The sequence below is a fragment of the Ensifer sp. KUDG1 genome, assembly GCF_050434285.1.
In the GTDB taxonomy this organism is placed as follows: domain Bacteria; phylum Pseudomonadota; class Alphaproteobacteria; order Rhizobiales; family Rhizobiaceae; genus Ensifer.
Window position 1 is genome coordinate 1 of sequence record NZ_JBNDIG010000012.1, and the last position, 57,671, is coordinate 57,671.

The 57,671-nt window shown below is 62.3% G+C and carries 48 protein-coding genes and 3 tRNA genes (1 of these 51 running past the window's edge); 15 read left to right on the forward strand and 36 right to left on the reverse strand.

The window, feature by feature from the left end:
* The first annotated feature begins 10 nt into the window (after window positions 1–10).
* The 3 genes from M2267_RS25335 (at window position 11) to M2267_RS25345 (ending at window position 1,355) form a co-directional block, all read left to right on the forward strand.
* Window positions 11–85: transfer RNA gene (locus M2267_RS25335), tRNA-Glu, on the forward strand.
* Window positions 86–264: 179 nt separating this feature from the next.
* Window positions 265–339: transfer RNA gene (locus M2267_RS25340), tRNA-Glu, on the forward strand.
* 236 nt (window positions 340–575) lie between these two features.
* Window positions 576–1,355 carry a hypothetical protein gene (locus tag M2267_RS25345; RefSeq protein ID WP_429118336.1) on the forward strand — a complete coding sequence of 260 codons (780 nt, stop codon included), beginning with the start codon at window positions 576–578 and terminating at the stop codon, window positions 1,353–1,355.
* 43 nt (window positions 1,356–1,398) lie between these two features.
* On the opposite strand, the gene recJ is transcribed toward M2267_RS25345, so the two are convergent.
* The 4 genes from recJ to M2267_RS25365 all read right to left on the reverse strand — a co-directional run bounded on the left by recJ (window position 1,399) and on the right by M2267_RS25365 (window position 6,559).
* On the reverse strand, window positions 1,399–3,201 hold the full coding sequence (gene recJ / locus M2267_RS25350; RefSeq protein ID WP_429118338.1) for a single-stranded-DNA-specific exonuclease RecJ: 1,803 nt from the start codon (window positions 3,199–3,201) through the stop codon (window positions 1,399–1,401).
* Window positions 3,202–3,437: 236 nt separating this feature from the next.
* Window positions 3,438–4,760 carry a homoserine dehydrogenase gene (locus M2267_RS25355; protein WP_429118340.1) on the reverse strand — a complete coding sequence of 441 codons (1,323 nt, stop codon included), beginning with the start codon at window positions 4,758–4,760 and terminating at the stop codon, window positions 3,438–3,440.
* A gap of 146 nt (window positions 4,761–4,906) precedes the next feature.
* Window positions 4,907–6,124, reverse strand: a complete 1,218-nt coding sequence (locus M2267_RS25360) for an LL-diaminopimelate aminotransferase (RefSeq protein WP_034796568.1) — start codon at window positions 6,122–6,124, stop codon at window positions 4,907–4,909.
* A 126-nt stretch (window positions 6,125–6,250) separates the two neighbouring features.
* Window positions 6,251–6,559, reverse strand: a complete 309-nt coding sequence (locus tag M2267_RS25365; protein WP_429118344.1) for an SHOCT domain-containing protein — start codon at window positions 6,557–6,559, stop codon at window positions 6,251–6,253.
* A gap of 109 nt (window positions 6,560–6,668) precedes the next feature.
* On the opposite strand from M2267_RS25365, the gene phaC reads away from it, so the two are divergent.
* Genes phaC through radC form a run of 4 tightly spaced genes read left to right on the forward strand, consistent with a single transcriptional unit; the run spans window position 6,669 to window position 10,902 of the window.
* Complete coding sequence (gene phaC, locus M2267_RS25370) at window positions 6,669–8,507, forward strand: poly(3-hydroxyalkanoate) polymerase subunit PhaC (RefSeq protein ID WP_043611642.1); 1,839 nt, start codon at window positions 6,669–6,671, stop codon at window positions 8,505–8,507.
* Between the two features lie 20 nt (window positions 8,508–8,527).
* Window positions 8,528–9,247 carry a DNA/RNA nuclease SfsA gene (gene sfsA, locus M2267_RS25375; RefSeq protein WP_429118347.1) on the forward strand — a complete coding sequence of 240 codons (720 nt, stop codon included), beginning with the start codon at window positions 8,528–8,530 and terminating at the stop codon, window positions 9,245–9,247.
* 30 nt (window positions 9,248–9,277) lie between these two features.
* On the forward strand, window positions 9,278–10,117 hold the full coding sequence (gene map, locus M2267_RS25380; RefSeq protein WP_192446079.1) for a type I methionyl aminopeptidase: 840 nt from the start codon (window positions 9,278–9,280) through the stop codon (window positions 10,115–10,117).
* Window positions 10,114–10,902, forward strand: a complete 789-nt coding sequence (radC, locus tag M2267_RS25385; protein WP_043611637.1) for a RadC family protein — start codon at window positions 10,114–10,116, stop codon at window positions 10,900–10,902. Before map ends, radC begins: the two co-directional genes overlap by 4 nt.
* Before the next feature lie 84 nt (window positions 10,903–10,986).
* On the opposite strand, the gene M2267_RS25390 is transcribed toward radC, so the two are convergent.
* Together M2267_RS25390 and M2267_RS25395 are read right to left on the reverse strand one after the other, a co-directional pair.
* Window positions 10,987–12,165 (reverse strand): zinc-binding metallopeptidase family protein, encoded by a 1,179-nt coding sequence (locus M2267_RS25390; protein ID WP_429118349.1) that lies wholly within the window; start codon window positions 12,163–12,165, stop codon window positions 10,987–10,989.
* A gap of 51 nt (window positions 12,166–12,216) precedes the next feature.
* Window positions 12,217–13,206 (reverse strand): magnesium and cobalt transport protein CorA, encoded by a 990-nt coding sequence (locus M2267_RS25395; RefSeq protein WP_052201550.1) that lies wholly within the window; start codon window positions 13,204–13,206, stop codon window positions 12,217–12,219.
* A 257-nt stretch (window positions 13,207–13,463) separates the two neighbouring features.
* On the opposite strand from M2267_RS25395, the gene sthA reads away from it, so the two are divergent.
* Together sthA and M2267_RS25405 are read left to right on the forward strand one after the other, a co-directional pair.
* Entirely contained in the window at window positions 13,464–14,879 is a 1,416-nt protein-coding gene (gene sthA, locus M2267_RS25400) for a Si-specific NAD(P)(+) transhydrogenase (protein WP_043611633.1), read from the forward strand.
* 185 nt (window positions 14,880–15,064) lie between these two features.
* Window positions 15,065–15,868 carry an endonuclease/exonuclease/phosphatase family protein gene (locus tag M2267_RS25405; protein WP_429118353.1) on the forward strand — a complete coding sequence of 268 codons (804 nt, stop codon included), beginning with the start codon at window positions 15,065–15,067 and terminating at the stop codon, window positions 15,866–15,868.
* A 135-nt stretch (window positions 15,869–16,003) separates the two neighbouring features.
* Here the strand turns inward: M2267_RS25405 and tig are convergent, their stop codons facing one another.
* The 4 genes from tig to M2267_RS25425 all read right to left on the reverse strand — a co-directional run bounded on the left by tig (window position 16,004) and on the right by M2267_RS25425 (window position 19,616).
* Window positions 16,004–17,482 (reverse strand): trigger factor, encoded by a 1,479-nt coding sequence (gene tig / locus M2267_RS25410; RefSeq protein WP_429118356.1) that lies wholly within the window; start codon window positions 17,480–17,482, stop codon window positions 16,004–16,006.
* Window positions 17,483–17,660: 178 nt separating this feature from the next.
* Window positions 17,661–17,745 (reverse strand) — tRNA-Leu (locus M2267_RS25415).
* Window positions 17,746–17,928: 183 nt separating this feature from the next.
* Complete coding sequence (locus tag M2267_RS25420; RefSeq protein WP_429118358.1) at window positions 17,929–18,510, reverse strand: GDYXXLXY domain-containing protein; 582 nt, start codon at window positions 18,508–18,510, stop codon at window positions 17,929–17,931.
* Entirely contained in the window at window positions 18,507–19,616 is a 1,110-nt protein-coding gene (locus M2267_RS25425) for a DUF2157 domain-containing protein (protein ID WP_429118361.1), read from the reverse strand. The genes M2267_RS25420 and M2267_RS25425 overlap by 4 nt, the downstream gene beginning before the upstream one ends.
* A 934-nt stretch (window positions 19,617–20,550) precedes the next feature.
* Between M2267_RS25425 and M2267_RS25430 the strand changes: the two genes are divergently transcribed.
* From M2267_RS25430 to trmFO, 3 genes are all read left to right on the forward strand, one after another.
* A complete protein-coding gene (locus M2267_RS25430) occupies window positions 20,551–20,694 on the forward strand; it encodes a DUF1127 domain-containing protein (protein ID WP_064816990.1) in 144 nt (47 codons plus the stop codon).
* A 431-nt stretch (window positions 20,695–21,125) separates the two neighbouring features.
* Entirely contained in the window at window positions 21,126–21,269 is a 144-nt protein-coding gene (locus tag M2267_RS25435; RefSeq protein ID WP_064816989.1) for a DUF1127 domain-containing protein, read from the forward strand.
* 100 nt (window positions 21,270–21,369) lie between these two features.
* On the forward strand, window positions 21,370–22,788 hold the full coding sequence (trmFO, locus tag M2267_RS25440; RefSeq protein WP_043611619.1) for a methylenetetrahydrofolate--tRNA-(uracil(54)-C(5))-methyltransferase (FADH(2)-oxidizing) TrmFO: 1,419 nt from the start codon (window positions 21,370–21,372) through the stop codon (window positions 22,786–22,788).
* An 88-nt stretch (window positions 22,789–22,876) separates the two neighbouring features.
* Here trmFO and M2267_RS25445 read toward each other — a convergent pair whose 3' ends face one another.
* The 5 genes from M2267_RS25445 to yajC all read right to left on the reverse strand — a co-directional run bounded on the left by M2267_RS25445 (window position 22,877) and on the right by yajC (window position 27,687).
* Complete coding sequence (locus M2267_RS25445) at window positions 22,877–23,344, reverse strand: hypothetical protein (protein WP_034796603.1); 468 nt, start codon at window positions 23,342–23,344, stop codon at window positions 22,877–22,879.
* Window positions 23,345–23,484: 140 nt separating this feature from the next.
* Window positions 23,485–24,327: a phytoene/squalene synthase family protein gene (locus tag M2267_RS25450; protein WP_429118365.1), complete on the reverse strand. Its 843-nt coding sequence runs from the start codon at window positions 24,325–24,327 to the stop codon at window positions 23,485–23,487.
* A gap of 20 nt (window positions 24,328–24,347) precedes the next feature.
* Window positions 24,348–24,734, reverse strand: coding sequence for an Mth938-like domain-containing protein (locus M2267_RS25455; protein ID WP_429118367.1), 387 nt, complete (start codon window positions 24,732–24,734; stop codon window positions 24,348–24,350).
* A gap of 1 nt (window position 24,735) precedes the next feature.
* Window positions 24,736–27,306, reverse strand: coding sequence for a protein translocase subunit SecDF (secDF, locus tag M2267_RS25460; RefSeq protein WP_429118369.1), 2,571 nt, complete (start codon window positions 27,304–27,306; stop codon window positions 24,736–24,738).
* Between the two features lie 45 nt (window positions 27,307–27,351).
* Window positions 27,352–27,687 carry a preprotein translocase subunit YajC gene (yajC, locus tag M2267_RS25465; protein ID WP_034796611.1) on the reverse strand — a complete coding sequence of 112 codons (336 nt, stop codon included), beginning with the start codon at window positions 27,685–27,687 and terminating at the stop codon, window positions 27,352–27,354.
* A 302-nt stretch (window positions 27,688–27,989) separates the two neighbouring features.
* Here yajC and M2267_RS25470 point away from each other — a divergent pair, with 302 nt between their 5' ends.
* Window positions 27,990–28,859, forward strand: coding sequence for an ATP-binding protein (locus M2267_RS25470; protein ID WP_192446066.1), 870 nt, complete (start codon window positions 27,990–27,992; stop codon window positions 28,857–28,859).
* Between the two features lie 118 nt (window positions 28,860–28,977).
* On the opposite strand, the gene M2267_RS25475 is transcribed toward M2267_RS25470, so the two are convergent.
* The 15 genes from M2267_RS25475 to M2267_RS25545 form a co-directional block, all read right to left on the reverse strand.
* Complete coding sequence (locus M2267_RS25475) at window positions 28,978–30,531, reverse strand: peptidoglycan DD-metalloendopeptidase family protein (protein ID WP_429118373.1); 1,554 nt, start codon at window positions 30,529–30,531, stop codon at window positions 28,978–28,980.
* 187 nt (window positions 30,532–30,718) lie between these two features.
* On the reverse strand, window positions 30,719–31,363 hold the full coding sequence (locus M2267_RS25480; protein WP_043611601.1) for a hypothetical protein: 645 nt from the start codon (window positions 31,361–31,363) through the stop codon (window positions 30,719–30,721).
* A gap of 196 nt (window positions 31,364–31,559) precedes the next feature.
* Entirely contained in the window at window positions 31,560–32,213 is a 654-nt protein-coding gene (locus M2267_RS25485) for a protein-L-isoaspartate(D-aspartate) O-methyltransferase (protein ID WP_429118376.1), read from the reverse strand.
* Window positions 32,210–32,980 carry a 5'/3'-nucleotidase SurE gene (gene surE / locus M2267_RS25490; RefSeq protein ID WP_192446062.1) on the reverse strand — a complete coding sequence of 257 codons (771 nt, stop codon included), beginning with the start codon at window positions 32,978–32,980 and terminating at the stop codon, window positions 32,210–32,212. Before surE ends, M2267_RS25485 begins: the two co-directional genes overlap by 4 nt.
* Window positions 32,981–33,006: 26 nt before the next feature.
* A complete protein-coding gene (serS, locus tag M2267_RS25495) occupies window positions 33,007–34,290 on the reverse strand; it encodes a serine--tRNA ligase (protein ID WP_429118379.1) in 1,284 nt (427 codons plus the stop codon).
* A 46-nt stretch (window positions 34,291–34,336) separates the two neighbouring features.
* Window positions 34,337–35,179, reverse strand: coding sequence for a twin-arginine translocase subunit TatC (tatC, locus tag M2267_RS25500; protein ID WP_429118382.1), 843 nt, complete (start codon window positions 35,177–35,179; stop codon window positions 34,337–34,339).
* On the reverse strand, window positions 35,176–35,871 hold the full coding sequence (gene tatB / locus M2267_RS25505) for a Sec-independent protein translocase protein TatB (protein WP_429118384.1): 696 nt from the start codon (window positions 35,869–35,871) through the stop codon (window positions 35,176–35,178). Before tatB ends, tatC begins: the two co-directional genes overlap by 4 nt.
* 74 nt (window positions 35,872–35,945) lie before the next feature.
* Entirely contained in the window at window positions 35,946–36,152 is a 207-nt protein-coding gene (locus M2267_RS25510) for a twin-arginine translocase TatA/TatE family subunit (protein ID WP_043611585.1), read from the reverse strand.
* 91 nt (window positions 36,153–36,243) lie between these two features.
* Entirely contained in the window at window positions 36,244–37,356 is a 1,113-nt protein-coding gene (locus tag M2267_RS25515) for an ABC transporter ATP-binding protein (RefSeq protein ID WP_043611584.1), read from the reverse strand.
* 82 nt (window positions 37,357–37,438) lie between these two features.
* A complete protein-coding gene (scpB, locus tag M2267_RS25520) occupies window positions 37,439–38,167 on the reverse strand; it encodes an SMC-Scp complex subunit ScpB (RefSeq protein WP_043611581.1) in 729 nt (242 codons plus the stop codon).
* On the reverse strand, window positions 38,160–38,978 hold the full coding sequence (locus M2267_RS25525) for a segregation and condensation protein A (RefSeq protein WP_429118387.1): 819 nt from the start codon (window positions 38,976–38,978) through the stop codon (window positions 38,160–38,162). The genes scpB and M2267_RS25525 overlap by 8 nt, the downstream gene beginning before the upstream one ends.
* Before the next feature lie 99 nt (window positions 38,979–39,077).
* Complete coding sequence (nagZ, locus tag M2267_RS25530) at window positions 39,078–40,094, reverse strand: beta-N-acetylhexosaminidase (RefSeq protein WP_043611577.1); 1,017 nt, start codon at window positions 40,092–40,094, stop codon at window positions 39,078–39,080.
* Between the two features lie 154 nt (window positions 40,095–40,248).
* Window positions 40,249–43,191, reverse strand: coding sequence for an SPOR domain-containing protein (locus tag M2267_RS25535; RefSeq protein WP_429118389.1), 2,943 nt, complete (start codon window positions 43,189–43,191; stop codon window positions 40,249–40,251).
* A gap of 63 nt (window positions 43,192–43,254) precedes the next feature.
* Window positions 43,255–45,015: an arginine--tRNA ligase gene (gene argS, locus M2267_RS25540; RefSeq protein ID WP_429118391.1), complete on the reverse strand. Its 1,761-nt coding sequence runs from the start codon at window positions 45,013–45,015 to the stop codon at window positions 43,255–43,257.
* 96 nt (window positions 45,016–45,111) lie between these two features.
* Window positions 45,112–46,329, reverse strand: a complete 1,218-nt coding sequence (locus tag M2267_RS25545; RefSeq protein WP_429118393.1) for a deoxyguanosinetriphosphate triphosphohydrolase — start codon at window positions 46,327–46,329, stop codon at window positions 45,112–45,114.
* Between the two features lie 212 nt (window positions 46,330–46,541).
* Here M2267_RS25545 and erpA point away from each other — a divergent pair, with 212 nt between their 5' ends.
* Complete coding sequence (gene erpA / locus M2267_RS25550) at window positions 46,542–46,874, forward strand: iron-sulfur cluster insertion protein ErpA (RefSeq protein WP_043611569.1); 333 nt, start codon at window positions 46,542–46,544, stop codon at window positions 46,872–46,874.
* Window positions 46,875–46,934: 60 nt separating this feature from the next.
* Here the strand turns inward: erpA and M2267_RS25555 are convergent, their stop codons facing one another.
* Window positions 46,935–48,398: a phospholipase D-like domain-containing protein gene (locus M2267_RS25555; RefSeq protein ID WP_429118396.1), complete on the reverse strand. Its 1,464-nt coding sequence runs from the start codon at window positions 48,396–48,398 to the stop codon at window positions 46,935–46,937.
* 207 nt (window positions 48,399–48,605) lie between these two features.
* Between M2267_RS25555 and xth the strand changes: the two genes are divergently transcribed.
* The gene (xth, locus tag M2267_RS25560) at window positions 48,606–49,403 is read left to right on the forward strand and encodes an exodeoxyribonuclease III (protein WP_043611564.1); all 798 of its coding nucleotides are present in this window, start codon (window positions 48,606–48,608) and stop codon (window positions 49,401–49,403) included.
* Between the two features lie 77 nt (window positions 49,404–49,480).
* Here the strand turns inward: xth and exoR are convergent, their stop codons facing one another.
* The 5 genes from exoR to M2267_RS25585 all read right to left on the reverse strand — a co-directional run.
* On the reverse strand, window positions 49,481–50,287 hold the full coding sequence (gene exoR / locus M2267_RS25565) for an exopolysaccharide production regulator ExoR (RefSeq protein ID WP_043611562.1): 807 nt from the start codon (window positions 50,285–50,287) through the stop codon (window positions 49,481–49,483).
* 468 nt (window positions 50,288–50,755) lie between these two features.
* The gene (locus tag M2267_RS25570) at window positions 50,756–52,003 is read right to left on the reverse strand and encodes an OmpP1/FadL family transporter (RefSeq protein WP_429118400.1); all 1,248 of its coding nucleotides are present in this window, start codon (window positions 52,001–52,003) and stop codon (window positions 50,756–50,758) included.
* Window positions 52,004–52,499: 496 nt separating this feature from the next.
* Entirely contained in the window at window positions 52,500–55,340 is a 2,841-nt protein-coding gene (locus tag M2267_RS25575; RefSeq protein WP_429118402.1) for a valine--tRNA ligase, read from the reverse strand.
* Window positions 55,341–55,461: 121 nt separating this feature from the next.
* Window positions 55,462–56,271, reverse strand: coding sequence for a DUF2497 domain-containing protein (locus M2267_RS25580; protein WP_429118404.1), 810 nt, complete (start codon window positions 56,269–56,271; stop codon window positions 55,462–55,464).
* A 207-nt stretch (window positions 56,272–56,478) separates the two neighbouring features.
* Window positions 56,479–57,671: the 3' portion of a TolC family outer membrane protein gene (locus M2267_RS25585; RefSeq protein WP_043611553.1), read on the reverse strand. 181 nt of this gene lie beyond the right edge of the window; the window shows 1,193 of its 1,374 coding nt (coding positions 182–1,374); the start codon falls outside the window, past its right edge; the stop codon is at window positions 56,479–56,481.

Below are 57,671 nucleotides of genomic sequence, written 5' to 3' on the forward strand. Positions count from 1 at the left end.
CACAGCGAGTGCGCCCTTCGTCTATCGGTTAGGACACCAGATTTTCATTCTGGGAAGAGGGGTTCGACTCCCCTAGGGCGTGCCACTGTGTTGAATTTCTCCCCGACATTACAAGCATTATCAACGCCGCCAGCTTGGGCGCGCGACCGAACGATCCCGTTTCAAGCGCCCTGCCCGGTGTCGGAGAAAGCCTATCGTCGATTTCGCGGAAAAGGCTTAGTATGCAGCGTGCGCAGCAATTCTCAGCGCAAAACGAGCTTAATGGCGCCCATCGTCTAGCGGTCAGGACGCCGCCCTCTCACGGCGGCAACACGGGTTCGATTCCCGTTGGGCGTACCAGGCTTCGGGCGTACCTCGGCAAATTTCGCCGCATGGCGGCGAACGCGTGGACGGCTACGCTTGCGCCTCCAAACACTTCACTCCCCGACAGCGATGCTGGTGTGCCGCCGGGCGGCCCCCTCGTATCATTTGACCGGAAGCAACGGATTTGTAAGGTCCTGCAGCGTCCTGACCACCCCGAATCCGTCACAATTCGGCGACCCGCACCAACAAACGTTCGAAACAGGGGATCTATTTTGTTACGCGTCATTGCTGCGGGGCTCGCCGCAATCACTATTTCGTCCTATCCCAGATCGCCTGCGGCCGCTCCTTTCAACGCCGCTTCTGTCGAGCGACCGCTGATGCCTGCAGACCTGGTACCGAGTTCGGTATTCAAGCTGGGGATGTCAATCGACGAGCTGGAAGCTTTGCTTGCGCGGGATTTCAAAGGCTGGGAACGTTCCGATACGACGCGAAGCCTGAACAATCGCAAAGATCCGAAGCTCCCCGCTTATGCCAAAGCCCCCTATCTGCAGCGAATACACATTACCCAATTCGACCAGCAACAAGGTCTTCGTCGAACCTACTCGCTCACACTGAATTCGCCACTCAGCGGCAGCCATCTCTACTCCGTGGTTTACAATGTCGAAGCCTTGCAGCCGTTCGATGATCTCGGATCTTTGAGCGCTGTGGCTCAATATCTGAGCGTCACTTGGGGCAGCGCTCATCGTGAATCACACAAGGGAGAGTTCGCACTCCTCAGCTATCTCTTCGATCGACAAGGGGAACTTGTTCGTGATGGCGGTGCAAGTTGCGTTCCCTTGTATCCGGCTCTTGTCAGGCTGGACGAAAAGACGCCCGACGAGGTCGAAAAAGTTATCGCAATGATCGACGCAACGAACTGTGGCGGCAACAAGAGCGTACATTTTCGCCTGCAAGCCGATGGCGACACGATCGTCGAAACGACGTTCTTCAACACCATCCTCTCTGTGAATCCTCGAGATGTTTTGAAGCGGGTGCGATACGGTCAGCCGTAAGACGGCCCAGAGAAATATCTGTCAGCACTCTTCGCGACAGGTGCTACAGCGCCTTCGCCGCGTCCGTGACGCGCAGCTGTACCCGTCGCTGGCCCTGCCACAGATCGGCTGACACCGATCCCGCGACGTGAATAGACGTCCCACGGCTCGACAGCAGGAAGTCGCCGAGCGGCGTTTCGGTCGCCCGGAACGCAATCCCATCGAGGCGGCTGCCGTCCTGGCCTTCGAGCGTCACCTTGACGTGGTTGGCGCCCACCTGCCGACTGTCGCGCAGGCGATGCTGCGGAAAGGCGAAGACGGGTTGCGGGTGGGCTGAGCCATAGGGGCCTGCCTGCTCCAGGAGGTCGATCAGTTCCAGCGTGGCACCGGATGCTGCAAGCGCGCCGTCGACCTTCAGCGTCTGGATGGCGACAAGCTCACGCACGGCGGCTTCCGCGCGTTCCTCGAAGAACTGCCGGAGCTTTCCGAGTTTCGCGCGCTCGACGGTGAGGCCGGCCGCCATGGCATGGCCACCGCCTTTGACCAGCAGGCCGCCGTCGACGGCAGCGCGGACCATCTTGCCCATGTCGAAGCCGTTGATCGAGCGACCCGAGCCGGTTCCTCTGCCATTGGGATCGAAGGCGATGGCAAAGGTCGGCCGGCGGAATTTTTCCTTGATGCGGGCTGCGAGCAGCCCGACGATGCCCGGGTGCCAGTTTTCGCGCGCGGTGACGATCACCGAAGCGCCCTCGCCCGTGCCGTATTCGGCCAGAACCTCAGCCTCCGCCTCGGCCAGCATGACGGCTTCCATCGCCTGCCGCTCGCGGTTGAGTTCATCGAGCTGGGCTGCGATCTTCTCCGCCTCGGCAGCGTCTTCCATCGCCAGCAGCCGGCTGCCGAGTGCCGCATCGCCAATGCGTCCGCCGGCATTGATTCTCGGGCCGACGAGAAAGCCCAGATGATAAGGCGTGACCGGACCACCGATCGCCGCTTTCCGCAGCAGCGCCGAAAGCCCGACGTTGCCCATATGGCGCGCTGCGATCAGTCCCTTGACCACATAGGCGCGGTTCAGCCCCTTGAGTGGCACGACGTCACAGACGGTCGCCAGTGCCACCAGATCGAGCTGGGCCAGCAGATCGAAAGAAGCGACGCGGCTGTCGCCGGCGTTGCGCAAGACACGCAAGGTATTGACGAGAACCAGATAGACGACGCCGGCGGCACAAAGGTGCCCCTGCCCCGAGAGATCGTCCTCACGGTTGGGATTGACCAGCGCATGGCAGGGCGGCAGCGACGCGCCGACCTGATGATGGTCGATGACCACGACATGGACGCCGCGTTTCTCGGCAACGGCAAGCGACTCATGGCTGGTCGAGCCGCAGTCGACGGTGACGATGAGATCGGCGCCGTTGTCGATCAATTGCTCGATCGCCGTCGGGTTCGGGCCATAGCCCTCGAAAATCCGGTCCGGAATGTAGATTTCCGCATCGATGCCGAAATGGCGCAGGAAACGCGCCATCAACGCCGAAGACGCGGCACCGTCGACATCATAATCACCGAAGACCACCGTCTTTTCGCGGCGCCTGATGGCCGCTGCCAGACGCTCTGCAGCCTTGCGGCAATCGGTCAGTTTGTCGGGGTCCGGCATCAGCGAGCGAAGCGTCGGATCAAGAAAACTAGCGGCATCGTCGAGCACGACGCCACGGCCGGCAAGGACGCGACCGAGCAGGTCGGAGTAGCCGTGGACCTGGCTGATGGCGAGCGCCCGGTTCTGACCCGCCTGGTCGAGGCGCGACACCCATCGCTGGCCGCTCACAGACCGCTCGACGTTCAGAAAGGCCCGCTGTACCGGATCCACCAATTCTTCCATGCTCGTCCACCCGCTTGGCGCTTCGTTCCTCTTAGCGCATAACCCTGGAAATCGTGACCGTTTTCAGAACGGCATACACAAAGATCCACGTTTCGCGGGGATCTGCGTTGCTATCGGCGCCCAAGGCATAAAGAAAGAAGCCTCGCCGGCTTGCTTGCGCGGCGAGGCTTCCAATCTATCGGTGGCAAACGGCACTAGGCGCCGCCGTGCCAAACGACCTAGCGCGCTTGTCGCCCTCAGTTTGCCTTCGGGCGTTCGATGCGGATGACCTGCGGTTCGCCGACGAGGTAGCCCTCGCCCTTGATCGCCTTGATCGCATCGCGAACGGAGTGCTCCGAGGTGGCATGCGTCACCAGGATGATCGTCTGCGGCTCGCCCGTGTCCATCAGCTGCTTGGAATGCTGCATGATCGATTCCAGCGAGATGCCGTTGTCGGCCATGCGGGTCGCGATGCTGGCGAAGACGCCGGTGCGGTCGACCACCTTCAGGCGGATGAAATAGCCGCCCTCGTGGCTCTGGATCTGCGCACGCTTGTAGGGAAGCAGCGCATTGGTCGGACGGCCGAAGGCCGGAACATGCTGGGCGCCCGGGCGGCTCTTGGCGATGTCGGCGATATCGCCGAGCACGGCCGAAGCCGTCGCGTTGCCGCCGGCACCGGGGCCGACCATCAGGAGTTCGCCGAGAATATCGGATTCGATCGCAACCGCATTGGTCACGCCATCGACCTGAGCGATGACGGAATCATAAGGCACCATCGTCGGATGGACGCGCTGCTCGATGCCGCTTTCGGTGCGCTGGGCGACGCCGAGAAGCTTGATGCGGTAGCCGAGATCGGCGGCCGCATGGATATCGTCGATCGAGATGTTGGTGATGCCTTCGAGGTAGATGTCGTCGGCCGCGATCGCCGTTCCGAAGGCAAGGCTCGTCAGGATCGAAAGCTTGTGGGCCGTGTCGTTGCCCTCGATGTCGAAGGCCGAGTCGGCTTCGGCGTAACCGAGGCGCTGGGCTTCCTTGAGGCAGGCTTCGAAGGACAGCTGTTCCTTCTCCATCTTCGTCAGGATGTAATTGCAGGTGCCGTTCATGATCCCGTACACGCGCGAGATCGTGTTGCCGGTCATGGATTCGCGCAGCGCCTTGATGACGGGGATGCCGCCGGCCACAGCCGCTTCGTAGTTGAGCAGCGCGCCCTTCTCCTCGGCGATCTTGGCAAGTTCGATGCCATGGGCAGCCAGCAGCGCCTTGTTGGCGGTCACCACATGAATGCCGCGCTCAAGCGCTGCCTTGACGGCTGAATAGGCCGGATCGCCCGAGCCGCCCATCAGTTCGACGAAGACGTCGATATCCGCGTCGCGCGCAAGCGAAACGGCATCCTCGAACCAGGCGGTCTTCGAAAGATCGACGCCGCGATCCCTGTTGCGGTCGCGCGCGGTTACGGCCGTGGTCTCGATTGCCCGTCCGCACGTTGTCGCGAGCATCTCGTGACGATCCTGGAGGATTCGCACGAGCGAGGCACCGACGGTACCCAAGCCCGCAATGCCGATTTTGAGGGCATCTGCCATAGCCATTTCCTAACATGTAGAGGGCGCACCGCGAGAACAGCGGGGCCAGTGTGGAAGGAGGCGCGCGTCAAACACGCCTCCCGACTTATTTAGTTACGCGGGATGCGGGCGGAAAACCGACTACACTTTTCCTCATCCCGCTCCAATTACCTGTGCGCGTTGAGCGAGATGACGTTGTGCATCGTCTCGTCGGCGGTCGACAGGAACTTCTTGATGTTGCGCGCCGCTTGACGGATGCGGTGCTCGTTCTCGACGAGAGCGAGACGAACGTAGTCGTCGCCCTGCTCGCCGAAGCCGATACCGGGAGCGACCGCGACATCAGCCTTCTCGACGAGGAGTTTTGAGAATTCGAGCGAACCGAGATGACGGAACTTCTCCGGGATCTTCGCCCAGGCAAACATCGTCGCTGCCGGCGGCGGCACTTCGAAGCCGGCCTTGCCGAAGCTGTCGACCATCACGTCGCGGCGGCGCTTGTAGATGTTGCGCACTTCAGCGATGTCGCTGCCGTCGCCGTTCAGCGCCTGGGTGGCGGCCACCTGGATCGGTGTGAAGGCGCCGTAGTCGAGGTAGGACTTCACGCGCGTCAGTGCCGCGATCAGACGCTCGTTGCCGACGGCAAAGCCCATGCGCCAGCCCGGCATCGAGAATGTCTTCGACATCGAGGTGAACTCGACCGTGCAGTCGATCGCGCCCGGAACTTCCAGCACCGACGGCGGCGGCGCGTCGTTGAAATAGATTTCCGAGTAGGCGAGATCGGACAGCACGATGATGTCGTGCTTCTTCGCAAACGCGATCACGTCCTTGTAGAAATCAAGCGTCGCGACCTGCGCCGTCGGGTTCGACGGATAGTTGAGGATCAGCGCCAAGGGCTTGGGGATCGAATGGCGAACGGCGCGTTCCAGCGGCCCGAAGAAGGTTTCGTCCGGCTCGACCGAGATCGAGCGGATGACACCGCCTGCCATCAGGAAGCCGAAGGCGTGGATCGGATAGGTGGGATTCGGGCACAGGATGACGTCGCCAGGTGCGGTGATCGCCTGCGCCATGTTGGCGAAGCCTTCCTTCGAGCCAAGGGTGGCGACGACCTGGGTATCCGGGTTGAGCTTGACGCCGAAGCGGCGGGCGTAATAGGCGGCCTGGGCACGACGCAGCCCGGGAATGCCCTTCGACGACGAATAACGATGCGTGCGCGGGTCCTGAACGGCCTCGCAGAGCTTGTCGACAATCGACTGTGGTGTGGGTAGATCCGGATTGCCCATGCCGAGGTCGATGATGTCAGCACCGGCCGCTCGCGCGCTTGCTTTCAAACGGTTGACCTGTTCGAAAACATAGGGCGGCAAACGCCGGACTTTGTGAAACTCTTCCATCTCCAAACCTCGTTTGGCGCACGCTCCCGCCAGCGGCTCAAGCCTTTGCGAAACCGTGCGCTGTGGTGAACGGCCGTCCATGCGGCCATTGAACGCTTTGCGTCCAAATCACCGGAAAGGCAAGCGCTAATTCTGGATCTCTTTCAGCGTGTCCGTGCCGTGCTGTTCGGCGAGCGCGCGCATCTCCTTCAGGCGCCGCTGATATTCGGCTTCGGAGATCGCACCGGACTTGCGTGCAGCGCCGAGCGAGCTCAGGCGCGCCTGCATGTCGGTCGCTTCTTCGTTGGTCATCTGCGTCGTCGCGGCCGGCTTCTGGCCGTAGACCGAAGGATAATTCTCGAAGTTGGTCCCCTGGCTGTTGCAGCCTGCAAGCGTGCCTAGCAGAACGATCCCGGCAACCCAGGTGATGGAACGCTGTTTTCCGACGGCAAGCATACTGGAGACGACCTCTATTTTGATGGCGCGACGATGCGCTAGCCCTTGTAATCATTTTCGGGCAGAATGTAAAAATACAAAACAAACAAGATGCTGTGGAGGACGCCGGGTGACAGCAGAGAGGAATGCGGAAGGCAAGGACGGCTACGCAGGCTTCGATCCCAAATCCGTCGAACCCTACATCGTCAAGGATCCGGAAAGCCTCGCCGTCAACCTCGCCCGCGCCATGGAACAGCTTGGCAAGGCGGCCTCCGCCTGGCTGGCGCCGCGGGAATCGGGCCAGAAGTCCGATACCTTCGCCGAGCCCGTCACCGACATGGTCAAGACGCTGTCCAAGGTCTCGGAGTACTGGCTTTCCGACCCTCGCCGCACGCTCGAAGCGCAGACTCACCTGATGGGCAGCTTCTTCGAGATCTGGTCTCGCACGCTGCACCGCATGTCCGGCGAAGAGACGGCCGCGCCTGCCGCCCTCCAGCGCAACGACAAGAGATTTGCCGACGAGGACTGGGTGAAGAACCCGTTCTTCGACTTCATTCGCCAGGCCTATTTCGTAACGTCGGACTGGGCCGAACGCATGGTCGAGGACGCCGAGGGGCTCGACGACCACACGAAACACAAGGCTGCCTTCTACGTCCGTCAGGTTTCGAGCGCGCTGTCTCCGACGAATTTCGTCACCACCAACCCGCAACTCTACCGCGAGACCGTTGCCTCAAGCGGCGCCAACCTGGTCAAGGGCATGCAGATGTTTGCCGAGGACATCGCCGCCGGTCGTGGCGACCTCAAGCTTCGGCAGACGGACACCAGCAAGTTTGCGATCGGCGAGAATATCGCGATGACACCGGGCAAAGTCATTGCCCAAAGCGACGTTTGCCAGGTGCTGCAATACGAGGCGACGACGGAGACCGTGCTGAAGCGGCCGTTGCTGATCTGCCCGCCCTGGATCAACAAGTTCTACGTGCTCGATCTCAACCCGCAGAAATCCTTCATCAAATGGGCGGTCGACCAGGGGCACACGGTCTTCGTCATCTCCTGGGTGAACCCGGACGAGCGGCACGCGACCAAGGACTGGGAAGCTTATGCCCGCGAAGGCATCGGCTTTGCGCTCGATATCGTCGAGCAGGCGACCGGTGAACGCGAAGTCAACGCCATCGGCTATTGCGTCGGCGGCACCCTGCTTGCCGCAACGCTGGCATTGCACGCTGCCGAGGGCGACGACCGCATCCGCTCGGCGACACTGTTCACGACGCAGGTCGATTTCACCCATGCGGGCGATCTCAAGGTGTTCGTCGACGAGGACCAGATCAGTCAGATCGAACAGAACATGAGCGTGACCGGCTATCTCGACGGCTCGAAGATGGCGACCGCCTTCAACATGCTGCGCGCTTCGGAGCTGATCTGGCCATACTTCGTCAACAACTACCTCAAGGGCCAGGAGCCTCTGCCCTTCGACCTGCTTTACTGGAACTCCGATTCGACGCGGATGCCGGCCGCCAACCATTCCTTCTACTTGCGCAACTGCTACCTCGATAACAAGCTTTCGAAGGGCGAGATGGTGCTTGCCGGAAAGCAGGTGTCGCTCGGCGACGTGAAGATCCCGATCTACAATCTTGCGACCAAGGAAGACCACATAGCGCCGCCACGCTCTGTGTTTCTCGGCAGCGCTTCATTTGGCGGCAAGGTCACCTATGTTCTCTCGGGCTCGGGCCACATAGCCGGCGTCGTCAACCCGCCGGACAAGGGCAAGTATCAGTTCTGGACCGGCGGCGCGCCCAAGGGCGACTTCGACGATTGGTTCAAGGCGGCCAAGGAAACACCGGGATCCTGGTGGCCGCACTGGCACCAATGGATCGAGAAACTCGACAAGCGACGCGTTGCGCCCCGCAAGCCGGGCGGGCCGCTGAACTCGCTCGAGGAAGCGCCAGGCTCCTACGTGCGCGCCCGCGCCTGAACCATTTTGCAGGACACGCCTTGATCTTCGATCCTCCGCTGACGACCGCGACCCTCGTGCAGCGCTACAAGCGCTTTCTCTTCGACGCCCTACTGCCCGATGGCACAGCCATGACCGGATCCTGCCCCAATACCGGTTCGATGCGCGGGCTGACGACACCCGGTTCACGCATCTGGATGTCGGAACACGACAGCCCGACGCGGAAATACCGCCATATGCTGGAAATCGTTGAAGCCGACGGGACGATGGTCGGCATCAACACCGGCCTGCCCAACCGGCTTGCGGAAGAAGCCATCGGATTGGGGCTCGTTTCCGACCTGCATACCTATGAGCACAGCGCGCGCGAGCAGAAATACGGGCGCAACTCGCGCATCGACATTCTCCTCAGCGATCCCGAGCGCGGCCGTGCCTATGTCGAAGTCAAGAATGTGCATTTCAGCCGCACGCCCGGTCTTTCCGAATTTCCTGACAGTCCGACGACGCGCGGTGCGAAACATCTCGACGAACTCGGTGATATGGTCGAGGCGGGTCACCGTGCGGTGATGATCTATCTCGTGCAGCGTGATGACTGTGACCGGTTGAGGATCTGCCGCGAGTTCGATCCCGCCTATGCACGGGCCTTCGACCGCGCGATGTCACGTGGTGTCGAGGCCTACGCGGTCAAATGTCAGGTTTCGCCAACGCAAATCCGCCCGACCGGATTGATGGCAGTGGACGAAGCGGCCCTCGCTGCTCTATGAAATCCGACTGGAACAACTGAAAGCTTTGGAATGGTGACTTACATCGAGGCAGGGTCTGCGCCCTACAAGAACACCGGCGTAATCCGGCTCTACGGACCGGAAGGTTTCGAGGGCATGCGAAAAGCCTGCCAGGTGACTGCGCGTTGTCTGGACGAGCTCGTCTCGCGGGTGCAGCCGGGCGTCACCACCGACGAGATCGACCGGTTCGTCTTCGAGTTCGGCATGGACAATGGCGCGCTACCGGCGACGCTCAACTATCGCGGCTACACGAAATCGTCGTGCACGTCGATCAACCACGTCGTCTGCCATGGCATCCCGAACGACAAGCCGCTGCGCGAAGGCGATATCGTCAACATCGACGTCACCTATGTCGTCGATGGCTGGCACGGCGATTCGAGCCGGATGTATCCGGTCGGCGAGATCAAGCGTGCCGCCGAGCGACTGCTCGACGTCACCCATGAAAGCCTGATGCGCGGCATCGCCGCCGTGCGCCCCGGCGCCCGTACCGGCGCCATCGGCGAAGCGATCCAGGTCTATGCCGAAGCGGAGCGCTGCTCGGTCGTGCGCGATTTCTGCGGCCACGGCGTCGGCAAGCTCTTCCATGACGCGCCGAACATCCTGCACTACGGCCGCGCCAATGAAGGCCCGGAACTGCGTGAAGGCATGATCTTCACCATCGAGCCGATGATCAATCTCGGCCGCCCGCATGTGAAGGTGCTCTCGGACGGCTGGACCGCCGTCACCCGTGACCGGTCGCTGTCGGCGCAATACGAGCACACGGTCGGCGTCACCGCCGATGGCTGCGAGATCTTCACGCTTTCGCCGGCGGGCCTGTTCAAGCCCGGCGTCAGTACGATCGGCGCCGCATGACGAAACGTCCGATCTCCCCTGGCGGCGATTTGGCGCCATCGGCGGACGAGAGGACGTTTTTTCCGCAGTTGCAGCTGGACGGGAAACCGGCGACGAAGAAGGCGCCGGAACCCGAGGCCCATTACCACGGTCATCGCGACCGGCTGCGGACGCGCTACCGGGAACAGGGCGACTCGGCGCTTGCCGATTACGAAATTCTGGAAATGCTGCTCTTTCGGCTGATCCCGCGCAAGGATACCAAGCCGATCGCCAAGGCCCTGCTCGCCCGCTTCGGCACGCTCGCCGGTGTCTTCGGCGCCCCGATCGCGCTGTTGCAGGAAGTGAGCGGTATCGGCGAAGCAGTTGCCCTCGACCTCAAGCTGATCTCCACGATCGGTCACCGCACACTCAAGAGCGAACTTCGCCAGAAGCAGCTTCTCTCGTCCTGGAGCGCCGTCATCGACTATTGCCACGCGGCGATGGCCTACGAGACGAAAGAACAGTTCCGCATCCTGTTCCTCGACAAACGCAACACGTTGATTGCCGACGAGGTGCAGCAGCAGGGCACCATCGATCACACGCCGGTCTATCCGCGCGAGGTGGTCAAACGGGCGCTGGAACTCTCAGCGACGGCGCTCATTCTTGTGCACAACCACCCATCAGGCGATCCGACCCCGTCGCGCGCGGATATCGACATGACCAAGCTGATCGTCGAAACGGCAAAACCGCTCGGGATCGCCGTGCACGATCACATCATCATTGGCAAGGACGGCCATGTCAGCCTGAAGGGCTTGCGCCTGTTCTGATCACGCCGGCACCCAGCCGTTTCGCACGGCGGAGGCACCGGCCCGGTAGTGGCGCCCCTCTGCCGCAAACGGTGGCGAAAGCGGTCACCCCGAAAGGCCGGATTCGACAGATTCCGTCCCCGCCGAGCGAGAAGCCTCGACGACCATGTGCACGAACTGCAGTTTCGCCACTGACGGTTTCGACATCACGAAGGGGTAGAAGTCCGGCTGGCCCATGCTGCGCGCCAGTTCGTTAAGCACCATCGTCATTTCGATCCAGGAGTTCAACAGCGACAGAAACCCGTCGGCGCCGGTGTCTTCGGGCGCATACAAGGCGTCGCGCTCAAACGGCTCGACAATCGCTTCAAGATCCTCCGCATCGAGCCCAAACCCGAGCGCTGTGCCAAGGCTATCGATCATATGCAGATAGTGTGCCCAGGTTTCCGCCCAGTCTTCCCAAGGATGTGTGGAAGCATAGGCGCTGATGTATCGGTCGGCCCAGTCTACCGGAGGGCCATTCTCATAGTTCGCCTTCAATGCCGCCGCATAGTCGGCGCGCTCATCTCCGAAAAGCGAACGAAAGGGCTCCAGCCAAGGGCCGTTGAGAATAAGCCTGTCCCAATAGTAGTGACCGACCTCGTGTCGCAAGTGACCGAGCAGCGTGCGATAGGGTTCATGCAGTTCGAGCCGCATCTTCTCCCGCTGAACAGAATCCGCTTCCTCGATGTTGACCGTAATCAAACCGTCGGCGTGCCCGGTCAGAACGCGCGGCCCGTTCTCCGGCGAACGCAGGAAATCGAACATCAGACCGTGCTTCTCATCCTCGTCGACCTTTGACTTCACCGGCAAGCCGAGCGACAGCAGCTGCGAAACGAGTCGTCGCTTCGCCGCCTCGATCAGCCCCCAGTGACGGGCATTGTCCTCACAATCGAGATTCGGAATGGTCCTGTTCAGCCGGCAGGCGGTGCAAAGGCACCTCGGCTCGCTCGCCGACAGCATCCAGTTGCACAACGCGGCAGTGTCACGATTGCTGCAATACTTCAGCAACGGCCGCCCGCCACCCGCGTCCCAAGTGCCCGGCTGCGGGCCCGGTTCAAGCGGTATCAGGACGTCTTCACCCGGCAGATATCCGAGCGGCGCCTGGCAGCTGTTGCAAAGGGTGTTGCCGAAGAAGATGTGACTGCCACAGCGGCAGACATAGGTGCGCGAGTACCGCTTGGCCACGTCGCGGCGCTTCCAGTTCGTACCGATCAGGTCCCCAAGCGTTTCCAGAAGGCTTGCCACGACGTCCTCCAAGTTCGGAACTGGCAAAGTCGGCCTGATTGGCGCACGGGCCTAAAGCCATTTCGCGCGGCGGAAGAAGCGGTAGAGCGTGCCGCACAGTCCGATGATGACAGCCAGCACGACGAAGTAGCCATAGCGGAACTTGAGCTCCGGCATGTCGTCGAAGTTCATGCCGTAAATGCCGGCAATCGCCGTCGGCACCGCGAGGATCGCGGCCCAGGACGCGAGCTTGCGCGAAATCTCCGTCTGCTCGGATTGCCCGACCATCAGGCTCGCCTCGAAGGTGAAGGCGAGCACTTCACGCAAAGCATCGATATCCTCCTGAACGCGCCGCACGTGGTCGGTGACGTCACGGAAGAGCGGCTGCAGTGCTGCATCCATGCCCGGCAGATCGATGTGCTCATGCCGCCGGCAGACGTCGACCAGCGGTACGACCGCGTTTCGCAGGCGCAAGAGATTGCGCCGCAGCAGATACAGGCGTTCGATGTCGCCCTTGACCAACCGCTCGCGCAGCAGCCGGTCCTCCAGTTCCTCGACTTCCTCGTGGATCGCCTCGATCACCGGCATGTAGTTGTCGACGATGAAATCGAGGATCGAATAGAGGATGTAGTTCTCGCCATGGGCAAGGGCTGCCGGCGACGATTCGCAGCGCTGGCGCACGGCCATGTAAGAGGTCGACGCGCCATGCCGGACCGAGATAACGTAACCGCGCCCGACGAACAGATGCGTCTCGCCGAAGGCGATTTCGTCGCCGACCATGTGCGCGGTGCGGGCGACGACGAAGATCGAATCGCCATAGATCTCCAGTTTCGGCCGCTGATGCGCCTTGCAGGCGTCCTCGATCGCAAGGTCATGCAGATCGAATTCCTGCTGGATCTGCCGCAACAGTTCGGCATCGGGCTCATGCAGGCCGATCCAGACCACCGCGCCCGGACGGTCGCGCCACTTGCCTGCGTCTTCGATGCGGATATCGCGGACGCGCACGCCGTTCTCATAGACCGCGGCCGCAACGACGCCGGCGCGCGGCTGCGAATTCGGCATGACAGCTTCACCGTCAGACTGTGGCAAAGCCCTGTTCGTCAGCTCCAATCCCATCGTCAGCCTCCCAGGCAAATACGACACCGACGGGCTCCGGATGTCGTAACGGAACCAAGCATACGCGCACTCCCTTATATATTCTCATCCGGCTGTTTCGGCTATGAAAACCACTTCATCAAACCGTGCCATTGACGGTATAGAGGCTTGCGAGCGAGAGTTTTCGCAACGCACAACGATTCCACCTTCTAACGGAAACGCCTATGAACCAGTTCGATCTCATCGTTGTCGGAAGCGGACCTGCCGGCCGCCGCGGCGCCATCCAGGCAGCCAAGCTCGGCAAGAAGGTCCTCGTCATCGAACAGGGAAAACGCGTTGGCGGCGTTTCGGTTCACACCGGCACGATTCCCTCCAAGACGCTGCGCGAAACGGCGCTCAATCTTTCGGGCTGGCGCGAGCGCGGTTTTTACGGACGCTCCTATCGCGTCAAGCAGGAGATCAGCGCCGACGACCTGCGGCAGCGCCTGATCATCACCCTCAATCATGAGGTCGAGGTTCTCGAACACCAGTTTGCGCGCAACCGCGTGCAGCAGATGCGCGGCAAGGCGAGCTTCGTCAATCCGACCACGCTGGAGGTCGTCAAGGACGACGGCGAGACCATGCTCGTGTCCGGCACCAGCATCATGCTTGCCGTCGGTACCAAGCCCTTCCGCCCGGATTACATGCCGTTCGACGGCAAGACCGTGCTCGACAGCGACGAACTGCTCGACATCGAGACCCTGCCCCGTTCACTGGTGGTGATCGGCGCAGGCGTCGTCGGCATCGAATACGCGACGATCTTCAGCGCGCTCGACACCCAGGTAACGGTGATCGACCCGAAGACGACGATGCTCGATTTCATCGACAAGGAAATCGTCGAAGACTTCATCTACCAGCTGCGCGACCGCAACATGAAACTGCATCTCGGGCAGAAGGCCGAAACGGTCGAAAGGCTCGAGGATGGTAAGGTGCTGCTGACGCTCGACAACGGCCGCAAGATCACGACCGACATGGTGCTCTTTGCCGCGGGCCGCATGGGCGCGACCGATACGCTGAACCTTCCGGCCGCCGGGCTTGAAGCCGACAGCCGCGGGCGCCTCAAGGTCAATCCCGAGACCTTCCAGACCTCCGTGCCCAACATCTATGCCGCCGGCGACGTCGTCGGCTTCCCGAGCCTCGCCTCGACCTCGATGGAACAAGGCCGCATCGCTGCCCGCGTCGCCATTGGCGCGATCGCGATGGAGCCGCAGAAGTACTTCCCCTACGGTATCTATGCCGTGCCTGAGATCTCCACCTGCGGCCTCTCGGAAGAAGAGGTCAAGGAACGCGGCATCCCCTACGAATGCGGCATTGCCCGCTTCCGCGAGACCTCGCGCGGCCACATCATGGGGCTCGATTCCGGCCTGTTGAAAATGATCTTCTCGCTGAAGACCCGTCGCCTGCTCGGCGTGCATATCATCGGCGAAGGCGCGACGGAGCTGGTGCATATCGGCCAGGCGGTGCTGAACCTCAAGGGCACGGTCGAGTATTTCGTCGAAAACACCTTCAACTACCCGACGCTGGCCGAAGCCTACAAGATTGCCGGCCTCGACGCCTGGAACCGCATGGGCGAGATCAAGCAGGAAGTACCAAAAGCGTAAGCTTCCAGCGACAGAGCCGACCGCCGTCAACGATGACGGTGGCGGCCAAACGCCCAAAGGGTACAGATGGTGGCTCCGCGCTACGGCCGGCTCTCCCCCCTTTCCCTCAATACCGGCATCTGAAATGCGCGGGACGCTGGCGAATCGGCTAGCTTCACCTCTCCCGATCAAGAGAGCCGAACACCATGCGCATCCTTTCGCTCAATGCCTGGGGCGGCAAGCTCCATTCGCCTTTGATGAGCTATCTCGCCGATGTCGATGCCGACGTCCTGTGCCTGCAGGAGGTCGCGCGATCACCGACGACCGAGGCCGAATGGCTGAGCTATCGCGATGCGGACGTGGAACTGCCGCAACGCGCCAACCTCTTCGACGAGATCGCCGCCGTACTTCCGGGGCATGATGGATTCTTCTGCCCGACGGCGCGAGGGACGCTCTTTGCCGGTGACGCGCCCGTGGCATCGGAATTCGGCCTGGCGACCTTCGTTCGGCGGGGCTACTCCGTCATTGGCCAGGCGCTCGGCTTCGTACATGGCGGCTTTTCGCCCGACGGCTGGGGGCCGCATCCCCGTGCGCGCAACGCCCATTGCATCCGACTGTTCGATCACGACGCCGGCACACCCATCACTATCGCGCAGATGCACGGGCTGCGGGAGGTCGGCGGCAAGAACGACAGTCCGGAACGCTGCGCGCAGGCCGACGCGCTGGTAGGTCTCATCCACCACGTCTGGCCCGGCGACGAGCGGCTTGTCGTTTGCGGTGACTTCAACGTGCTCCCGGACAGCCAAACGTTTCAGGCCCTCGGGCAGTTGGGCCTCGTCGACCTCGTCGTATCCCGCGGCCACACGGACACGCGCACCTCGCACTATCGAAAGAGCGGCCGCTTTGCCGATTACATGCTGGCGAATGGCACAGTCAGCGTCGCTCGCTTCGATGTCGTCGCAGCACCCGAAGTCTCCGACCACCGCGCCCTCCTCCTCGACATCGCTTAGTCAGTCGCGCGTTCGGCCGGGCCAAAAATCGGCGCCCAGTCAGCGCTTCGACAGGACGATGGGTTTGCCGAGCCACAACGAAAAAGGCCCTGCCGCAAGCGGCAGGGCCTTTCGATTCCTAAGGCTTTGTTCCGATTACTCGGCGCTGTCGTCAGCGGCCTTCTTCTTGGCCGGAGCCTTCTTCTTCGGAGCGGCAGCTTCTTCGCCTTCGGTGGCGTCAGCCTTGGCAGCGGCCTTCTTCTTGGCCGGAGCCTTCTTGGCAGCCTTGCCTTCGGTCTCTTCGTCGTCAGCCGTCAGTTCTTCCTTGGAAACCGTCTTGTCGATTACCGAGATTTCGCCGAGCAGGTGGTCGACAACCTTTTCTTCGAACAGCGGAGCGCGCAGCGAAGCAGCGGCGCCGGGGGTGTTCTTGAAGTAGTCGAGGATCTGCTTTTCCTGGCCCGGGAACTGGCGCAGCTGTTCGAACAGCGAACGCTGCAGTTCGTCGTCGCTGACCTGAACGCCGGCCTTTTCGCCGATTTCCGAGAGAACGAGGCCGAGGCGAACGCGACGCTCAGCGAGCTTGCGGTATTCAGCGCGGGCTTCTTCTTCGGTGGTTTCTTCGTCAGCGAAGGTCTTGCCGGCCTGCTGGAGGTCGGTGTTGATCTGGCGCCAGATGTTTTCGAATTCGGCTTCGACGAGACGCTCCGGCGTTTCGAACTGGTAGAGTTCGTCGAGCTGGTCGAGGATCTGACGCTTGACCTTCTGACGGGTCAGGTTGCCGTACTGGCTTTCGATCTGGCCGCGGACGATTTCCTTCAGCTTGTCAGCCGATTCCAGGCCGAGTTTGGTGGCCAGTTCGTCGTTGATTTCGATGTCCTGGGCGCCAGCCACGTCCTTGACGGTGATGTCGAAGGTGGCTTCCTTGCCAGCAAGGTTTGCAGCCGGGTATTCAGCCGGGAAAGTCACGGTGATGACCTTCTCGTCGCCAGCCTTGAGGCCAACGAGCTGCTCTTCGAAGCCCGGGATGAAGCGGTTGGAGCCGAGAACCAGCTCAGCGTCTTCGTCCTTGCCGCCGTCGAAGGCGACGCCGTCGACCTTGCCGAGGTAATCGATGGTGACGCGGTCGCCGTTGGCGGCCTTGCCCTTCTTCGATTCGTAGCTGCGGGCGCTTTCGGCGATCTTCAGGATCTGCTCGTTGACTTCGTCTTCAGCGATCTCGACGACTTCGCGGGTCACCTTGATGCCGCTGACGTCCTTGAGTTCGATCGCCGGGATGATTTCGTAGGCAACGGTAAACTCGAGGTCGGCCTGGGCGTTGAGGATCTTTTCGGCTTCGGCCTCGTCCTCGGTCATCGCGATTTCCGGCTGGGTTGCCGACTTTTCGCCACGGCCCGACAGGATCTCGGTCGGCTTGTCGCGAACGATCTCGTTGACGAGGTCAGCCATGATCGACTTGCCGTAGATCTTCTTCAGATGCGCGGCCGGTACCTTGCCCGGGCGGAAGCCGTTGATCTTCACACGGTCCTTCACTTCGGCCAGACGCTCGTTCATCCGAGCTTCCATGTCCTTGGCCGGGATAACGACCTTGAGTTCGCGCTTCAGCCCTTGAGCGAGCGTTTCGATAACCTGCATGTTCAAACCTTCATTTCACGTTGACTGTGCTCTTCCCCTTCGAAAGGTCTGGCGAGCACGTGAGCCGATCCATTTGCCGGGAGTGGCTTTACGCAGTTCTGCAACCGTTTTGCAAGCAAAATGGCACTCCAGCCCCCTTCATCCTCGCAGAATCCGGACTTTAGGCGCGATCGCTGTCTGGTGCGGGTAGAGAGACTTGAACTCCCACGCCTTGCGGCACCAGAACCTAAATCTGGCGTGTCTACCAATTTCACCATACCCGCGTTCAGACAATCGCACCGCCTGATCGTATTCCCGCAAGACCAACCAGCGGAATACCGCGGATACAAAGGCATGCTGAAAGTTCAGGGCTTTCCCGAGCGCGGCGTCTCTATATCACTCGTTCTCGCGGGATCAAAGGGAAAATGCGGGAATTCCACCACCGATCCGGCAGGGGACGGCGCAGCTTAATAGAGAGGCTCCTCATAGACCGGGCTGCCATTGACTGAGATCTCGCGGATCTGGGCCTTCCCCTTGGCGTCCACGCGGATATCGACGGAGAGCGCCTCGGCGTTGCGCGCCTCCTCCAGCGTCCGCCCCTCACCTTCCGGCACATAGAAGCGCTCGATCCCGTATTCGACACTGACGGACGAGACCACGGACGAGGGATAGTAGATAAAGGGCAGCGAGCGAAGGACGACGCTGTCGCCGGCGGGGCCAAGCGGCTGGAAGGACGCTTCGGTCGCCGCCCAGAAACCGTCGATCTGCTTTTCCAGCCGAACGTAGATCTGCGCCTCTTCCGACTGCTTCGGCGTATCGCCCTTGAACAATTCCGGCTGGAGCCTGGAAATGTCGTAGCTCAGGATCACGTAGTCGCCCCGCAGCAGATCACGGGGATCGACGGGCACGGTCTTCAACAGCACGTCACGGCCGCTTCTAAGGATCGATGCCCTGCTCTCGATCATATAGCCAAGGGCCGCCGTCTGCACGCCCGCAACCAGCAGGGCCGCCAGCAATGGGTTCAGCCAACGGGTCTTTGCAGCGGTCATTGTGGCGCCTCCGTCCCGCGCGCATTTGCCAAGTGCCCCTCGATGCGGATGACGAGCCAGGCGATGCCGGCAACCACCAGCCCCGAAATCAGGAAGAAGCCCGAGGTGCCGAGCATCGAGCCAAGGGTCTCGAAGGCGAGATAGAGAAGCTCGCCGGCGAAGGCGACGTAGCCGAGATAGCGCACGGCGCCGTTCTGCGCGCCGGCAAGCGCAATGCCGAGGAGCGCCGCCAGCAGCGTCCCTGCCCCGGTCGCGACCTCCGTTGTCACTCCCACGGCTTCATATTGAAGAGCGGTAAAACCGAGCAAGGCGAGCGCGAAGGAATAGAAGGCGGGTGCCGACCCGGCATCGACAGCAAGCGCGCGAAGCGGCGAGCCGGGCAGCGTCGCCGCGAGAAAGGCGACGAGGCCGAACGCGGCGAGGCCACCGGCAAAGGCGAGCGATGCATTATCGAGATAAAGCCAGGCGAGCCACGACAGGACGAGCAGATAGGCGAGATGACGAACCCTGTCGGCAGCCGTGAAGCGCACCAGCAGCACGACGATCACCGCAAGCGCCGGGACGGACCACATGCGCCAGTCCGGCGTGGCACTGAACCCGTCGTCTTTCAGCACCGTTGCGAAATAGAACCAGGCGAGCCCGCCCGTAACCGCGGCCATGGCTGCGGAGCGAAACGCCACGGCAGAGAGCACGGCGCCGGCAAACCACAGCAGCGCGGCGTCGGCCGCATCGCCGGACAAATGATACATCTGCCCGATCAGGGCGATGCCACCGCCAAAGGTAGCCGCCCCCAGAACGAGCGCGGCTGCGGCGAGCGTCGGGCGCCCGGTGCGGATCAGCCAGGCGGCGGCAAAGTGAAAGCCCCAGACCAAGGCGACGATGCCGGCCACGCGGGCAAGGCGCGGCAGCGCCTCCCAGTTGGCGGCAACGAGCAGCAGGATTGACGCGGACAACAGAAGCGCGGCGAGAATGAGCAGGACGCGCCCGGCCCGGAACGTCGACTCGCGACCGTCATATTCGGCGAGCATTGCACGCGCCACATTCTCCTGCAGCAGCCCCTTGTCGACCCAATGCTTGAAGTCTCGTTCGAGACGCGCGCGGTACATCCTGCCCCCAGCCTAGAATCCGGTGCTTGAATTGGTTCGGTTCAGTCCCCAACTAACCACGTATCGGCGCGGAAACACAATCGCCCTGCGGCAGTTGCCCACCAAACCGATAGGGACGAATGAACGGCTTGCGTAACGCGCATATCTTCCATGCGGATATTGCACTGCACAAATCGATTTAAAGACCCTATATTCAAATCATCAAAGGCGAACGAAGGCATGAAGCCAGACGGTCGCCAGCGGAAATGGCCAACCGCCTCAGTTTACTGAGAAAGGCCCGGGTAAAACCGACGGAATTCGGACGAGCGCACTCCTCCTCCCAGCGCTCTTCCGATCAGATTGGCAACACTCCTCCTCCCAGTTGCCAATCACTCCTAATGACGCTCGCTGGACCTCCTCCCCCAGCGGGCGTTATTCTTTTTCAGCTCCTCCTCCAATAGCCCTCTGCAACAGGCCTGCCTGCACATTTTTCGTGCACATTGGGCCGGCACGCGTCTCCAGCCATGCGAATTTCACATAGGTGCCATTCAGCATCGGCGCTACACGTCCACCCGCCCGCATACTATATTCAACTCATCGATCGGGGCGGCGCACTCCTCCTCCCAGCGCCCCTCGATTTGGATCGGCGACACTCCTCCTCCCGGTTGCCGATCAGAACAAAGCGACGCTCGCTGGATCTCCTCCCCCAGCGGGCGTTGTTTGTTTCTGGCCCCTCACATTTCGGGCAGCTTCCAGCCACGACAAGTCGATTGCGCCGCGCGTTTTAGACGCCAGCCGCGAACGCGCCATCGCGCAGAGGCTTGCATGGCCTGCATGGGTGCGATGCAGCATTGTCTCTGTAACTTCTGCTCAAAACGATTATATTCCAGAGCATCAGATGACGGCCAGCAAGAGAGATTAAGCGCTGGCACACGACCCTAGAAAGGATAGGATCATGAACCTCGCACGCTCTTTCAACAATTGGCGCAAGTATCGTCAGACCTGCAACGAACTCGGCCGCATGACCGATCGCGAACTGTCTGACCTCGGCATCGGCCGTGGCGACATCCCGTACGTTGCCCGCCAGGCGATCAAGTAATTCAGGCTGCGCCTTACGCGCAACCGACCTCCAGTAGACGCCCTCCGGTTCATTCCGGGGGGCGTTTTCTTTTGGCGCGGCCAGTGCGATCCAGGTGACGCCTTCGCACGTGCGAGAGACACCGGATGCTCCGCCAACTGCGACTGCCCAAGCAACGGAACCGGTTTCACAGAGAGACGCTTCGTCGCTCCGTGCCATCAGCTCTCAAATACGTTTGAAAACAGTCTCTTACCGGCGGACAATTAAGATTTTAATCAATCCTTAATCGATGCCGCCTTTTGAAGCGGTGCCCATCTATGCGGCGATGCACTGCACAAATGCATAGCAGCTGCATTTTCTTTGCACTCCACCTTCTAATTAGACAAGCGTATAAGAACCTCAACGACGCAGACAGATGGCTGTCGCGACAACCTGATTTTGAGGAAAAGACCATGAACCCGATTCGTATCGCAAAAAGCTGGATCAACTACCGCCGCACCGTCAGCGAGCTCGGCAACCTGTCGAACCACGCTCTCAATGACATCGGCATCACCCGCTACGACATCCGCAACATTGCGGCCCGTTCCTTCCGTTAATCGGAACGAACGACCAGGACTTCCAAGACGGCGCCTTCAGGGCGCCGTTTTCGTTTATAGGCGTTGGAACGGAAGGCCGAGCCGTGATAGGAAGCCGGCCATGAGCAAAGACACTTCTTCCCACTCCCCCATCCACGTCATCGGCGGCGGCCTCGCCGGATCGGAAGCCGCCTGGCAGATCGCCGAAGCCGGCGTACCGGTCGTCCTGCACGAGATGCGCGGCGTGCGCGGTACCGATGCGCACAAGACCGACGGCCTTGCCGAACTCGTCTGTTCCAATTCCTTCCGCTCGGATGACGCGACCAGCAACGCGGTCGGCGTTCTGCACGCGGAAATGCGCCTTGCCGGCTCGCTGATCATGAAATCGGCCGATGCCAACCAGGTGCCGGCCGGCGGAGCGCTCGCCGTCGATCGCGACGGCTTTTCCGACGCGGTCAGCGCGGCGATCGCCGCCCATCCGCTGATCACGGTGGTGCGCGAGGAAGTCACCGGCCTGCCGCCGAAAGATTGGGACCTCGCCGTCATCGCGACCGGCCCGCTGACCGCACCCGGCCTTGCCGAGGCGATCCGCGCAGAAACGGGCGCCGATGCGCTCGCCTTCTTCGACGCCATCGCGCCGATCGTCTATACCGAGACGATCGACATGGACGTTTGCTGGTTCCAGTCCCGCTACGACAAGGTCGGTCCCGGCGGCACGGGCAAGGACTACATCAACTGCCCGATGACCGAGGAGCAGTACAACGCCTTCGTCGATGCGCTGGTTTCCGGCGACAAGACCGGCTTCAAGGAATGGGAAGGCACGCCCTATTTCGACGGCTGCCTGCCGATCGAGGTGATGGCGGAGCGCGGCCGCGAGACGCTGCGCCACGGGCCGATGAAGCCGATGGGCCTCACCAATGCCCATAACCCCACCGTCAAGCCCTACGCCGTCGTACAGCTGCGCCAGGACAATGCGCTCGGCACGCTCTACAACATGGTCGGCTTCCAGACGAAGCTGAAATACGGCGCACAGGCCGAAGTCTTCCGCATGATCCCGGGCCTGGAGAATGCCGAATTCGCCCGTCTCGGCGGCCTGCACCGCAACACCTACATCAACTCGCCGACACTGCTCGATGGAACGCTGACGCTGAAGTCGCGGCCGGGCCTGCGCTTTGCCGGACAGATCACCGGCTGCGAAGGCTATGTCGAAAGCGCGAGCATTGGCCTGCTCGCCGGCCGCTTCGCCGCCGCCGAGCGCAAGGGCGAGACTTTGGCCCCACCGCCGGCGACCACCGCCTTCGGCGCGCTGCTCAATCACATCACCGGAGGGCATATCGTCTCCGACGATGAACCGGGCAAGCGCTCGTTCCAGCCGATGAACGTCAACTTCGGCCTGTTCCCGCCGCTCGATCCGGGCGCGATCGTCAAGCCGGAAGGCGTCAAGCGTTTCCGCGGCAAGGAGAAGGCGGTCGCCAAGAAGCAGGCGACGGCGTCGCGCGCACTCGCCGATTGCGCCGCCTGGCTCGGCAAGTCGGCCTGACGGCTCGCAGACGCATCAAGGAAACCACAAAAGGCCCGCTTGCAGCGATGCAAGCGGGCCTTTTCCTATAGCAATGCGCGGAAAGAGCTTACTCGGTCGCCTGCGCCGTGTGCGGCGGCTCGGCGGCCGGCTGTTCGAACTCCGATTTCGGGCTGAAGCTGCCGAGCAGCCAGAGCGAAACCTCGGCCGCCTCGCCGGCGCTCTGAAACTCGAAGTCGTTGTCGAGATAGGCAAAATCGGGGAAATGCACGATGAGGCCGCGGCCAGTCTCGGAGCTGTTAACCCGAACCTTCCCGGGTTGGATCACGTGGCAGACATAGTGCGTGCCGTGCGACTGAATAAAGCCCGCCTTGCCGTCATGCAGCCGCAGGAAGATCGCCGTGCGGTCCGCTGTCGAGTGCAGCGCCCGGATCGCCTCGTCCGGGAAGGCACGGCCGAATTCCACCATCGCGGAACCGGCATCGGGATTGTCCCAGTCCCGCTCGGCGCGGGCGTTCATCCACATGTAGAATGCGCCGACCAGGACGATGACGGCGATGAGCAATAACCAAAGCATCCGCGGGCGCTCCCCTTCGCTCGGCATGACGCCGATAAAGCGCTTCTATACGCTGCGAGGCTTGTGCCAATTTGTCGTCTCGGCAAACGCGCCCACGAATGCCTGAGCAAACCGAACCACTGGTCGATCGTCCGGATGGATCAGAAGCGACGGCGGCGCGCGGCACGCCACATCCACCATTGCCGCTGCCATTGGGCCGGGCGGACGGGCTTCTGCAGAAGCCCGGCACCCGCAGCCTCGGCGCGGTTGAGGATAGGCTCGACGAGCGCAAGCGGGATGAAAGCGGGGAAATTCGACGGCGCGATCGCTGCCATCTGCGCACGCGCCTTGGCGAGATGATCCCGCCCGAAGCCCGCGAAAGCCCGGATCGCCTGGCCGATCGCGGCGCTGTCTTCACCGGCGATCAGCGTTTCGCGATCGAGACCGGTGGCGCGCAGCAACTCGGCCGGCAGGTAGACCTGGCCGCGGCGCAAATGCAGCGGCAGCAGCATGAGGAGGCCTGCGACCGTCTGCGCCACACCCCCATGCCCGGCGACTTCGGCCGATTTCGCGGCATTCTCTGGATCAAGCACCAGGGACGAGAGCTGGATCAGCGCCGAGGCGGTCTCGCCGGCATAGCCCTCGAGGGCCGAGCGGTCCTCCATCGGATCGTCGTAGAGATCGAAGATCCGTGCATCGATCATGTTCTCGAACACGGAGACCGGCAGGCGGTGCTTGCGAATGCAGCCAAGGAGCGCTTCAGCGAGCGGATGCCCTTCCCCGGTCGACGCGTCGTTGCCGATGAGGTCTCGCCACCATTGCATGCGGATCTCGCCCGGGATCGGCTCGTGCACGAGATCGCGGATACGCGCAATCTCCGCGTTGAAGGCATAGAGCGCGGCAAGGGCTGGCTGCTTGTCGGCAGGGGCAAGCAGGCAGGCGAGATAGCGGTCGCGGTCCGTGTCCCTGAGGTCAGCCAGGATCTGGGCGGAGTTATCGTGCACGTCGTCTTCCCCAGGTCCGATCAGACGGCGATCAGTGCGACGGCGACGGCGCGCGATTCGGCCAGCATCACATTGTAGGTGCGGACGGCGGCCCCGGTGCTCATGGGATCCGACGATATGTTGGCGGCGCGCAAAGCTGTCTTCACATCGGCCGGCAGCGGGCGAATGTCCTTGCCGGTGCCGACCAGCAGCACCTCGATGTCCTTCGCCTCATCGATGACCTTGTAGAACTTCTCGACCGTCAGCGCATCGCCCTCGGCGACCTCCCATGCATAGACGCCCGAGGGCAGCATCAGGATCGAGCCACGATGCGACATGTCTGCGAAGCGAAAGCCACCATTGCCGTAGGCATCGATGGGCGCACGTCCCGGAAAGTGGGCTTCGCGAATTTCAATTCCCTTAGGCATTTCAAACAGCACCCTTCGCCGCGCCGGCGGCACCCGTATCCGCGCCGGAGGCGTTCTCGTCCCCCGGAATGTGGTCTGTCCGCTTCCTGAACAGGATGAGGATCGGCCCGGCGATGTAAATGGACGAGATCGTTCCGACGATAACGCCAAACAGCATTGTAACACTGAAGGCGCGGATGAGGCCGCCACCGAAGAGATAAAGCGCTGTCAGGGCCAGAACCGTCGTCAGCGCCGTCAGGATCGTGCGCGACAGCGTCTGGTTGATCGAGGTGTCGATCAGAACCGACAACGGCATGCGCTTGTAGCGTGCGAGATTTTCGCGGATACGATCGTAGATGACGACCGTGTCGTTCAACGAGTAGCCGACGATCGTCAAAACTGCGGCAATGCTGCCGAGATTGAACTCGATGCCGGTCAGCACCAGGAAACCGATCGTCAGCAGCACGTCGTGCGTCGTGGCGATGATCGCGCCGACGGCGAAGCGCCATTCGAAACGCAGCCACACATAGAGCAGGATCGCCAGGAACGAAACGGCAAGCCCGATGGTGCCGGCACGTGTCAGTTCGCCGGATACGACGGGACCGACCACCTCGACGCGGCGGAAATCATACTCGTCCGAAAGTTCCGAGCGGATGACGCCGGCAGCCGTCTGCTCGGCGTTGTCGCCCGCTTCCTGCGACGGCACCCGAACGAGAACGTCTTCGCCCGAGCCGAGCTGCTGCACCTGGACCTCGCCGAAATTCAACTCGTCGAGGCGCGCGCGAAGATCGGCGACATCGACCGGTCCGCCCTTGGAATGCAGCTCGATGATCGAGCCGCCCTTGAAATCGACACCGAGATTGAGCCCGATGCCGGCAAGGAGCAGCACGGAGGCAAGCGACAGGGCGGCCATCAGGATGAAGACCGGGTTGCGGATCCGCATGAAGCGGATGTCCAGGTCGCTGAAGCGGCCGGTGCGAATGCCCTTCGGCAGGCGCTCCGACTTCCAGTGGCGCAGCCAGCGCTTTACGATCAGACGGGTCACCGTGTAGGCAGTGAAGAGCGTCGTAACGCTACCGATTGCGAGCGTCACGGCAAAGCCGCGCACCGATCCAGAGCCGAGATAGAAGAGAATTGCGCTCGCAATCAGCATCGTCAGGTTGGCGTCGAAGATGCTGCTGAACACGCGCGAAAAAGCGTCGTTGATCGTGCGCCGCAGAGGCTCGGCGCCGCGAACCTCTTCCCGCAGGCGCTCGTAGATCAGCACGTTCGAATCGACCGCGACGCCGATCGTCAGAATGATGCCGGCAATGCCCGGAAGGGTCAGCGTCGCGCCCGAGAGGGAGAGCGCCGCGATGATCAGGACAATGTTCAGGGCAAGCGCAATGACGGCAAAGACGCCGAAGACGCCGTAGAAGAAAATCATGGAAGCGGCGACCGCGACCGCAGCAACCAGGCCGGCCTTCAGGCCATCGGCGATGGCGTCGCCACCGACGCCGGGGCCGACCGTCCGCTCTTCGACAAAGGTCAGGGGCGTGGGAAGCGGTCCCGTGCGGACGAGAGCGGCAAGGTCGGTCGCACCTTCGGTCGGCAGGTCCGCAGAGATGCGCAGGGTATCGCCGTTGACCGCCTCCGACAGCTTGAGCGTCGCGATGACCTGTCCGTCGAGAACGATCGCTGCGTCCCTTGGCGGCTGCTGCGCCGCAAGGGCGGCAACGCGTTGCTGCGACGCGGCATCGATCTTGATGGCAACCGACGCGCTTTCGCCAGAAGCATCAGGTTCCGGCTGGGCTGCAACATAATTCGCGGCGGCAAGCAGCGGCGCCTTTTCGACGAGATAGGGCACCGGCGGGTCGTCGAAGGAATAGAGGACTTCCGTTCCGGACGGCGGCTGCCCCTCGACGGCCCGTTGCACGGGCACGGAGGTATCGAGCATCCGCAGAGCCAGATTGGCCCTCTGGCTGAGCAGGTCCTTCAACCGCTGCGGATCGCCGAGGCCGGGCACCTGTACGATCAGCCGGTCGTCGCCGCGGCGCTGGATCAGCGGATCGGTGGCGCCGACTTCGGCCACGCGGCGGCGCACGACATCGATGGACTGCGCCACGGCGAGCGAGAGCCGGTAGTCGATGCCTTCGTCCGTCAGGCGCAGGCGAACCAGTTCGTCCGGTTCTGCACTGTCGAACACAACTTCGGAAATCGGCTCGGAGCCGAAGCCGCCGATCTCGACAGGCGCCGTCAGCGGCTTCAGCCGCTCGCGAGCGGCTGAAAGTTGCGACCGGTCGCGAACGCGGAAGGTGATCGACTGGCCTTCGCCGGAAAGGCCGATATAGGCGATGTCGGCATCGCGCAGGGATTTGCCGACCTCGTTGGCGATCGTCCCGAGCCGTTCGGCGACAATGTCGCTACGCGCGGCCCGCAGCATGAAATGGGAGCCGCCCTGGAGATCGAGCCCAAGCGCCACCTGGCGGTGCGGCAGCCAAGCCGGAAGCTCGGCTGCCTCTTCCCGGGTCAGTACATTCGGCAGCGCAAAAGCGATGCCGGCAAGCGCCACCAACCAGACGAGGATACGTTTCAACGGCGGTAATCTGCGCATGCCTCAAACGCTCCAATTGCTTGGCTGGTGGTGACTGTTCCTGCCTTATTCCTTGACCGGCTCGCCCTTGACGCGAACTTCCGACACGCCGCTGCGGACGACACGGATCTTCACGCCATCGGCGATTTCGACTTCGAGTTCGCTGTCGTCGACGACCTTGGTTACCTTGCCGACGATGCCGCCGCCGGTCACGACCTGGTCACCGCGGCGAATGTTCTTCAGGAGCTCCTCGCGGCGCTTCATCTGAGCGCGCTGCGGACGGATGATCAGGAAATACATAACGACGAAAATCAGCAGGAACGGCAGGATGGACATGAGAATGTCCGCGCCGCCGGCGGAAGGGGCGCCGGCAGTCTGCGCAAAAGCTTCGGTAATGAACATCGATCACTCCTTGAGTTCAAATATCGGCGGTTCCTCCGCGCCAAATCGGCCGGAATATAGGGACGCCCGGCCGCTCTGCAAAGCCGCGGGCACCCGTACCCGTTCCTGTGCCTCTGACACAATTTACACAAGAGGAGAACCCCTCGCGCGGGCCTCGGTGACCTTTTCCAGCGTAAACCTGCGTGCTACCGGGTTTCTGGTGGGACCAGGCCGCGACGCGGTTACGGTAAACACCAGGGCCACGCCGCCTCGAATCAGGACGGTACGGCCAAACACCTGATTCAGCGAGTGGAGAGAGACATATGCCGGAAGCAAAGATCGACGTACTCATCAGGGAAATGCAGAAGCTTTCCGCGGCGATCGAGCGCATGGCAGGGCCTGCCGCCGCAGCCAACGACTGGACCGCTGCCGAGTGCTTCGTCTGGGCACCGGCGACGCACCATCTGCAGCCGGTCGCCAAGCCGAACCGCATCGAACTGTCCCTGATCACCGGGGTCGACCACGTCCGCGACATCCTGCTCGACAACACGCTTCGCTTCGCCGAGGGCTTCACGGCCAACAACGTGCTCCTCTGGGGCGCGCGCGGCATGGGCAAATCCTCGCTGGTGAAATCGGTCCATGCGCAGGTTGCGCGCGACACCGGCGTTGCGGTGAAGCTCGTCGAGGTCCATCGCGAAGATATCGCCACCCTGCCGGCGCTGATGGACATTCTGAAGACCGCGCCGGTCCCGGTGATCGTCTTCTGCGACGACCTGTCCTTCGATCACGACGATACGTCCTACAAGTCGCTGAAGGCCGTGCTTGACGGCGGCGTCGAAGGGCGCCCTTCCAACGTGCTGCTCTATGCCACGTCGAACCGGCGGCACCTGCTGCCGCGGCACATGATGGAGAACGAGCAGTCGACGGCCATCAATCCGTCGGAAGCGGTCGAAGAGAAGGTATCGCTGTCCGACCGTTTCGGCCTGTGGCTCGGCTTCCACAAATGCAGCCAGGACGACTATTTGGCGATGATCGACGGCTATGCCGAGCACTATGGCTTCAAGCGCGATCGCGAAACCCTGCATGCCGAGGCGCTGGAATGGGCAACGACCCGTGGCGCGAGATCCGGCCGCGTCGCCTGGCAGTTCATCCAGGATCTCGCCGGGCGCCTGCGCCACAGGATCGACGGGTAACCGGGCGCGTCGCGAGCGACGCACTCCACCGATATCGTGAAACAGAAAGCACCGCCTGCCCAAAAGGACAGGCGGTGCCATAATATCGGATCGGGTTCTGTTCTGCGACCGACCGAGACTATTCGAGGAAGGTCGCCGGGTTTACCGCGGTGGCATTCTTGCGCACCTCGAAGTGTACCTGCGGCTGGCTTGCCCGGCCGGTCATGCCGGAGGCTGCGAGCGTCTGGCCGCGCTGAACCTTCTGACCGCGCTGAACCTTGAGTTCCGACGCATTGCCGTAGACCGTGACCGTGCCGTCGTCGTGACGGACCAGGACGGCGTTGCCGAGTTCCTTCAGGCTGCTGCCCGAATAGATAACGACACCGTTTTCAGCCGCCTTGATCGGCGTGCCCTCCGGCACCGAGATGTTGATGCCGTCGTTGCGGTTGCCGTCGACATTGGCGCCGTAGCCGGCGACGACTGCGCCGCGCACCGGCCAGCGGTACTTGCTGATGCCGGTCGACTTCGGAGAATCTTCGCCCATGTCGGTCGACTTGCTGGCGACTTCGCTGACGCTCTGCTTGGCAACCGGCGCCTGGTATTCAGCCGGCTTGTTCTTGTCGAGCGAAGCGACCTGCGGCTGCTCTGCCTTCTTCGGAACCGAGGCCGTCTTGACCTGGTCCGGAGCGGCACCATTTGCGCCCGGCAACTGCAGCGTCTGGCCGACGCGGATCGATTCGGCGGTCAGGCCGTTTGCCTGCTTGAGGGCGGCAACGGAGACGCCCGTCGTCTTGGCGATACGGTTGAGCGAGTCGCCCGGCTTGACGGTGTAGGATCCGCCGCCGGCACCCTCGCCGTTCGTTGCCGGCTTGCCTGCAACGATGTCGGACTTGCCTTCGCCCTTTTCGCGGGACTGGGCCGAACCCGGCAGGATCGCGACGTCGCGCTGGTTGACCGGCAGCGGCGACGGCTGGCGGTTGCTGCCATCGAGATCGGCGATCGAGTTGGTGGCGGCTGCCTTGGCCGCGCTGCCTGCGACGCCGAAGGTCGGGATGACGAGACGCTGGCCGGTTTCGACCTGCGCTGCGGACTGCAGGCCGTTGGCCTTCAGGATTTCCTTTTCCGGAACGCCGAAACGCTTGGAGAGAACGGCGACGTTGTCACCCGGGCGAACCATGATCGTCGGGGCGTTCTGTGTCGTCCAGCCGCTCTTGCTTGCGGTTTCCTTGACCGTCGCGGGAAGCGTCTGCTGCGTGGCGAGTGCGGCCTGCTGGCGTGCTGCCGGGAACGGCTGGGCTTCGGGACGCTGATGGGCAGCCTGGCTCGGGTCAGCCAGGGTGTTGCGCTGAACGGAGATTGGGGTCGAGGCGACGCGGGCGTTGGATACAGGCGTGGATGCGGTGTTTACCGGATCGTAGGCACCCTGCCCGGCTCCCGCCGGATAGGGCTGACCGAGAGCCGAGCCGCGGTTATCAACCGGCGCCGCAGCCATCTGACCGACGGACACATCCCCACGCGGAACCGGCGTTGCGTCTCGGGGGATGGAATTTGTGGTGATGTTGTCGGACCGCGAAAACAGGCCGTCAAACCGGCTTGCATCCGAACTGCAGCCTGTTGCGACGCCTGCCAGCAGGACCGCCACGCAAAGGCGGATCGTCGACTTTCCAACCCCGGGAGATACAAACTTACGCATGACGCTTACCCACTCCGAACGCAACTCGATGTGGATTGATTAAAGCGTATTAGAGTTACCGCGTGGTTAAGGTAGACCCCACCAAAGGACTAATTTGACCAAATGCTAACCATAGGCCGGCCGCCGCCCGTCAAGCGCCTGTTAGCAGCAGCCGCCGCAGCGGCCGCCCGGGCAGGAAAGCGTAACGCTAGATCAGTTCGGAATAGAGGCGCTCGATCTCGGACACGGACCGGCGCTCCGTCTGGTCTTCCTCGTAGCTGATGCTCGTCAGGTCCCAGGCAAAAATCTGCCGACCGGCCGGCTGCGCCAGGGTTTCGGACTGGGCCGTCTTGTCTTCCTCGAGCAGCACGCTCACCAGCGTCTGGAAGGCGGTATCTCCGTCCGCGCCGCTTGCTTCTTCATATTCGAGCGACCGCAGGCCGGCCACGGCCGCTTCGCGTGTCCCGAAATAGCGCAGACTGTTCTGGTCCTCCGGCCGAAGACCGTCGTAGTAGTCTATGAAGCTCTTGTAATAGGCTTGGTGATCGCCGGAATCGAGAAACCTGCCGAAGGCCTGGTACTCGCGCGAGGCCAGTTGCGGCGACAGGCGATTGTTCCATTCCTCGCGGGTGAGCGCCGGCTGGCCGTCGGAGGCCTTCTTGGTCTGGCCGAGATAAAGCAGGGCATCGGCCGAAAGCGAGATGCGTGGCGTCGGATCAAAGAAGGTCGCGGCGAGCGCCTGTGCCGCCTGCTCATCCTTGCCCGCGGAATTCGTCTGGCCGGCATTGCGCCCGGCAAGATTGTTCAGCCCGTCGCCCGATGCTGCCGCCGTCAACCTGTTCGCGATCTGCATGTGCCGTCTCCGTACCTCGCGACCGGTGTCCGCCGACGTCGCAAGGCAAGCGACGACTCACAGGCGGGAACCCTGTCCGTGCACGGCAGGCGTATGGCGCGAAGCTTGCGCGAGGCTGGAGGAAGTTAAGGACTCGTTAATAGTCGATATCGGCGCGAGCCGCGGCTTCTTACCCGAGCGGACGGGATTTCGACGTTCAGAGAAACGATGCCAGTTGCGGCACGATCGGAAGGTAAGGCGCGTCGAACAGATCCTCGCGATCGAAGCGGCTGCCCGTGCGGCTGACGCGCACGACCCGACAATGGGTCTCGCTCATCATGATCGGCACCAAAAGGGTGCCGCCGGAAACCAGGTGATCCGAGAACATGCGCGGCAGGCTGTTGAAGGCGGCGGTGATGAGGATCCGGTCGAAGGTGCCCTCACCCGGCACGCCGGCACTGCCATCAGCGTGCCGGACGATGACGTTGCGAATGCCCGTTTTTTCGAGGTTCTTCTGGGCGATGCCGACGAGCGTCTGATAGCGGTCGATCGTCAGCACCCGCTCGGCAACGCGTCCCATGACCGCGGCGGTGAAGCCGCTGCCGGTGCCGACTTCGAGAACACGCTGGCCGGATTTCAGATTGAGACTGTGCAGCAGACGGACCGCAAAGTCGTATCCCTCCATGAACGAACCGCAATCGAGCGGGATCGTTCGCTGCGAATGGGCTTCGGCCTGGTACTGCGGCGGCGCGAAATAGCTGCGCGGCGTCTGCTCGACGGCCTTCAGCAAGTCATGGTTGGTAATGCCTTCGGCGCGCAGCCGCAGCACCATCTTGGCAAAGCCTTCCTGTTCCGACACCCGCGCGCTCAATCAACGGCTCCCTCGTTGAGCGCCCGCGCCAGGCGGTCCTGGACACTGTAGTCGGTGAGGTCGAGCTTAAGCGGCGTGACCGAGATCATGTTTTCACGCAGGGCGTGAATGTCGGTGCCAGCGCGGAAATCGCCGAAGCGCTCGCCGAAACGCAGCCAGAAATAGGGAAAGCCGCGACCGTCGGTTCGCTCGTCGATCGACAGGCCGAAATCGAGCTTGCCTTGCGACGTCACTTCCGTGCCGGCGACGGTATCCGCCGAGCAGTTCGGGAAGTTGACGTTGAGCAGCGTGCCGTCAGGCAGGTCCACCTTCATCAGCTTGCGGATCAAGGCCGGCGCATGGGTTTCGACAACATCCCAAGGCACCGTCTTTCCGACCGTGTGATTGTAGGCCTGGCTCAACGCGATCGAGCGGATGCCCTGCAGGGTTCCCTCGATGGCGCCGGCGACGGTGCCGGAATAGGTCACGTCGTCGGCCATGTTGGCACCGATGTTGACGCCGGACAGCACGAGATCGGGCTTGCGATCGAGCACCTTGCGGACCGCCATGATGACGCAATCGGTCGGCGTGCCACGAAGTGCGAAGCGCTTTTCCGCGATCTGTCGCAGCCGCAATGGCTCCGACAGCGTCAGCGAATGGGCAAGGCCGCTCTGGTCCGCCTCCGGCGCGACGACCCAGACGTCGTCAGAAATCGTCCGGGCGACCCGTTCGAGCACCGACAGGCCCTCGGCGTGAATGCCGTCATCGTTTGTCAGCAGGATCCGCATGATGCCGTACTCCCCTCGACGTTCGCTCAGGCAACCTTTTCGATGCGCGTCTGGCCGCCCATGTAGGGAACCAGCACCTCCGGCACCGATATCGAACCATCGTCATTCAGATAGTTCTCGATGACGGCGATGAGCGCGCGGCCGACGGCAACGCCCGAGCCGTTCATCGTGTGAACGAAGCGCGTTCCCTTGTCTTCCTTGGTGCGATAGCGGGCATTCATGCGGCGTGCCTGGAAATCGCCGCAGACCGAGCACGACGAAATCTCGCGGAACGTATCCTGACCCGGCAGCCAGACCTCGAGATCGTAGGTCTTGCGGGCGCCAAAGCCCATGTCGCCGGTGCAAAGGGTCATGACGCGGTAATGCAGGCCGAGGCGCTTCAGCACCTCCTCGGCGCAGGCGGTCATGCGCTCGTGTTCGTCGATCGACGATTCCGCATCGGTGATCGACACCAGTTCGACCTTGTTGAACTGGTGCTGGCGCAGCATGCCGCGGGTGTCGCGACCGGCAGAGCCTGCTTCCGAACGGAAGGACGGCGTCAGCGCGGTGAAGCGCAGCGGCAGCTTTTCGCCTTCGAGGATCTGTTCGCGGACGATGTTGGTCAGCGGCACTTCCGCGGTCGGGATCAGCCAGCGGCCGTCGGTGGTGCGGAAAAGATCCTCGGCGAACTTCGGCAGCTGGCCGGTGCCGTACATCGCATCGTCGCGCACGAGAAGCGGCGGCTGCACTTCGGTGTAACCGTGTTCCTGGGTGTGCAGGTCGAGCATGAACTGGCCGAGCGCGCGCTCGAGCCGCGCCAATTGCCCCTTCAGGATCGTGAAACGCGAGCCGGAAATGCGGGCCGCGCCCTCGAAATCCATCAGGCCGAGTGCTTCGCCGACCTCGAAATGCTCACGCGGCTGGTGGTTCCAGCTGGGCTTCTTGCCGACGACGCTCTTGACGACGTTGCCGCTCTCGTCGGAGCCGACGGGAACATCGTCCAACGGGATATTCGGAATGCGCGACAGGGCATCGCTAAGCTCGGCCTCGATCTTGCGGCTGTCCTCTTCGAGCGCCGGCATGGCGTTCTTGAGGTCAGCCACCTCGGCCTTCAGCCTATCGGCGAGCTCGGCATTCTTCTGCGCCATGGCAGCGCCGATATCTTTCGAGGCCGCGTTGCGGCGCGACTGCATGTCCTGCAGCGCCTGAAGGTTCGTGCGGCGGCGTTCGTCGAGCGCGATCAGAGATGCCGACAAAGGCTCCGCGCCCCGCTTCGCCAGGGCGGCGTCCAGCATCTCGGCATTCTCACGGATCCATTTGATATCAAGCATTTTCGTTCCACGCGTTGGTCAGATCACGGCGCGAAATCTCGAATGCTCAGCCCTTGGCGGGGCCGACCTCTCCGGAAGATCCTTCCTGCGACTCAGCAGCCTCGCTCTTGAGCGCGTCCGCTGCCCGCTGCCTTTCGACGAGTCGCGCCGTATAGATCGAAATTTCGTAGAGAAGGATGGCTGGCAGCGCAAGGCCGATCTGGGAAATCGGATCGGGCGGCGTGAGCACGGCCGCGACAACGAAGGCGATCACGATCGCGTATTTGCGCTTCTCGGCAAGGCCCTGAGACGTCACGAAACCGACACGGGCAAGAAGCGTGGTGATGACTGGCAGCTGGAAGACGAGCCCGAAAGCGAAGACCAGCGACATGATCAGGCTCAGATATTCCGAGACCTTCGGCAGAAGCTGAATGGCCACCTGCCCTTCGCCACCACCCTGCTCCATGGCCAGGAAGAACCACATGACCATCGGCGTGAAGAAGAAATAGACCAGTGCGCCGCCGAGCAGAAACAGGAGTGGTGACGCAATCAGGAACGGCAGGAACGCTGCGCGCTCGTTCTTATAGAGCCCAGGCGCCACAAACTTGTAGATCTGTGCCGCAATTACGGGAAAGGCAATGACCAGCGCACCGAACATCGCGACCTTGATCTGGGTGAAGAAGAACTCCTGCGGCGCCGTGTAGATGAGCTCGACGTTGCGATGGTTGAGGCCCGCCCAGCTCACGGCCCATTTGAACGGCAGCACCAGCAGGTTGAACAGGCCCTTGGCGAAGTAGAAGCAGACGAGGAACGCAATGAAGAACGCGCCGATGGCCCACATCAGGCGCCTGCGCAATTCGATCAGATGCTCGATCAGCGGCTGCGGCCGGTCCTCGATTTCGCCGCTCATGCTTCACCTTTCTTGCGCGCGCTGGTGCGCGGCTTTGACGTCTTGGCAGCAGGCTCAGCCCCTGTCGGCGTCACTTTTTTCTTTTCAGCGGCCGGATTCGCGGGCGCCTTGGCAGCAGACTTTGCCGTGGCCGCCTTGGGCGCTGCCGTTGCCGGCTTGGGCGCAGCCTTCTTTACCACCGGCGCCGCGTCGGTCTGCGCCTTGACCGCGCGCTTCGGCTTTTCTGCCGGTACGGATGCGACCTCGGCGCGCTCGATCTGGCGATTGGCCGAACCGATTGCCGCGGCGGCAACCGCATCTGCAGGCTTGGTTTCGACCGCCGCCGGCGCGACAGCCGGCTCCACGGCGGTCACCGGATCAACGCTGCTCGGTGTCGCGGGCTGGTCGGGCGTTGCCGCCTTCTGCAGGTCCGCCTTGATATCGTTGCCCATCTGGCGAAGCGGATTGATCGCATCGCGCAACGCATTGGCCGGATTGAGGCTTTGCGCGTCGCTGATGGTCTTTCGAACCTCGTCGAGGTCCGCTTCGCGCAGCGCTTCATCGAACTGCTGACGGAAATCCGATGCCATGCCGCGCATCTTCGCAGTCATGCGGCCGAAAGCCCGCAACATTGGCGGAAGGTCTTTCGGCCCGACAACCACGATCAGAACGATTGCGATGACGACGAGCTCGGTCCAGCCGATATCAAGCATGCGATATGTCCTGCAAACCCTTGATGCCGCCGGCCCGGTACGGACACCGGACAGGCTTCACCGACACCAGACTGTTAGCGAACTTCGTCAGACTTGTGGTCAACGGTCTTGCCGTCGAGCGTCTTGTCGGTAGCAGCCGCATCGTCGTCGGACATGCCCTTCTTGAAGCTCTTGATGCCCTTGGCAACGTCACCCATCAGTTCGGGGATCTTGCCACGACCGAACAAGAGCAGCACCACGACCAGAACGATCAGCCAGTGCCAAATGCTTAACGAACCCATGCTCTTACTCCTCTGAGCCTTCCCCGATTTAGGCTCTATCACATGTCAATTTTCAGGCGTGCCCCAAGCACGCGTCTCGTTGTGACAGACCCTAAGATGCCGAACTGCTTTTTTCAAACAGTAATATATCCCGCTCGTTAACTGAAAGCATTACATCACGCAATCCATGCGGCAATCGGTCCGCCCTGATGCGCGCCCGGACCACCTCCTCACAACGAGGCACGGCAAGCTCCAGAAGCTCGACCACTCCGATGAAGCGACGGGAGAGAATGCGGGCAGGAATGTCGCCACCTTCTTCGCCGACGCGTACCCCAGACAGCCTGACGGCCACCGAGAGGCGCTTGCCTTCCGGGTGGGGGCCGGCTGCAACGCTTCCGACCGGCGTCTCGACGCGGCCGCCACGAACCTGGGCATCGAAGACGTTGATTTCCGAGAAGAAACCGGCGGCAAAAAGATCCCGCGGCTCGCGGTAGAGTTCATCGGCCGTTCCCACCTGAACGAGGCGCCCGTCCTTCAGGAGCGCGATGCGATCCGCCATGCGCATCGCCTCTTCAGCGTCATGCGTGACGACGATCGCAGTTGCCCGCGTTTCCCTGAGGATCGCGAGGGTGTCGGCACGGATGGAATCCTTGAGGCGCGAGTCGAGGCCGGAAAAGGGTTCGTCCATCAACAGCACCGCCGGACGCGGCGCGAGCGCGCGGGCAAGCGCCACGCGCTGCTGCTCGCCGCCCGACAGCACATGCGGATACTGATCGGCATAGTGCGACAGGCCAACACGCTCGAGTGCCGCATCCGCCTGGATCAGGCCTTCCTTCTTGGGGATCGCCGTCAGACCGAAGCGGACGTTGTCACGGATCGTCATGTGCGGGAAAAGCGCGAAGTCCTGGAACATCAGCCCGACGCCACGCTTTTCCGGGGGCAGGAAAACAGAGGGACCGGAGATTTCCTGGCCGTTGAGCATCAGACGCCCGGCGCTCTGCCGCTCGATGCCCGCGGCGATGCGCAGCAGGGTCGTCTTGCCGGATCCCGAAGGCCCGAGCAGGCACAGGACCTCGCCGGCCTTAGCCGCCAGGCTGACGCCCTTGATCGTTTCCTTGGCGTGATAGCTGTGATGGATATCTTCGAAGGTCAGGCTCGCCGCGAAAGAGACGCCCGCTGTCCGTCGCGTGGTCATGACGGGAGCGTCCTGCGGATCTGAAACCATGCTCTTGCATTCCTTGACACCAGTGGCGCAGGGCCAGCAGGGCCCGACGCCATGGAAAGCCGATATCTATAATCAGGTTTTTCTAATCGGCTTCTTCGCCCTTCGGTGTCAAGAGCCCCAGTTCCTCCAGATCGAGCTGGGTGATCGGATCCTCGTTCTCGGCGAGTTCGTCGTCGCCGGTCGGAACAGGGATGTTGAGGTTCGAAGGCACGCGGCCGGAAAGCAGCCCGGCGCCCTTCAATTCCTCGATGCCCGGCAGGTCGCGCAGTTCCTCAAGGCCGAAGTGATCGAGGAAGTCGCGCGTCGTGCCGAAGGTCACCGGGCGTCCCGGTGTGCGCCGGCGCCCGCGAAAGCGGACCCAGCCCGCCTCCATCAACACGTCGAGCGTGCCCTTCGAGGTCTGCACGCCGCGGATATCCTCGATCTCGGCGCGCGTGACCGGCTGATGGTAGGCAATGATCGACAGAACCTCGAGGGCGGCTCGTGAAAGCTTGCGGACCTCCTGTTCGTCGGTCTGAACGACGAAGGAGAGGTCGGCGGCCGTGCGGAAGGCCCAATGGTCTGCCACCTGGACAAGGTTGACGCCGCGCGTCGCATAAAGGGCCTTCAGCCGGAGCATGATCGCGCGCACATCGGCACCCAGCGGAAGCCGGCTCTCGATGTAAGCCTCGGACACCGGCTGCGCCGAAGCGAACACCAGGGCTTCGGCGATACGCTCGGCTTCCTGCTCAAGCCGTGGATCGAAAGATGCCGCTTCGATCTCGTCCTCCTCGTCGGGAACGCCAGGCAGGTACTTCTGGGCTTCAGCCACGGGCTGCCTCCATCTCGGCAAGGGTCTCCGCATCGATCGGATTTGGTCCGCGTCGAAGATAGATCGGCGCGAAGGCTTCTTCCTGGCGAATTTCGAGGCGGCCCTCGCGAACCATTTCGAGCGACGCGGCAAAGGAGCTGGCGATTGCCGTTGCCCTCTCCTTCGGCGTCGTCATGTAGCGAACGAGAAAGTGATCGAGCGCCGTCCAGTCGTCGAGGCCGCCGATCATACGGGCCAGGATCAGCCGCGCATCGGACAGCGACCAGACGTGGCGCTTCTCGATCGTCACCTGGGTGATCGCCTGTCGCTGGCGCAGGCTCGCATAGGCGCTCAGCAGATCGTAGAGCGAAGCGTCGAAACCGGATTTCCTCTCGGTGACGATATGCTCCGGTGCACCGCGGACGAACACGTCCCGGCCAAGCCGGTTTCGGTTGATGAGCCGCGTCGCCGCCTCGCGTATCGCTTCCAGCCGCTTCAGCCGGAAGGCGAGCGCCGAGGCCATCTCTTCGCCAGAAGGACCGTCATCCTTCGCCTGCTGCGGAATCAGCAGCCGCGACTTCAGATAAGCGAGCCACGCCGCCATGACGAGGTAATCGGCCGCAAGCTCGATGCGGATGCTGCGCGCCCGCTCGATAAAGGCGATGTATTGCTCGGCGAGCGCCAGGACGGAAATGCGCGAAAGATCGACGCGTTGGCTTCGGGCGAGATGCAGCAGCAGGTCGAGCGGGCCTTCGAAGCCGGCGATATCGACCACCAGCGCTTCCTCATGCAGTCCGCGCTCGGCAGTCTCGTCCTGCCACAGCGGGTCCATCGGCGCCTTCGACGCAGGCTTGCCTTGTCTTTCGCCCGCATTGCTCACTGGCAGCCCGACCCTTTCTTTCAGTCTCTGTTGCCTTCAGTCTTCGTTGCCTCAGACCGTTGCAAACAGGGCGTTGAACTCCGCCCGCAAATCGACTTCGCTCGCATCGTCGGGCGCACGGAACGCGGCTTCTGCGGCCCTCGCCCGGCGCAAGCTCTCACCTGCCAGAACCGGCACGACATCCGCGACGGCCTTCATTTCCTCCATTATGCCATGACAATGCAAGACGAGATCAAGTCCCGCGGCAATGATGTTGCGCGCGCGGGTGGTCATGTCGCCGGCAAGCGCGTTCATCGACACGTCATCCGACATCAGCAGGCCGTCGAAGCCGATATGGCCACGAATGATCTCGCGCACGACCTTCGCAGAGGTGGTGGCCGGATTGTCCGGATCGATCGTTGTGAACACCATGTGCGCCGACATCGCCATTACCTCGTCCTTCATCGCAACGAAGGGCAGGAAGTCGCTCGCGGCAAGCTCGTCGAAGGTGGCGCTGACGACGGGCAGATTGTGGTGCGAATCGACGAAGGTGCGGCCGTGGCCCGGCATGTGCTTCATCACCGGCAGCATGCCGCCGGCCTTCAGCCCCTCGCCCATCGCACGGCCGATGGCCGTGACGGTTTCCGGATCGTGGCCGTAGGCGCGGTTGCCGATGACGTCGTGGCTGCCGGGCACCGGCACGTCGAGCACCGGCAGGCAATCGACGGTGATGCCGAAGCGCATCAGGTCAAAGGCATGCAAGCGCCCCATCAGCCAGGCGGCGCGCAGACCGAGCTCCCCGTCGCGGCGGTAGATCTCGCCGATCGCCGCGCCATTCGGATACTGCTGAACGAGCGGCGGGCGGATGCGTTGAACGCGTCCGCCTTCCTGGTCGATGAGCACGGGCGCATTCGGATTGCCGATGCTGTCGCGAAGGGCTGCCACCAGATCCGAGATCTGCTGCGCCTCGCCAATGTTGCGCCCGAACAGGATGAAACCCCACGGGCGTTCTGCCGCGAAGAAATCGCGCTCGTCGCTCGTGAGGGAAAGGCCCTTGCAGCCGGAGATAAATGCTTTTGATTCGCTCATCCCAAAAGCATAGAGCGCGGGCTGCCCGGCGCGAAGTCACAAAGACAGGGCCCCCCACTCATTTCACAAGGTCATGGGGCAATTGGAAGCCCGAAAACGCGAAAGGCGCGGCCTCCTCGGCCGCGCCTTTCGTCAACTCGATCACTATGCCCGTTTACTTGGTAACCAGGCAGCTTCCGCCGGCGCCCTTGTACTTGGAGCAAAGGGCATTGGCCTCGTCCTTCGAACCGGCCGGGATACGGACGCGGTAGTAGGTGCCCTTGCCGGCGATTTCCGCCTTGCGGATGTCGACACCGCGGCCGCCAATGACGCTTCCGAACTTGTTCGACAGGCTGTTGTAGGACTTCTGCGCCTCGGCTTCGGACGGCAGAGAGGCGACCTGGATGAAGTAGCCACCGGCCGGAACCGATGCGGTGGCAACCTGCTGTGCCGGCTGCGTCTCAGCCGGGAGAGCGGCCTGCTCTTGCGCCGGGCGGGCGTTTTCCACCGGCTGTGCGGCCGGGCGGGTCTGCGGCGTCGGAGCCTTTTCGCCACCGGCGGAAGCCGTCGTCGTAACGCTGCGCACCGGAACCTGCTCGATGTTGGCGTTGCCCGTTGCTGCGAGCGCGACCTGGTCGGTGCTGGCGGAAGCCTGACCTGCAGCCGCGACGTCGTTCGAAGGCGTTGCGGGCAGCGGCTGGGTCGTGCCGGCGACATCGGTCGCCGGTGCTGCAACCGGCTCTTCGCGAGCGACCAGCGTTCCATCCGGCTTGACGATCATCGTGCGCACCTTCCTCGGTGCGACGGCCGGCGTCTTGTCTTCTTCTTGGGCCGCGGTCTCGCTATTGCCGCCATCCGGCAGCAGGCGATCGCCGTCCTCTTCGTTCGGCAGAGCCGTCTGCAGGGTTTCGGCCTCGTTGCTGCCTTCGAGCGGCAGGGTTTCCGGCGTCAGCGTCCTCTGGACGACATCCATCGGCTCCTCGGTCGAAGAGACCAAAGCTTCCTGCTGCGGCGCGCCAGCCTGAGCACCGGCAACGCGATCATAAACCGCCTTGTCCTGGTTCGGCACGGTCTTGCCGCCCTTCTCCTCGGGCACGACCTTGACCGGGGCCTTGTCCGCCAGAATGATCTTCGGGCCTTCGGCCGAGTTGACCGCGCCGCTACCGCCCATCCAGGCGTAGACGGCAGCGCCACCAAGGATGATGACGCCGGCAACGCTTGCCGCCAGCAACATCGTGCGCTGCGAGCGACGGCCGGTGCCATATTCGCGGTATTCGCCGGCATCCTGCTGGCCCTGCGCCGCGGAAAGCCGTTCGGCATCGCGGGCGACGGCCGGGCGTTCGACGATCGAGCGGCGGAAGTCTTCTTCCATCGCCTTCTCAAATTCGTCGAAATCGTCAAGCGAGCCCTGACCCAAGGCCGGAGCAGCGGCAACAGCCGGCGCCGGACGGGCCGGTTCTACCTTTTCGACGGCAGCCGGACGGGTTTCCTTCACCGGAGCCGGCGTTCCGAAGAGCTGGGCCATTTCCGCATCGATATCGAGATCGTAGTCGGCCGGATAGGCGACCGGCTTCTCCGTCTCGATGACCGGCAGCTGCGGCACGTCCATGTCCGCGATCGGCGCCACGCCGTTCTCGGCTTCGGAAATCATCGAAGGATCGAAGGGCAGCGTGCTCTCGGGTTGTGCTTCCTGGCGCTCGACCGGCGCGGGGGCGACGTAAGGTTCGACGAACCGCTCCGGCTCGCGCTGCGGAATGGCGGCCTGCACGGCCGGCTTCACCGGTGTTTGCGGTACGACGGCGGCAACGACCGGCTCATCGAAAACAACGTCAGCAAAGTCGAGCTTCAGCGCCTCGTCGGAGAGCTCCATTTCGAAGTTCTCGATGTCGAAGCTCGGCTCGTGCTCCGGCTGCGCAACTGGCTTGGCCGCCTCGGCCACGGGTTCCGCGACCTGGACTGGGGCAGCAGCGACGGCAGTAACCGGCGCAGCAACAGCTGCAACGGGCGTTGCGACCGACGATACCAGCGGGCCGGCAAAGGCACGCTGCTGGCTGGCACCCGAGGCGGATGCGACCGGCGTCGCCCGGCTGAAGGTGGGCGTAAAGGGATAAGGGCTCTTCTTTATCGGAGCGGCAGTGGCAGCCGCTGGCGCGACCACCGGTGCCACGACAGGCTGCGTTTCCGAATGAAGAGCGGGATGCGATTGGACCGCGGCGGCAACCATCGCGGCAACCGGCGGAACCGGGAACCGTTCGATGTCGGCCAAGAGATCGTCGCGAGCGACATCCTGCTCGACGACTGGCTGAGCTGCGATCAGGTCTTCCTGATAGGAAGGCTCAATCTGATAGGAACGCTCAACTTCGCGCTCTTCGGCCACCACATCGAAGCGCGGCTGTTCAAAAGCTGAAAACGCATCTGCAACCGGAGCCGGCTCGACCCAGGCCGAAGCGGCCTCGACGGCCGGCGGCTGCCACGTATCGACGATCTGGTCACGTGGATCGCTTTCCTGCGGCTCGACGTGAGGAGCAACCTCGGCAACATCGTCCGACAGCAGATCGGCTTCGCCAAGCGACAATTCGAGTTCGCGTTCAAGGTCGAACGACGGCTCATCGACGTAGGCCTCAGTGTTGCCGGCTTCGGCAACCTGCGGCGCGACGGAGAAGGCATGAACCTCGGCATAGTCCTCGTCAGCGACGGGGGCTGGCGCCGCCTCGACGCGTTCGGGCTGGAGGAACACCGGCTCTTCAAGCTCGGCAACGGGCTCCGCCACCGGCTCTTCGTGCACGACGACGTGTTCTGCTACCGGCTCGAACCGAGGCTCATCTTGTTCGGCTACAGCCTCGAACCGCGGTTCTTCGATCGGAGCCGGCTGGACTGCAGCCGGCTGCGGCACGGACCGCGGCGCGTCGTAGCTGTCGAACGCGCGAAGCAGTTCGTCTTCGAGATCGAAGGCGGGGTCTTGGCGCACCGCCTCCTGGTGTCGCTGCAGTTCCTGCAACTGTTGGACGGCCGGCCGGGCATCGTAACCGACGATCCGGGCGAGTTCGGCCAACGGATCATCGTCTGCCAATACATCGAATTCAGCCGGCCCGCTTCGTGCGAATTGTTTGTCTGCCATGCTCTCCACTCACAATTGCCTGTATCGCTGTGCCAGTGCATTGTGGGAAAATGGTGACAATACTTATCGCATTTCCTCCGGTGCGGAGGTGCCTGTAATAGACAGGCCGGATTTCAATACCGAAGCGACAGCATGCACCAGCCCGAGTCTGGCAGTACTTAATTCTCTATTTTTATCGTTAACAAAACGTAATTCTGGATTCTCTTTACCTTTGTTCCAATGACCGTGGAAGGCGGCGGCAAGATCATACAGGTAAAACGCGATGCGATGCGGCTCCTGAGCCTGCGCCGCAGCCTCGATGACTCGCGGATATTCTGCGAGCTTCGCGACAAGCTGCAGCTCCGCCGGATCCGAGATCTGGCCCAGAACGGCACTGGCGAGATCGACCGATTCGAGGTTCAGGTCCGGGAATGCTTCCGCAGCCTGGCGGAAGACCGAGCGGCAGCGCGCATGCGCATACTGCACGTAGAAGACCGGGTTATCCTTCGACTGTTCTGTTACTTTAGCAAAGTCGAAGTCGAGCGGTTCCGAGTTCTTCCGGTAGATCATCATGAAACGAACCGGATCGCGGCCGACTTCATCGACGACGTCGCGCAGCGTGACGAAGTCGCCGGAGCGCTTCGACATCTTCACCGGCTCGCCGTCGCGGAAGAGCTTGACCAGTTGGCACAACAGAACCGTGAGCTTCGACGAACCGCCGGAAACAGCCCGCGCCAGCGCTTCCAGGCGCTTGACGTAGCCGCCATGGTCGGCGCCGAGCACATAGATCATCTCGTCGAAGCCGCGGTCGAACTTGTCCTTGAAATAGGCAACGTCGGCGGCGAAGTAAGTATAGCTGCCGTCCGACTTGATCAGCGGCCGGTCGATATCGTCACCAACCTCGGTCGAGCGGAACAGCGTCTGCTCGCGATCTTCCCAGTCTTCCGGCAACTGCCCCTTCGGCGGCGGCAGCGTGCCCTTGTAGACGTGACCCTTGAAGGTCAGGTCGTTGATCGCGGTGCGGATGGCGGCAGCACCGTTCGCGTGCAGCGTGCGCTCGGAGAAGAAGACGTCGTGATTGACGTTCAGCGCCGCGAGATCCTCGCGGATCATCGCCATCATCGCGTCGATCGTCCGGTCCTTGACGAGCGGCATCCACTTGTCTTCGGGCATCAGTCGAAGGCTGGTGCCGTATTCGTCGGCGAGCGCCTCGCCGACCGGCACGAGATAATCGCCCGGATAAAGGCCGGGCGGGATCTCGCCGATCTCTTCACCAAGAGCCTGGCGATAACGCAGGAATGCCGACCGCGCGAGAACGTCGATCTGCGACCCCGCATCGTTGATGTAGTATTCCTTGGTGACCTCATAGCCGGAGAAGGCCAGAAGGTTGGCCAGCGCGTCGCCGACAACGGCGCCACGGCAATGGCCGACATGCATCGGGCCGGTCGGGTTGGCCGATACGTATTCGACGTTGACCTTGCGGCCACCACCGAGTGCGCTGCGGCCGTAGTCGACGCCCGCACGCGCCATGTCCGACAGCAGCTTCTGCCAGTAGGAAACCGAAAGGCGGACGTTGATGAAGCCCGGACCGGCAACGGAAACGTCGGTGACTTCCGGGTCCTGCTTGAGCTTCTCGACGATGAGTTCGGCAAGCGCGCGCGGGTTCATGCCGAGCGGCTTTGCCAGCACCATCGCAGCATTGGTCGCAACATCACCATGGCTCGGATCGCGCGGCGGCTCGACGTTGACACGGCCGAAGTCAAGCTCGGATCGCTTTTCTCGAACGCTTTCAAGCGTTTCGAGAATGTCCTTAATTCTTGATTCGAAGTCCGTGAAGAGATTCATCTGATCCGTCCGCTTTTCCCGGCCACGAGTGACCGGCGCAAAACTCAAAAAGGAGGCTCGGTTCGGCCGAACCGTAAGCCTCCGGGCGGGGCGTCCCTAGCGCAAATCGGGCGTATGGTCAAACAAGCGCTTGTGCACGCTGATCGCAAAAGTGTCAGTCATGCCGGCGAGGTAGTCGCCGACGTGCCGCGCCCGCGCCGGCTCCGCCATGCCGGCAATCTGGTCGATCCAATAGTGCTCCCGCATCAGCTGCGGGTCGTCCATGAAGGCATGGTAGAGATCGCAGACGATCGAGGCGGCATTTTCGCGCACGCGCATGACTTCCGGGTGCCGGTAGATCCGGGTCATCAGCAGGCGCTTGATCTGCTTGTCCGTCTCGCCCATCTCCTCGGAGAAGGTCGCCATCACGGTGCCGGCCTGGCGCACATCAGCAGCGCTCTGCGGGCGTATCTCGCCGATGCGCTGTTGCGCGACGCCGATCACGTCCTCGACCATCGCCGTGATCTGCCGGCGCATGATCTCATGCGTGAAGCGGCTGCTTTCAAGACCGGGATAACGGTCGTGAACCTCGCGCATCAGGCGCGCGAGAAACGGCACGTCCTCGAGCATTTCAAAGGTGAGATAGCCGGCCCGCAAGCCGTCGTCGATGTCATGGGTGTTGTAGGCGATATCGTCGGCGATGGCCGCGACCTGCGCCTCGAGGCTCGCAAAGCTCGCCAGTTCCAGATCATGCAGCGCGCAATAATCAAGGATCGGCTGCGGTACCGGCCCACGGGTGCCCTCACCGTCTGCAGTCAGCAACGGCCCATTGTGCTTGACGAGGCCTTCCAGGCTTTCCCAGGTCAGGTTCAGCCCATCGAACTCGGCGTAGCGCCGCTCGAGCTTGGTGACGATGCGCAGCGACTGGGCATTGTGATCGAAGCCGCCATAGGGCTTCAGCATGTCGTGAAGGGCATCCTCGCCCGTATGGCCAAAGGGCGTGTGGCCGAAATCGTGCACGAGAGCGACGCCCTCGGCCAGATCTTCGTCGAGCTTGAGCGCGCGCGCCAGAGCCCGGGCGATCTGCGCCACCTCGATCGTGTGCGTCAGGCGGGTGCGGTAGTGATCGCCGTCGGCGGCAATGAAGACCTGCGTCTTGTGCTTCAGGCGGCGAAACGCCGTGGTGTGCACGATGCGGTCGCGGTCGCGCTGAAAATCGGAGCGCGTCGCGCTCGTCGCTTCGGGAAAGAGCCGGCCGCGTGTCATCCAGGGATTCGACGCGAACGGCGCATGTTCACCATAACCGAAGCCGAGCGCATTTTTGTCGAATGTCATCTTCCACCTAATTCGTCGTCCCATTGACGGGGCATTCAAGCCTTCATACCTATAGTGAAAGCTACGGAAACGCGTGATGCAAGATCGACCGATTCCGCAAGCGGAAGCAACGGCTTGGCCGCCGGTCTTGAATAAAGCCCCGAAACCGGCCAGATCGCGTGCTTGAATATAGGGCAATTCTCTCCGGTTCTTGACCCCGGCAGGAGGCAGATATGACGCATGAAACCGTGACCCTCTCGGATGCTGCAGCGAAGCGGATCGCCACGATCCTGCGTTCCGACAGCCACAACAACGCCATGAGGGTGTCCGTCGAGGGCGGCGGCTGCTCGGGCTTTTCCTACAAGTTCGACCTGGTCGACAGCAGCAATGATGACGACCTGGTCCTGGAAAAGCACGAGGCCAAGGTGCTGATCGACAGCCTGTCGCTTGTCTATATGGGCGGCTCGGAAATCGACTTCGTCGACAACCTGCTCGGCCAGTCGTTTCAGATCAAGAATCCGAATGCGGTTGCAAGCTGCGGATGCGGAACGAGTTTCTCCATCTGACGCCAGCGCCTCACGCCTTCTTAGCCGGCTCCGTTTCAACCACGAACGGAGCCGTTTGCGTCAGAGATAGGGCGATCCCAGCCAGAGAATGCGGTTCGCCAATCGATCGGCGAAGGACTTCTTGCGCAGCCTTTCGAGCGTGACCGGCTCCGCTGAGGCGAGAATGTCGGAGATCGTGCGATTGATCGCCTCGGCGAACCCTTGGTCGAGAACCTCAAGGTCGAACTCGAAATTAAGCCGCAAGGAGCGTGGGTCGAGATTGGTGGACCCGACGTAGGCCCAGCGGTCGTCCACGGTCAAAAGCTTGGAGTGGTTGAAAGCCCCCTTCGCCCGCCACACGCGACAATGGCCCTTCAGCACCTGATCGAACTGCGCAGTCATCGCCCTGTCGACCAGTAGCAGATTGTTGACCGCGGGAACGATGACATCCACCTCGACGCCGCGGCGCGCGGCCGTGACGAGCGCGCTGATGAGCTCGCGGTCCGGCAGGAAATAGGGCGACATCACCCGGATGTTCTTCTGCGCGACCGAAAACGCCCCCATGAGCATCTTGTGATTGGTCTCGTTGGTGGCGTCCGGCCCGGATGGCACGGCTCGCATCAACACCGACGGCGCCTCGGCCGGCAGCGGCGCCTCTTCGATCGCCCAGGCGGGACCCGCCAAAACCTCGCCGCTTGAGAATTGCCAATCTTCGGCCGAGACCTGGAAGATATCGGCGACCACCGGCCCGAGCATGCGGAAATGCGTGTCCTGCGCCGGTGACTGACCGGCGATATCACTGGTGAAGCCCACCCGGATGTTCATGCCGCCGGCAAAGGCAACCTGACCGTCGACCACGAGGATCTTGCGGTGCGTGCGCAGGTTGGCATAGGGCAGCCGTAGCCCCATGATAATGTTGCCGTTGAACACCGCCGTCGGAACGCCTGCCGCCTCCAGGTACCCGACAATGCTCGGCACCGAGTAACGCGCGCCAACGGCGTCGATCAGCACCCGCACCTCGACGCCGCGCGCCACGGCCGCGATCAGAGCGTCGGCAAAGCGCAGGCCGATGACGTCGCGATCGAAGATATAGCTTTCGAGCAGGATCGAGCGCCGCGCGCCAGCGATCGCTTCCAACATCGCGGCATAGGCGGCATCGCCGCCGGCGAGCACCGATATGCGATTGCCCGTGCACATGCGATGGCGCGAAACGCGGTCGCCGAGGATCTTCATCGCCGCAAACCGGTCGCCGAACCGCACCGCTATGTCAGCGTCCGACACGTCGAAGTGGCCGAACTGATCCGGCCCCTGCCCGCGCAACAGCGCGCGCTGCGAGCCGATCGAGGAGCGCCTGATGCGGTTGATGCCGCCAACGGCGTAGATCAGTGCGCCGACGATCGGCGAAAGCAAGACGACACCGACCCAGCCGGCCGCGGCGCGCACGTCGTCCTTCGTCATCGCGGCATGAATGGCCGCGGGGATGCCAAGCGCGAAGGACAGGAGCGCCAGGATATGCGGCCAATAATTCTGCACGAGATCGATCATGGGCGGGACTATAGCCGGCCATCGGGCGGAATCAATTCGGCGCCTGAAGCGTATACCGTATCGACCGCCGCTGCCCCGATAAGAAGCGCCGGCGCGCTTCGCGCGCGCTGTTGAAAACCCGCAGGTAGCGGATTTGTCAAAAGAATCCGGAGCGGCTAGAAATGAGCCCGCCAAGGACTTAACCGACATGGAAGGGCGTTTCGAGCCATGAAGATTGCCACCTGGAACATCAATGGCGTCAAGGCGCGAATCGACAGCCTGTTGGCCTGGCTGAAGGAAAGCGGGCCGGATATCGTCTGCCTGCAGGAAATCAAGTCGGTGGACGACGGCTTTCCGCGCCTCGAGATCGAGGCGCTCGGCTATCATGTCGAAACACACGGCCAGAAGGGCTTCAATGGCGTCGCGCTGCTTTCCAAGCTGCGGCCGGACGAGGTCAACCGGGGCCTGCCTGGGGACGATACGGACGAACAGTCACGGTTCATCGAAGGTGTCTTCTCGGTCGAAGGCGGCGTGATTCGCGTCTGCTCGCTCTACCTTCCGAACGGAAATCCCGTCGACAGCGAGAAGTACCCCTACAAGCTCGCCTGGATGCGCCGGCTTGAGGCCTATGCGAAGCAGCGCCTGTTGCTCGAAGAACCCTTCATCCTTGCCGGCGACTACAACGTCATCCCTGAAGAACACGACTGCTGGGACATCCGGGTCTGGCAGAACGACGCCCTCTTCCTGCCGGAAACGCGCGCGGCATTTCGCCGGCTGCGCAATCTCGGCTTCACCGACGCGGTGCGCGCGACGTCGGACGCTGTGCCGCTCTATACGTTCTGGGATTATCAGGCCGGCTGCTGGCCGAAGAATTTCGGCATACGCATCGACCATCTGATGCTGTCGCCGGAGGCAACCGACCGCCTGGTCTCGACATCCATCGACAAACATGTCCGCGCCTGGGAGAAGCCCTCGGACCACGTGCCCGTCATCGGGACGTTTTCGTTCGCGTCCGCTTCGGCCTAAGGCGCGTTGTTCCAGATCTTACTATGCGGAGAATGATCCCTGGGCCGGGCCGGTTTGGGGATCGTCCGACGAAACAATCAGTCGTCGTCGCCCTGCATATGCAGGTTCTGCGACAGTGCGATGGCCGTGCGCCGATCGTCCTCGCTGGCAAGCGAGAAGGCCTGCTCCTGCATCGACTGCATCCAGGGCCGATCCTTCGGCGAACACTGATCGAGCGCTGCGGTCATGAACGCAAGACCACGAACGGTCTGGCCTTCCTGGAAAATCACGTTGCCAAAGACACCCATGGCGCCGGCGTGACCGCTCTTGCGCGCACGGTTGAGCCACTTCTTGGCCTGCTGAACATTCACGCTACCGCCCTCGCCTGACAAGAGCATGCGCGCGAGCTGGAACTGCGCCTCGGCGACGCCGAAGGTCGATGCCGCCTGGAAATAGAGCTGGCGCGCCTGGGACATGTCGGACTTGATCGGGCTGTCGGGAATACCACGGCGATAATAGCCGGCAAGGGAGATCAACGCGTTGACGAAGTAACCGGTGTCTTCCGAGCCCGGCTCTACGCCCTGCTGGGCGATTTCGCTGTAGATCTTGAAGGCTTCGAGGTCGTTCTCGGCGACACCGTCGCCATAGGCGTACATGTTGGCGAGAGCCCAGCGGGAGCCGGTGTGGCCCTTCTCGGCCGCGTATTTGTAAGCTTCTACGGCCTCGTCCTTGCGGCCATTCTTGTAGGCGGAAAACCCGAACTTGAAGAGGGCGAAAGGACCCGATTCCTTGGTGACGCCCGCACCGGGATCAAAAGCGTAGGCCGGCATGGCGAGGGTCCCACAGACCGCCAGCGACACGCCGAGTATCGCAACCTTTAGTGACTTTAGTTCACCCGCAAGCATCACAGTCTAATTCTTCCGTTCCAGCCGGCCACGCCGAACCCATCACCGCTGCAAACACACAAGCCCGGACGACCCACCGCCGCGAACTTCACCAACTTCGCCGACAAAGCCGACGCAACCTTTCCACAATGAAACTTCGACATAGTTCCCGAAGCTGTCATTTTAATGGACCACTTGCACTGGCGTGCCGCAGGCCACATCTGTCATGACGGTCGTCGATCCAAGTTTCATTTCGCCCCAAACGCTGCAGGTACAACACTCACATTGCAGGCTTGTTCCTATATCGCTGCTCCCTGTTTGTGGCGGGAAATGGACATAGCCGGAACGAGTCTGATCCTAGCAAACTCTAGCATTAAAAGTGTTGCTGAATCGTCACATTGCGGGACAGTGCGGACGCGTGGTTAAGGGGCTCCACACAAAAGAAAGGCCCGGTAAAAACCGGGCCTTGCAGGATCAGATGACGAAGGATCAGAACTTCACTTTGATCGAAGTCGAGACGGCGGCGAAGAAATCGTCGTCGAAATCATACTTCACGTCGGTCCCTACCTGCTCACCGTTGAAGGTTTGCGGACCTGAACTGCCGCCCGTCAGGATGCCGACTGCGCCTGCAAGTCGAAACTCGAGGTTCTCTGAAGCGGCGTAGGAAAGACCGGTACCGAAGGTCCAGGTGTCAGTCTGCGTGCCGAAGCCGTGGCTAGTGCCTCGGTCCCAAGTGATGCTGGCCGCACCGCTGAGCTTGTCGGTAAATTTATGGCCGACCCCGCCCGAGATCGTCCAGCCGTCGCGGTACAGCAGGTTGAGGCTGGTGCAGGGCGTGCGCGGATCGCGAACAGCCGGGCAGAAATTCAGGACTTGGAGTTGGCTCCAATCGGTCCACTTGACCGAGCCGAACGCCACCCAGTCCGGCGCAATGCCGGACTGTATCTTGAACTCGAGAGAGTCTGGCATGGAAGCATTGCCGAATACGTCATACTTCGTGCCAACAACCGGACGCGGCGGCGAGCCGGGTATAACCGCAAGCGCTACATTGCGCAGATCGATCGAACCCGACAGGTCATCGAGGTCGACGGCGCTGTTATAGACCAAGCTGGCGCGCACAGCATATTCCGGGATTTCATAGCCGACGCCCGCGCGCCATCCCCAACCGGTGCCCTCAAGATCCAGACGCCCAACACCGCTCAATCCAGCCGCGGGGATCGCCGGCGAAACCAGACGCTCCTTGAAGCCGCCGACTTCCTGATAGAAGACACCACCAATGACGCGGAACTGCCCCGGCCCCACTGCCCATTTATAGGAGCAGGTCGCCGCGTAGTTGTCGCTTTCGACCTTGGTTTCGCTGTTGTCGTTGGCGCCAGCCCAGTTCACACCGGGCTTAGAATGTGCGCCCCAGGGCTGCGAATAGTCAGCCATACAGTCAAAGCCTTCACCGATCGCAGCCTTGATGCCAACGCGCGGCACCCAATAGCTCTCGGTATCGCGAACGCCATCGGTCGGACCACCGGGTCTGCCGTTAGCCGGATTGATATCCTGAACGTTGTTCAATTCGCGTTGCGGATTAACATAGGTCGCCGACGCTTCGGCGGCGTAATCTGACGGGTCGAACAGCAGATCGATGTTGTAACCACCGCGCTCAAGACCGCCCGCGTGCGCTGCCGACGCGAACAGCAAACCCGCTGCTACCGACAGAACACCCCGCTTGAAATTCATGTGAGCCATCCAGCTCCTCCCCCTGCACTGCAAACTGCGACATTCCACCTCATGTCGTGTGGGCCGAAGTATTCTCACGATCCCGTGAAATCGCAAATGCGAGATCTAGCAGGTAGCACGCTCGATCGGTCACAGAATTTACGTAAGATTCTCATGATTTAGCCACAATGGCGCCAGATCGGAACCATTTTTCTAAAATCATGGATGAAATCCACTAAATTAGAATGGATTTCCAAACCATCGAAAACCTGTGTCACCAGAACAACATTATCGCTTTTTGCGGTAGAACGACGAAAAACTCCGTTGAAGTTCCGTTCAAACACCACGCGCGCTTAATCGCTCGCCCAGCGGATTCAATTGATCGAATCAATGCCAAATCTCGATAGGCGGAAGTTTATCTTGTATTTCTAAAATAAAAATCCGCGGCATTTCTGCCGCGGATTTCGATTCTTGACCGTCGCGCATTCCCTTGAACGCCCGCGTCGTTCCCGGCGAATTTCTCGCCTCAGCCGGCCTCGGCGACGCGCGTCAGCGCAACGCTCAGCGATTCCTTCTGGAGATCGAGTTCGACGAGACGCTCACGTTCCGCTTCGACCAGCTCCGGCTTGGCGTTGGCGACAAACTTCTCGTTTGCCAGCTTGCCGAGGATACGCTCGCGCTCGGCTTCCACCTTGGCGATCGCCTTCTCAAGCCGCGCTTTCTCGGCCGAGAGGTCAATCAGGTTTCCGAGCGGCAGGCAGGCCGTTGCCTCGCCAACGACGATCTGGGCGCTGCCGCGCGGGGCGACAGTGGCGTGATCGATATGCTCGACACGCGCCAGGCGCCCGATCGCCTGGGCATGCTGCTGCAGCCGCTCGCGCGTCAGGTTGTTGGCGCCGACCACGATTAAGGGCGCCGTTGCCGCCGGCGGAACGTTCATCTCCGAACGGACCGAACGAATGCCGGAGACCAGATCGATCAGCCAGTTGATCTCGTCGGCCGCCGTGTCATCGGCATAGGACGGCGCCGGCCATTCGGCGTGGCACAGCAACGTCGAGCGCTCCTGCCCCTCACCCGCCGTCTGCGCCCAGAGCTCTTCCGTCATGAACGGCATGAACGGGTGCAGCAGCTTGTAGATCTCGTCGAGAACATAGGCGACGCAAGCCTGCGACTCGCGTTTTGCCGCTTCGTCCTCGCCACCGAAGATCGGCTTCAGCAGTTCGAGATACCAGTCGCAGAACTGGTTCCAGACGAACCGGTAGAGGCTGCCGGCCGCGTCGTTGAAGCGATAGGCATCGAGCGCCTCGGTAACGTCCCGGATGGTGCGCGACAGTTCCGTCAGGATCCAGCGGTTGACGGTGAGCGACGAGGCTTCGGGAATGAAGCCATCGCTGCTGGTAACGCCATTCATCTGGGCAAAGCGCGTCGCGTTCCATAGCTTGGTGCCGAAGTTGCGATAGCCGGCGATACGGGCCGGGTCGAGTTTCACGTCGCGTCCCTGGGCGGCCATGATCGCCAGCGTGAAGCGCAGGGCGTCGGCGCCGTATTCGTCGATCAGTTCTAGCGGATCGATGACGTTGCCCTTCGACTTCGACATCTTCTGGCCGTTCTTGTCGCGAACGAGCGCATGGACATAGACCGTATGGAACGGCTCGACCGGGGTACCGTCGGCATCCTTCATGAAATGCAGGCCCATCATCATCATCCGGGCGACCCAGAAGAAGATGATGTCGAAACCGGTGACCAGCACGTCGGTCTGGTAATACTTCTCCAGTTCCGGCGTCTCGTTCGGCCAGCCGAGCGTGGAGAACGGCCAGAGCGCCGAGGAGAACCAGGTGTCGAGAACGTCTTCGTCGCGCGTCAGGATTTCGCCCGGCTTGAAGTTCTCGAGCAAGTCCTCGACATAGGCCTTCATCGGGCCTTCATGCGCCAGATAGTGCTGGATCGCCGCGTGCAGCGCCTCTTCCTCAGTCTTTTCGACAAAGACCTGGCCGTCCGGACCGTACCAAGCCGGAATCTGATGCCCCCACCAGAGCTGGCGCGAAACGCACCAGGGCTGGATGTTTTCCATCCACTCGTAGTAGGTCTTCTCCCAGTTCTTGGGAACGAAGTTGGTCCGGCCTTCCTTGACCGCGGCGATCGCCGGCTTCGCCAGCGTCTTCGCGTCGACGTACCATTGTTCCGTCAGGCGCGGCTCTATCGGCACGCCGCCGCGATCGCCATGGGGAACCATGTGCTTGTGCGGCTCGATCTTGTCGAGCAGGCCCGCCTCTTCGAAGATGCGGACGATGATCTTGCGCGCTTCGAAGCGGTCCTTGCCTTCGAGTTCGTCCCAGGCGCCATGCAGGGCAGCCGGATCGTTAAGCCCTTCGAGGAAATCCTCGTTGTCCTTGATGGTGATGCGCCCTTCGATCGTCATGATGCTGATCGCGCGCAGACCGGCGCGCTTGCCGACGTCAAAGTCGTTGAAATCATGCGCAGGTGTGATCTTCACCGCGCCGGTGCCGGCGGTCGGGTCCGCGTAGTCGTCGGCAACGACCGGAATGCGGCGACCGACGATCGGCAGGATGACGTGCTTGCCGATCAGCGGCTTGTAGCGCTCATCCTCGGGATTGACGGCAATGCCGCTGTCTCCGAGCATGGTTTCGGGCCGGGTGGTGGCAACGACGAGATAATCGCGCTTTTCCCACTCGGTCGCCTTGCCGTCTTCATCGAAGGCAACCGGATAGTCGAAGGTGACGCCGGGCTCGAGCGGATAACGCAGGTGCCAGAGGTTGCCGTTGATCTCGTGCTGCTCGACTTCCAGATCCGATATCGCGGTCAGAAGCTTCGGGTCCCAGTTGACCAGGCGCTTGTCCTTGTAGATCAGGCCTTCCTTGTAGAGCGAAACGAAGACCTCAAGAACGGCCTCGGACAGCCCTTCGTCCATGGTGAAGCGTTCGCGCGACCAGTCACACGACGCGCCGAGCCGCTTCAACTGGTTGAAGATGAGCCCGCCCGATTCGGCTTTCCATTCCCAGACCTTCTCGATGAAGGCTTCGCGGCCCATCTGCCGGCGATGCTGCTGGCTCTCCATCAGCTTGCGCTCGACGACCATCTGGGTCGCGATGCCGGCATGGTCCATGCCCGGCTGCCACAACACGTCCTTGCCGCGCATGCGTTCAAAGCGAACCAGCACGTCCTGCAGCGTGTTGTTGAGCGCGTGGCCCATGTGCAGCGAACCCGTCACGTTCGGCGGCGGGATCACGATGCAGAAACTGTCGGCGCCGGGCTTGGCACCCGCCCCTGCACGAAACGCGTTTTCTTCGTCCCACTTCTTGGCGATACGCGGGTCGACGGATGCGGAATCGTAGGTCTTATCAAGCATTTTGGAGCCAATTTACGAGATTGATGTCAGCGTCTTGTAAACAAGAACGGCCGGTGCAAGTCAACATGAACGCAAAAAGCCGCGACGATCGCGCGGCTTCCTTGATGTTCGGCTTCGGCTTTTAGCGCCGAGGGCCGCGTGCAACCCGCTCGATCTCCTCGCGAACGAGCCGCTCGACAAGCGTCGGAAGATTGTCGTCGAGCCATTCCTGCAGCATCGGCCGCAGCATCGCCTCGGCAATTTCATCAAAGGAACGTCGCGACCCCTGATCCACTGCGTGGGCAAGGTCGCCGAAGGACTGAGCGACCTTGCGGCCGACCTCCGGGGAGACGATCGCCGCAAGTGCCGTCTCCGGCGCGGGCGCATCCAGCGCGACGGCTGCCACGGGCGGAATCGCGCTTAAAACTTCCGGTAGTTCGACTGGCAGGGGCGGGGCGACCTCCGGCTCGGCCGGCGCCTCAACCTCGGCAACCGGCTCGATCACCGGCGCTTTCGGGGCAGAAACCGCGGCCATGCGCGAGGTGACGACAGGGCTGTCTTGAATGGCGACGACCTGCGGCGCAGGCTGAACCTCCCGTGCGGGAAAACCCGTGGCATGACGCTCGGAGGCGGCCCGAACTCGCGCCGCGACATCGGCCAGCGAAAGCGGCGGCTGTGCTGCCGACGACGGCTCCGTCTGTACCGCCGGGCTGTCCACGGCCGGCGCGACGGAGGCCGACTTGGGGGGCTCGTCCCGCTCATCGCGTCGGCCAAAGGCGATCGTCTCGATCTCGCTGTCGATGGTCAGCTCGATCTCGTCGCTGGCCTCGTCCTCGAACTGCTCCTGCGGCGCGAATCCGGCCTGGCCGGGTTCGTTGCTCTCAATGATCTTGCGAATGGATGCCAGGATTTCATCCATCGACGGTTCACGCGCGACATTGAGCTGTGCCATTTCCATCCTCGTTTGACGCGGCAGACATGTGTTCCAAAACTGGACATGCGCCGATTTCCGACAAACCTTAAGTGAGTTCGTGGACGAAACAAACGCCACGAATCAGTCCCCCGGATTCTTGCACAGATTTGTTTTCAGGGAAAAAAATAGAAACGCCCCGGGGATACCGGGGCGCGCTCTAATTTATGGAAAGACGAGAGGACGCTCTTAGCGACCGTCCACGGTCCGCAGGCCGATCCACTTGTCCTTGACCGCCTCGTAGTGCTCCTCGGAGCGATATTCCGCGACCTGAAGCCCCTGGTCCTTGACCGTCAGCCGCGCGGAGGCCGCAAGCAGCGAATAGCTGGCGACAACGGCGTCGCGTTGCGCCAGAGCGAGGAGTTCCTGCGCCTGAAGCACGTCCTGCTGCGAATCGAGTACGTCGAGGGTCGTGCGCTGGCCGACCTTGCGCTCTTCGATCACACCATCGAGCGCCAGCTTGGCAGCGGAAATCTGCGCCTTGTTAGCAGAGATGCGCGCAATCGCGGCTTCCAGCTGAGCATAGGCGGAGACGATGGTCTGCTGCACCGAAGCGCGAGCGGAATCGACGAGGATGCGCTGCTGACCCAGACGTTCCTTCGCCTGGCGGATCTGGCCGTATTCGGCACCGCCCTGGTAGATCGGAACCTCAAGGCGAGCGGTGATGCTGGAGCTGTTGGTGTCCAGACCAAGCTCGCCGGCGTTGCCGGTGGTGCGACCGACCTGACCCTGCAGCGTCACGCCCGGGAGCATCGTGCCTTCGGCCGACTTGACCTGATAACCGGCCGAATCAACGGAGTACTGTGCCGACAGAATGATCGGGCTTTCGCGCAGCCCGGTCGCGACGGCCTGATCGAGCGAACGCGGCAGGGCCTTTTGAGCCGGCGAAGCCTGCTTGATGCCCCGCGGCACATCACCGACGATCTGCACATAGGTCGCTTCGCTCTGCTTCAGCTGAGCGACGGCGACGATCAGCTGCGACTGCGCGTTGGCCAGCGACGCTTCGGCGAGGCTCACGTCCGTGCGGGTGCCTTCGCCCACGTCGAGGCGGGCCTTGGCCGCGTTCACCTGCTCCTGAAGGAAGGCGATGTTCTGCTTGCGGATCGATACGAGCTGCTGGTCGCGCGCGATGTTGGAATAGATCGTCGCGGCCGAAAGGAGGATCGATATCTCGTTGGCACGCAGCGATTCGCGGGTTGCAAACACGTTCGATTCGGCGGCGCGAACATTGTTCAGTGTCTGAAAGCCGTCAAACACCATCTGGTTTACGGTGATGCCGACCTGTCCCTGGTGGATGTCTTGGCTCAGGGTCTTTTCCCTGTCGATGGTCGAAAGCGTTCCGGACGCGAAGGCCGCCACCTGGGGGCGAAAGCCAGACTTGG

Bases quoted from the DNA above. Each gene is read 5' to 3' on its own strand.
- M2267_RS25355 (WP_429118340.1), bottom strand. From the start codon at position 4,760: ATGGCAGATGCCCTCAAAATCGGCATTGCGGGCTTGGGTACCGTCGGT.
- M2267_RS25525 (WP_429118387.1), bottom strand. From the start codon at position 38,978: ATGGACCCGCTGTGGCAGGACGAGACTGCCGAGCGCGGACTGCATGAG.
- secDF (WP_429118369.1), bottom strand. From the start codon at position 27,306: ATGCGCAGATTACCGCCGTTGAAACGTATCCTCGTCTGGTTGGTGGCG.
- M2267_RS25455 (WP_429118367.1), bottom strand. From the start codon at position 24,734: ATGCCTAAGGGAATTGAAATTCGCGAAGCCCACTTTCCGGGACGTGCG.
- surE (WP_192446062.1), bottom strand. From the start codon at position 32,980: ATGCGGATCCTGCTGACAAACGATGACGGCATTCACGCCGAGGGCCTG.
- sthA (WP_043611633.1), top strand. From the start codon at position 13,464: ATGAACCAGTTCGATCTCATCGTTGTCGGAAGCGGACCTGCCGGCCGC.
- M2267_RS25405 (WP_429118353.1), top strand. From the start codon at position 15,065: ATGCGCATCCTTTCGCTCAATGCCTGGGGCGGCAAGCTCCATTCGCCT.
- M2267_RS25475 (WP_429118373.1), bottom strand. From the start codon at position 30,531: ATGCGTAAGTTTGTATCTCCCGGGGTTGGAAAGTCGACGATCCGCCTT.
- M2267_RS25515 (WP_043611584.1), bottom strand. From the start codon at position 37,356: ATGGTTTCAGATCCGCAGGACGCTCCCGTCATGACCACGCGACGGACA.
- M2267_RS25580 (WP_429118404.1), bottom strand. From the start codon at position 56,271: ATGGCACAGCTCAATGTCGCGCGTGAACCGTCGATGGATGAAATCCTG.
- M2267_RS25575 (WP_429118402.1), bottom strand. From the start codon at position 55,340: ATGCTTGATAAGACCTACGATTCCGCATCCGTCGACCCGCGTATCGCC.
- map (WP_192446079.1), top strand. From the start codon at position 9,278: ATGGTGACTTACATCGAGGCAGGGTCTGCGCCCTACAAGAACACCGGC.
- M2267_RS25570 (WP_429118400.1), bottom strand. From the start codon at position 52,003: ATGGCTCACATGAATTTCAAGCGGGGTGTTCTGTCGGTAGCAGCGGGT.
- tatB (WP_429118384.1), bottom strand. From the start codon at position 35,871: ATGCTTGATATCGGCTGGACCGAGCTCGTCGTCATCGCAATCGTTCTG.
- M2267_RS25470 (WP_192446066.1), top strand. From the start codon at position 27,990: ATGCCGGAAGCAAAGATCGACGTACTCATCAGGGAAATGCAGAAGCTT.
- serS (WP_429118379.1), bottom strand. From the start codon at position 34,290: ATGCTTGATATCAAATGGATCCGTGAGAATGCCGAGATGCTGGACGCC.
- recJ (WP_429118338.1), bottom strand. From the start codon at position 3,201: ATGGAAGAATTGGTGGATCCGGTACAGCGGGCCTTTCTGAACGTCGAG.
- M2267_RS25425 (WP_429118361.1), bottom strand. From the start codon at position 19,616: ATGTACCGCGCGCGTCTCGAACGAGACTTCAAGCATTGGGTCGACAAG.
- nagZ (WP_043611577.1), bottom strand. From the start codon at position 40,094: ATGAGCGAATCAAAAGCATTTATCTCCGGCTGCAAGGGCCTTTCCCTC.
- M2267_RS25365 (WP_429118344.1), bottom strand. From the start codon at position 6,559: ATGCTTGCCGTCGGAAAACAGCGTTCCATCACCTGGGTTGCCGGGATC.
- M2267_RS25420 (WP_429118358.1), bottom strand. From the start codon at position 18,510: ATGACCGCTGCAAAGACCCGTTGGCTGAACCCATTGCTGGCGGCCCTG.
- M2267_RS25545 (WP_429118393.1), bottom strand. From the start codon at position 46,329: ATGACATTCGACAAAAATGCGCTCGGCTTCGGTTATGGTGAACATGCG.
- M2267_RS25360 (WP_034796568.1), bottom strand. From the start codon at position 6,124: ATGGAAGAGTTTCACAAAGTCCGGCGTTTGCCGCCCTATGTTTTCGAA.
- M2267_RS25395 (WP_052201550.1), bottom strand. From the start codon at position 13,206: ATGCCGAATTCGCAGCCGCGCGCCGGCGTCGTTGCGGCCGCGGTCTAT.
- M2267_RS25510 (WP_043611585.1), bottom strand. From the start codon at position 36,152: ATGGGTTCGTTAAGCATTTGGCACTGGCTGATCGTTCTGGTCGTGGTG.
- xth (WP_043611564.1), top strand. From the start codon at position 48,606: ATGAAGATTGCCACCTGGAACATCAATGGCGTCAAGGCGCGAATCGAC.
- argS (WP_429118391.1), bottom strand. From the start codon at position 45,015: ATGAATCTCTTCACGGACTTCGAATCAAGAATTAAGGACATTCTCGAA.
- tig (WP_429118356.1), bottom strand. From the start codon at position 17,482: ATGCAGGTTATCGAAACGCTCGCTCAAGGGCTGAAGCGCGAACTCAAG.
- M2267_RS25480 (WP_043611601.1), bottom strand. From the start codon at position 31,363: ATGCAGATCGCGAACAGGTTGACGGCGGCAGCATCGGGCGACGGGCTG.
- M2267_RS25555 (WP_429118396.1), bottom strand. From the start codon at position 48,398: ATGATCGATCTCGTGCAGAATTATTGGCCGCATATCCTGGCGCTCCTG.
- M2267_RS25435 (WP_064816989.1), top strand. From the start codon at position 21,126: ATGAACCCGATTCGTATCGCAAAAAGCTGGATCAACTACCGCCGCACC.
- erpA (WP_043611569.1), top strand. From the start codon at position 46,542: ATGACGCATGAAACCGTGACCCTCTCGGATGCTGCAGCGAAGCGGATC.
- yajC (WP_034796611.1), bottom strand. From the start codon at position 27,687: ATGTTCATTACCGAAGCTTTTGCGCAGACTGCCGGCGCCCCTTCCGCC.
- exoR (WP_043611562.1), bottom strand. From the start codon at position 50,287: ATGCTTGCGGGTGAACTAAAGTCACTAAAGGTTGCGATACTCGGCGTG.
- M2267_RS25535 (WP_429118389.1), bottom strand. From the start codon at position 43,191: ATGGCAGACAAACAATTCGCACGAAGCGGGCCGGCTGAATTCGATGTA.
- M2267_RS25445 (WP_034796603.1), bottom strand. From the start codon at position 23,344: ATGCTTTGGTTATTGCTCATCGCCGTCATCGTCCTGGTCGGCGCATTC.
- trmFO (WP_043611619.1), top strand. From the start codon at position 21,370: ATGAGCAAAGACACTTCTTCCCACTCCCCCATCCACGTCATCGGCGGC.
- M2267_RS25430 (WP_064816990.1), top strand. From the start codon at position 20,551: ATGAACCTCGCACGCTCTTTCAACAATTGGCGCAAGTATCGTCAGACC.
- radC (WP_043611637.1), top strand. From the start codon at position 10,114: ATGACGAAACGTCCGATCTCCCCTGGCGGCGATTTGGCGCCATCGGCG.
- tatC (WP_429118382.1), bottom strand. From the start codon at position 35,179: ATGAGCGGCGAAATCGAGGACCGGCCGCAGCCGCTGATCGAGCATCTG.